The following is a 45,283-nucleotide window of genomic DNA, read 5'->3' as shown; positions in this document are numbered from 1 at the left end:
ACGACCCGGTTGATAGGTCACAGGTGTAAGTTCAGTAATGGATTCAGCCAAGTGATACTAATCGCTCGATCGGCTTGACCATATTACAATATACAGGATTAGGTTCCTGTATGTCACGATAGCATTGTTTGTTTCTTTACGTTCTGTTTGGTGGTCGGCCCCGAACAACTCGTTTGCTAGACCCCGAGGGTCACGCAAACGGTTGGGTGCTCGCAGTCGCAGCAGTGCTGCTTCGTGCTCCGCAGGCTTTCCCTCGACGTGGTTGATGAGAATCAATCGTGTATGAGGAGAGCTAAAAAGATGGAAGCCTTGTCGTATAAAAGTTGGGAGAAGCCTTACGTCGAAAGATGTGAGGCTTTTTTATTTTGCGGGATGTTGATTTTCTATTTTAAGTAACTATTGCGGAATGTATTTCCATCGGTGGCGGAGCAGGAGTGCGTAGCTCGCGAGTCTGGACATGGATGTCCCGTGAGAAGGAGTTAGGAAGACATGGAGCTCAGGCTTTCCCTCGTTTTAGTTTGAGGTGGCGTTTGCGGGAATGAACACTGAAGAGAAGAAGTTGTATATTTTAGTTGTTTTGAGATTAATGAGCTCGTGTCGAAAGATACGGGCTTTTTTATTTTACGGTAGGAAAAGTGGTATTGTGTTGAGAATTATAGAAAAATGAATCGTCAACCATGACCATGTAGGAAGTTGGTAGGGTTTTTTCCAGAACCACACCCAAAAAATCAAGAGGGATGCCCGATATTCGCGACACAATGCTCATTATAGGAAGCCAGCCGGCTTAAAGGCGACTATATTTTGGCTTTTATGAAAGAGTCCAAAGGCAATGTATTGGGCGATGCCACTATTTTTTATGAAATGGAATACGATGGTCTTTGTCTACGATTTCGAGAAGAAATCTGGAAAGCCATAAAAAGAATCTCGGATTATCCCATGGCTTGGTCAGTAGAATCTGGGGAAATAAGGAAGTATATCTTTCATAAGTTTCCATATAAGATTTTATAATCGATAGAGGCAGATCGTATCCTTATCATCGCAGTTGCAAATCAACATCGAGAACTAGATTATTGGATAGGGAGAAATTAATCTTGCTTTCTCCGCGTTAGGGATCGACCGTGCGCCCTCGTCGAGGGAGAGCCCGACCCTTTTACTAAAAAATTTTAAAACACCAACCAAATCGGGAACGCCCTAACTAACAAAACCAATTGAGAGGATCGGGTTGGTCGAACCATTCGCAAGCCGACCCATAGGGAGCGAGAATGCGAGTTTGGCGGAGCGTAGCCTAGCCAAAACTCGTCTGGCCCGAAGGGACACTGTGTATCTGTTGTTCCACCAGGTGCATTGCCCTTGTGTTCGGACGGGATAACCGCTGAAAGCATATAAGTGGGAAGCCCACCTGAAGATAAGATCGCACCTGTTGTAGTCCGGGCAGACGACCTCGTTTTGGCTTCATTCCATTCAGCCACCTTGCAGGCGCAATTTCTCCTTATGGGTCGAAACTGCGGGTCACTGGTGTAAGTTCAGTCGCGAAGCGCTGGATCAGCCATGTGATACGAATCGCCAGAGCTTGACCATATTACAATATACAGGATTAGGTTCTTGTATGTCACGATAGCATTGTTTGTTTCTTTACGTTCTGTTTGGTGGTCGGCGCCGAACAATTTCGCGGCTAAATGCTTTGCATCACGCCCGCGAATTGTAGTCTCGCAGTCGAGGCATTGCTGCTTTGTGCTCCGCAGGCTTTCCCGTGACGTGGTTGATGGGAATCAATCGTGGAAGAGGAGAGCTTTAAAGATAGAAGCCTTGTCGAATGTAGATTGTTAGAAAAGAATAAAAGCCTGGATCCTCAGATCCAAGGGTATATTGAGTCTTTCTAAGCATCATTTTTTGGAGAAATGACCTAACTAGAATCAATAGAGCAAAAGATAATTTAAATAAAATGAACTTACGGATTAATTTTTTAGAAGGAGTTAAAGATGAAAGGTTAATAATAACATCATTCTATTTAGGAATAAAATTATTTACTTCGATACTGAGATAATCTCTCCATCCATTACAGCTGAAAATGATTCCAATTTTTTGATTAACTAGCAATTTGGATTCTATGTTTTTGTATATTCAATCCAGCTTCATTGCTTCCAAATTTTGGTAACAACTAGCATTCGCAAAATTTCGACTAGAAGATAGACTTTTAAACGCTAGGCAGATGTTTTTCAAGGAGATTGTATCGAGAGAAAGTAATCGATAAGTAAGCTGATTTAAATCTTAATTTAACGCAGAGTTGCGATCCTAGAAGAGAATCGGATTCCTATTAATGAATCCTAAAGTCATTCCTAAAAAAGCTCCAGTGAATGAATTTAAAAGTAAACTTAACTAGACAATTTGCCAAAATTTTCAACACAGAAGGAGCTGCTAATCTGTATACATCGTTTTTCGTTTATTGAAAGTTCACTATACGAAAAGAAGCTAAAAATCTATTTAAGAAAGTCAGGCAAAAAGCCTGACTCCGCCAATTTTAGGTTTTGTTAATCTGTGGGATAACCTAGTTGCTGTAATGTTAGATTGATAATTTTATTGTAAAAGTATTCAGACCTTACACTATTCGGGCCACCACCGAAACCACCCAATGCATAGGAAACTTTTATTTTATGCTGATCGATGATATTTCCTTTCGCATCCTTAATAGTTAAATCTATATCGATAGAATCCGCTCCAGCGAAGGTACCAACCCAAATTGCCACTCCGGCAGAACGAAATCTTGCATCATTAATTTGGATTTCGATGGTTTCCTTAGCCTTTTCTGAAAATACACCCTTATCTTTCAATTTGGATTTAAACAAATTGAGGAATACCTCTTCCTTGAATACATCTCCACCTTTGATTTCAGTCTCAGCCTCAGGTAAATACTTCAAGGTGATTTTATCACTTAGCTTAATTACTTGGTAGTTTGGCGCTTGATAGTCACCTACTCTTTTTGCAGTCGTGCTGCAATTAAAGACTAAGCTGAAAGCTATAATCAAAAAAGCGCCCAATCTTAAATTCTTCATATTTTCTCCTAACTTTAAAAAGTCCCTTACTTATTGTTATGCGTTATTTCGATTAAGTATCTCAGAAAGTAAATTATATTTTTATCTAAAATATAAAACATTTCATTGAATCTTAAAAGGCAAAGAATTTATTGAAATCTTACAGCTCAATAACTTCCACATAAGTACCGCAAGTCGATTTCTCAGTAGTTTTTTGATTTAATACCCCAAAATTTGGTTTTTTCAGAGAAAAGGGACCAAAGTAATAGAGTTATTGCGAATTCTCCCCTCGTATGGTGGGAAAACATGTATATATTCGATTTAAACCTCTGTAAAGCTATTGCAAACCGGCATTTGCTGCAGCTCTTTCTCTTCCAATAGGTCGAGAGAGAGGGTAAAAGGCTTAAGTTCTATCGCCAAGCGCTGGAAATGCCAAGCAAGCAGATATTAAGAGGCTATAGGTAACTTTATTCCGGTCCAGCGACACAGCGAGCATTGTAATTATTGCTTACACCCTTCCCTGAGATTCCTTGGAATTCCGGTGCACTTGGCATGAACATTTGATTGTACACAACATTCTGTTGGTTAGCAGAACTCGTGTCATAAGCTACACCTGCGGCTGAAAAGTTCGGAAAGTACGTGGCATTGATTTTTTGGGTCGAGAGTAAACTCAGATCAAGGAGTGTCACCATCTCATTCACGTTGGGCAAACGCCAAGATTTACCGGCCAAAGTCAAATTTTTGCAACCTAAGAGTGAGTTTGACCAGTTTTGTAAACTGGGTGTTCCCGTACAGGAAGCATCATTGGTTTGGCCTAAGGCACATTTTTGCCAAATGAGTTTGGTACGTTTATCGAGGATAGTGCCATTGCCATTGTCAACCATATCAAAGCTAGGTTGTGGGAACCCACTAACACAATGGGCTCGATTGAATGAACTAGTAGCTGTATTGGTAATGTATTGATTGTTATGGCTCATGGCAGCTCCCGCTCCGATGAGAGTGGAAGAAGACCAGGCAAAAGGAGATGTGTTTGATGAAGGTGGATTGGGGAATAAGGTAGAGTTCCAATAATTTGTATTATTGGTAGAGCCATTGTATTCCATCAACTGATTTAACTCCTGTATGCTGGGGAGCCTCCAGTTTTTTAAACCCGCATAGCCTGCACCCGAATTTAAAGAATTTAAATTATTGCAGGCAGTAGTAGCAGATGTATGATCTAGATTGCTTGCAGTGCCTGCGCACCCGGAACCAGTCTGACCTTCGTGGCAGGTTTTCCAAACAATACCTTTTAGGGTATCTTTGTTGATTGGGTCGTTCGGATAGCCAGAGTTAGTTGTGATGGGTTGTGTACCTTTGGCATTGGGAAAATTTTGCAGCTCTCCATCTTGGTTTGGAAAACTAGCCGAGGTCGTTGCACAACTTGCAGGAGTGCCATAATTGAAACAATTAGTTTGTCCAGTATCTGCCACTGGAGTGATCTGATATACATTGACCGTATAGTTTTGCGTAGTGCCATCAAAGGCAGTGACAGTATAAATGCTGTTAGATGCAAAATTATTGATTGTGCTCGCGGAGGTTTGTTCAACACTACCGACCGAGACAGACTTGCCCGTGAATTCAAAGGTAGGAACGAGGTTTAATCCTAGTCCATATGGGATCTCGATGTTTATATTTGTTCCTGAAATGCTTCCAACGTAGTCTTTGTTTAAGCCTGTCTGACCAGACGCAAACCGAAAGCTCGTAATGATTTTGGATCCTAGTGAATTCGCATTATTGTTAGAATTTAAACCACAGAATGAAGTGAATTGTCTAGAAATTGTATTGAGTAGCAACCGCTCTCTACTTTTTTCACTAGAGGGATCACAGGGGTCATTGAGGTTTGGAGACTTACAACTTGTTAAAAAAAGAATAAAAAAAAAGAATCTTCTCGCATGACTGGGAGGTAGCACAAACCAAAAGAAATGAGTAATAATATGCACTGGATGGTATCCTAGGTTTTATACGTATGAAGCTTCTGCCAAAATACAATTGAATAGGCTAAGATGTTGAAGATTCTCATCAACTCAAAATAAATAATTGAATTGTGATTGAGCTGAAGAGACTAATTTTCATTCTCTGGCATAGCTATAATTTCTAGGATAAGTCCTGAGAACCTTGGGATAAAGTATTAGGCAATTTTCCTGCAGAAAATTTGAAGCGTACGATCTGATGATCCTAATTGTAGAAAATACTTCGCTGGACTTGCCATCCGTCCATGCATCATACTTATTTGAAGGATTACTTAAGCAGAATCCGTGAATCGATCATTGGACATCTCCAATTCGATTGAGTCAGGGAAAGTGTTGGATAGTCATTTGGTCAAGAAAAGAAGATTGAATAAGATCTCGTAGAATGTTTACTTTATTTTACACGTAACATTCGTTTGCATCTTTCCAGAATTCGTTGTGCTGCTCCATCATATGGATTTGATTGGACCAATGATGATAAGGTTTTTTGGGCAAGTTTGAATTGCCCTTTTGCAAAATGTTTGATTGCCTCTTGGAAGAAAGGATCATACTCTAATTTTTTTTCAGATATATCTGGAGTGTCAACATCGAGCAATTCAAACACAAGCACAGGAAGGCGCTTTCCTTTTACTAAATGTTTTCCTAAGGTTCTGAGTTTATAATCACCGTTTAACTCATGTACTACATCAGAACTCAATAATACTCCCGCGCCATACCCAGATGTTAAACCTTCTAAGCGGGAGGCAATATTTACAGCATCTCCGATCACTGTATTGTCAATGCGCTCGACTTCTCCGATGGTTCCGAGCATTACCATACCTCGGTGGATGCCTATGCCTATTTTGATTGGGACTCGGTTTGTATCGATACGAACTTGGTTATGTGATCGTACCATTGCATGCATTTGTATCGCTGCACGTACCGCATCCTCGCTGCTGTCAAATAGTGCCATAATGGCATCACCGATGTATTTATCGATAAATCCTCCGTTCTCACGAATAATAGGACCCACACGCTGTAAGTAGGAGTTAAGGAAATTGAAATTCTCTTGAGGAGTCATCGACTCTGAAAGTTCAGTAAATGATCTAATATCTGCGAACAAAACAGTCATCTCTCGCTGAACCTGATCGCCATGATTGACTTCTACAAGTGAAGGTTTGCCAAGAATATCTAAAAATTGATCGGGAACAAATCTTCTAAGCGAACGATTTGTCTTTTCTAAATTGTCTGTGTAGGCTCTTAGATCTCTTTGTGACTGAAAGAACCTATCTGTAATTAAAAATAGAACGATTCCCACGAACGCAATCAGTGCCCAATGGATCAAACCAAAAGGGATCAGTTCTAGAAAACGATCTACGAGATCAATAAGTGCGGCAAATAGAAAAAGAGAAAGACCTATGGAAAATAGCCGAAGTTCTCGGTTTCCATGGATAGCGGCTATGATGGACAGAGCTCCCAAGGTTAGTGCTCCTGGTATAATGATGAGCAAAAAAATACGAAACACAAACCATACGTTCAATGTTAGTGTAAACTCATTTGCGAATGAAAGAAAAAAGAAGGAACCTAAAAGAGAGTAGAGGGCAAAGAGTATACGCCTAGATTTTCCACGAAACATAGGCAATGCGATACCAAATAAACCTATAGGCACGGAGAAAAAAGAAAGGCGAAGGAGTGTAAACCATTCGTCCCCTAAACCACTGAGATACCATGCAAGATCCGACCGTAAAACACTCAAGGAACCAAGAGAAGCCAGAAAAAAGCCAAAATTAAAGGTGCCCCAATCTCGACTGAAGCCTATTGAGACCGCAAAAGTCGCAAGACTCAAGGCTAAGAAGACGAGTCCGAGAAAGAGAGTGTCCGCCTGGGAAAGTAGGAATCTAGTTTGGATTGAGTCAGCAGGTCCTATCCAGATCGGTCCCATGATGCCTCTTTCACCATAGTCATCCGTATTATGTGCAGAAATCAGAAGATTAGAATGTTGCGGATTATTTTTATTCGGTGGAGGTAAATCTATAATAGGCCAGACTTTGCGAACATCGGCCTTACCTTCCGATAGCGAGGCAAATGAGTGAACCATAACTCCGTCAACGTAAACTCGGTAAAGACCAGGGACACTTGCAGGCGGTATCATCAATTTATAGCCAGGAAGAATGTTAAAAGTAGTCCGATACCACAGGATCCCTACGCGAGAATTCGGAGTATAGAGATTCTCTCCAGGCTCAAACGCTTTCCATTTAAGGTCATCTTTTGAAGGAAAGGATTCAGAAACCGGTAAATAAATAAATTCCCAGGCTCCGTTTAGAGAGTTTTCTCGTGTCTCAGTCGAACATTGACTGCCTAAGGCAAATAGGAATAATAAAACAATAATTCTCATCATTTCCGACTTGGCTTGTCAAAAGAATCTGCCGTTTTTAGACGGGAGCAAAGATTTGATAGAGCTAGTTTTTAAAAAAAAGAGATGAATCGATTTCCGTCGGTTTTCTAAGGAAACAAGAGTTACAACAAGTGAAGTCTCCTTTCCAACGCACTGCGAGAGAGACGAAAATGATTTCACAAAAACCGATAAAAGCCTTTATAAGCACAAAATTCACTGCAAATGTACGGTTATGCATAAAAAATGAAAAAGTGTATTCGTCAAACTGGAAGTAAAGTGAAAGTCACGACAACAGATCATACTCAATTCATTTTCACAAAGATTAAATTTTTTTTATAAAAAATGAAACTAATGCCAATTAGTTTTATTGATTTTCTGAAAAAATGAAGCGATTCTTTGTTTTTTACTTTTCGATTAAAATAACAAATTGTTTTCTCAATTTTAAGCGAAGTTTTCTTGCTATGCGAAACCTAATAAGTGCCTTCCCGATTCTACTTGTGCAGCTATTTTTTCTTGGCAATTGTATCTTCGTGTTAGAAGACAAAGGTTGTCTTTCGAACAGTAGCTGTTCCGAAAAAACTGGGAATGGATTGATTCTTGCTCTCTTGGCACTTTCTGACCAAACGATCTCTGACTCCTCAAATACTCAATTTAATGCCAGACCACCCAGGGTTTCTTACGCCAACCAAACCTATGTTCTTCCTTTTCTAGCTGAGGTAAGTATTCCCGCAATCACTGAAGGGACACCTTTCACAAACTGTACAATTTTTCCCTCTCCTTATCCGTCGATAAAGCTTAATCCAGAAAATTGTGACTTAAGCGGTTATGCTTATTTTTGGCATCCTGTTATAGAGCATACCGTAGTTGCATCGAATCAGTTCGGAACTGCAACGACAACAATACAGTTTGGCACATTTTTCTTAAGCCAGAGCCCGACAATTTCGTATACGTCAAACAGCATTATCCTAACTAGAAATGCAGCCATTACGCCTATCCATCCAAGTGTATTGTCAGGACAAAGTCCCATTACCTGTAGTACCAACACAAGCCTTCCTGCTGGTTTGACGATATCTGCAAGCACCTGTGTGATTTCAGGAACACCTACAACAGCACAAGCAAGTACTACATATGTAATAACCGCCGCGAATGCATTTGGAAGTGCTACTTTCTCAATGAATATACAAGTTCTGGCTACAGGGGTTGCGCCAAGTATCAGTTATGCGGGCTCACCATTTGTGTATACACAAGGAAACGCCATTGCGAGTTTGTCTCCAACTTTGACAGGAAACAGTCCGACATCATGCAACGCAAATCCAAATCTACCCACAGGACTTTCGATTAACAATACTACCTGCGTCATTTCAGGAACTCCAACTTCGACACAATCATCAACATTGCATACAATCACGGCATCGAATGCTTTTGGTTCCAATACTACCCAAATCTCCATCCAAGTTTCAGCGGCCACCATTGCGCCGACAATTAGCTACACAGGTTCGACCTTTACCTTTACAGCAGGCACAGCTATCACAACGATCTCTGCCAATCTAACAGGTAGTAGTTTGACATCTTGTTCGGCTAGTCCTCCCTTGCCCGCAGGTTTAAGTTTGAATAATGGCAATTGTGCTATCTCAGGTACTCCAACAAACACTCAATCAGCGACCAACTATACGATCATGGCGAGCAACGGATCGGGAAGTGCCAATGCCGTTATCGACATTCGTATCAACCCACAAACCGTCGCACCCACACTCAGCTTTAGTCCCTCAAGTTTTTCCTTCACTAGGAATGTGGCGATCACCGCCATCACACCAACTCTTACTGGAAGTTCCCCAACATCCTGTAGTTCCAGTCCGGGTTTACCTGCGGGGCTTAGCATCAATCCGAGCACTTGCGCCATCACTGGGACACCAACGGCAAACCAAACGAGTATGAACTATAGCATCACAGCTGCGAACGGGGCAGGTTCCGATACAAAAGTGATCCAAATTACGGTAGGCTCCGTCCCAACTCTAAGTTATACAGGTTCACCGTTTAGTTTTACGCAAAATACGGCCATCAGTAGTTTGGTCGCTACTGTTACCGAAACACCTTTTTCAGCATGCACATCCTCTCCGACGCTTCCAGCCGGTTTATCAATCAATACAAGTTGTACCATATCTGGTACGCCTACTTCTACTTCTTCTTCAAATACCTATACGATTACAGCGACCAATTCCTTCGGAACTGGCTCAACCGATATCCAGATGACAGTGAATGCATCCACTGCACCACCTACATTGAGTTATCCTGGTTCTCCCTTCACTCTCCCTGTTAATGCAAATCCTTTACCTGCTTGGGAAGTCCAGCTTACCGGAACCCCTCTCATCAGCTGTCTATCGACTCCCTCGCTCCCCACTGGCTTTTCACTTAACAATACAACATGCCAAATAATGGGAACTTCTTCTACGACTTTTGGCCCTACAAATTTTACGATTCGAGCTACGAATGCTCATGGTTTTGTAGAGCGTGTGATTTCCATAACGGTTGTTCCTTGATTCTAGGGTAATTTAGCAAATTAGGAATTACGTAATTTTTTTGTGAACGAGATTCTCTCCTTTGTCTTCTCATTGACGCTTTCTAAAATGCTTTTTAAACCTAGGCAAAGTGAAAGGTAGCTATCTTATTCTATTTTTAATTCTTTATGGCTTGGGTTTCTCATCTTGTACCTTCCCGGGAGATAAAAGAGAAATTGAGTGGGATCAGATAAGCCTAGAGAAGTCTGGCGCCAGCATCAGAGTACAGCATAGAAAAACAGTTCTGAGCTCAGAACATCGTCCCTGGTACGTAATGGTCACAGTGAATGCTCCTACTATCATTTCATTCTGTAACCAAATTCTCATCCATCCTCCGGAAGGAGAACGGTCTGGCTCTAAGAATCTTTTTGTGCAGGCAACTGCCAGCCAGTGTGAATTGAATATCTCTATTTTTGGCCAAAAAGACCGCATGGTTTTAAACCCAGTTGTGTACGGATCCATGTCGGATTTATGGCAATACCAGATAAAGAAAGATGGATTTCTCATTCTCTTTGGGTTTTTGTATCTATTCATCGGGATATTTTCCTTCTATGTTTTTTTATTACGGCAAACTCACTTACAATACCTGGCATTTTCCTTATTGCTCTTCTTAGCGGGGATTTATAGCATTTCGATCGGCAATGAATTATTTGGGATGTTATTTCCCTCGGTTACTTCAGAATATTGGATACCCATACTATTAGGTTCATTGTATCTCTTCCCGGGTGCCTTATTATGGTTTTTGTCTTTTCTCCTACGATCTGTTTGGCGGAAACGGTTTAGAGTGGTCGGGCTTACGTATTTAGTCTTCGTATTTTTCTTACTTTTGTTTTTTTTATACTTCGATATTGAATTTGATTCTATTGTCTCTCCCTTTCATTTGCTTTGTATAGCCTTCTTGTTTGTATTCTTTCCTCCTCTATTTATGGCAATCCGCCAACCTCAATACAATTTAAGAAGTGTATTGTATGGAATCATCATTTTTCTTTTGTTTGCATTTATGGAGATGGGGATTTCCTATTTTACTAAAAACTTAGAATTTCCTTTGCTCTCATTTGGATTATTCTGTTTTCTATTGCCTTTGGGTGAATTTTCCGTTCGTAGATACTTTCGTTTGGAAGCACAAATTCAAAATGTTAAAGAGATCCAGACATTTAGAAAGGACAGAAGTGAAGACTCGTCTAAAACAAGGATTTCTAATTTAGATCAAAATGTGTATGTACAGAAAATTAGCGAAATGTTTGAGAACGAAAAAGTCTATTTAGATCCAGAATTATCACTCAGGAAGTTAGCTTCTCTACTTCAAATACGTGAAGATCAGGTTTCCTATATCATCAATCATAATTTCAAAATGACATTTTCCTCCTTACTCAATCAGTATCGTATCAACGAAGCGAAACGATTGTTGCAGAGGAAAGAAGCAAACATCTTAAACATTGCCTATTCGGTTGGATACCAATCCAAGTCTGCCTTCAATTCTATCTTCAAAAAACTCACAAAAATGACGCCCACTGAATTTCAAAAATTGCACTCTTAACCGTTTCGATTCAATTTTTCGCGTTTATCCTAATTTTTTCGTCCTAGTTCATGATCTAGGACGATCCATTCGAGATGATCCTATAGAATAACCTTTCGTATGCAGCTTTATACAAACGATCAATTTAAAAACCGTATGTTGGGAAATGGAAAGAACATCCTTCGATTCGTTCTCTGCACAGTACTTATCTTCGCATTGGGCGCATGTACTTCGCTCCAAATAGGACATTACCCTTTGCCAACAAAAGATATGGTAGCAAAATCAGAGAATGTCACCTTTGCATTAGTTCAAATCCTGAATCGCGGAGAGGTATATGAAGCCCGACCCGAGGAATTCAAAAAGACAGAAGAATGGCTCGAAAAGGCGATCAAGGGTGGTGGCTTCCCGAACGCCAAACTCAGTAAAGATGGAAATGGACAAGGAATTCACATAAAAGTAAAAATAGATGTATACAACCCTCCCTGGTATGTCCTTGTTCTATCGACTGTGAATGCCACAGCTACAATCGGATCGCTTGGCTTGGTTCCAACCTATAGTGGACGATTCCAACATATCTTTTACTTTGAAGTTGAGCAGCCAAACAAATCCAGCCAGACCTACAAAGTAGAAGGTCCTTTTCTTGCGGCGTGGTGGGGATGGCTTGCACCACTCTTCGGGAACGCAGGTGGAGTCGAGACTCAGATCGTTGAATCTTGGAAACTCATTGTACAACGAGTTGCACCGCAAATTGAAATTAAAAATAAATGAAAATCACACTAGCTTTGTTTGTTTCACTACTTTTATCTTTCGGTTGTGCCACATCCAAGTACAACGTGAATGAGTCCACCGAGATCAACCAAGCGTATGGTCTGGTTGCCGTACAGTATGAATTTATTGATAATACTGGAAATAAGGTATCACCAATTTCTTGGTGGAGAAAATACCCATTTTACTTTCTCTTTGGCCCGGAGTTTCTGGATGTTTATATTGATAAAGTACGAACGCGAGTCGGAACGGATACAGAAGGTTATATTGTTTTTCAATATCGAGAAGGGGAGATTGCAAGGGATGAATCCTTTAGGTTTGATGTAAGGCAATTTATTTTTTTCTCACCGGCCATAGTTGCAAGAGTATACTACACGAAAACGAAAGAAGTTTTGTCTGTAAAGTCGAAGGAAATCTTGGTTTTACCGAAAGTGCAGATCAATGTGAATCTCAATCTATATAAAACAGTTTCTGATGAAAAGGAAATGCAAAAATTTAAGGATTTTTTAAGTGAAAAATACGCTTACATGCTCAAAGGAAAATCAAAATGATGAATATGAATCAGAAATTAAGAATCATGATTCTTGTAATTTTTTATAGTTCTTTATCCAATTGTATTTCTACAACTTATATTAAGGCAAACGCTTCACAAGCTGAATCTGAAACTGTGCGTCTTCCGGCAGGTTCTCTCCGTCCTTTTTGGATAGTTGAAATTGATGACCAAACATTTCCAGATGGATTTGCTGATTTTATTGTAATGTCACCTGGAAAACATACAATAAAGATCAGGTCTCTCGAATCTGAATTTTTAGTGACAAAACTCACAAGAACCTTTCATGCGGGAACAATAGTGGTCATTTGCCCAGGGTTGAACAAAAGTTCTCATCATAATGAAGCTTTGAGTGAAGGTGATCGGTGGTCTCCGTTCATTCGTGAATTAAAACATACTGATATAGTGGGTCTAACGAAAATTAGCACCACATTTAAATATGATTGCCGATATGCATATCAAAGAAGTTTCGCTGATGAGTTAAAATAATTCATACATTAAGCATTCTATTTGAATCTCAAAAATTTCTTATGTTTTCACATTGAGAAGCATCAGATCTAATGAAGTGTATTGGAGCGGTGTTTTTATTTGCCAATGGATTTTTGTTTTATACTCGTGAGGTTACGCTTAGCCTGCGGATCCGCCTATGCATGAACCGTATTGGAATGATTTGCCAAAGAATGATTCCATTTTGGAAATAAAAAGAGTGCGCAGAAATGCGAAAATCCGATAGGCAAAACGCAGAAAATACCCTTGCCTTTTTGAACTCTCCTGGCGTTTACTTAAATTGACACTGGAGATCTCGCAAGTATGCCCAAGATCGTTGATCATAATCTATATCGAATTGAATTGCTCTCGAAATCTTTACCCATTTTTGTGTCTAAGGGTGTTGCTTCCGTTTCAATGCGGGAACTCTCCAAAGAACTTGGAGTGTCAACAGGCACCTTATACCATTATTTCCCAACAAAAGAAGCCCTTTTTTCTTCTATGGTGAAACACTTGGTGACCTTAGATGCTGAGGCTATTCATAAACTATCTGAAGATACAACGAGCATCATCGATATTATGAACTTTATTTCAGGAAAGGAGATGCATTTTTTAAATTTGATTTTGTTGGCAATTGATGTGAAACGACACCTCTCTGATTCTAGAGAATTACAAAAGTTAGTTGATGATTCTTTCTTGGCCTATGAGACAGCATTAAATCGTTTCTTCCAAAAAGAGACAAATGGAAATGGAGGGAAGGCATTTCTTGCTTTTTTTGTGGGTGCCTTATTTTTGAAATCAAAAGGAGACGAAGATACTTCTTGGATAGAATTTTTTGAAGGTTTGGGATACTTAGGAAATCTATTTTCAGACCAGGCAAAAAATATTGACTAAGAATCGTTTTTAAAGTAAGATTGGTGCTACTTTTTGCATGGGTAGCAATGGAAGATACCAGTAAGCTTATCTTATTTTCTATGCCTTTCACCTATGCATTGATTGGTTATATTACCAATTGGTTAGCAATCAAGATGACATTTTATCCCATTCGGTTTTATGGCTACCCTCCCTTCTTTGGTTGGCAAGGCATCATCCCTAGGAAGGCAAATAAGATAGGTTCAAAATTTGTAGAAGTCATCACAGAAAAACTTTTGGATGTGCAACAGGTAACCAAACGAATCGATGAAACCATCATTGAGACCAACTTGCTTGCTTCTCTCGAGCCTGTTTTGCAAAGCACTGCAAAAGAGATTGCGAATGGAATCGAACCACAACTCTGGGAAAAAATTCCAGAATCATTTCGAAAAGAGATTATTTTAAAAATTAAAACAGAAAGTGGGAATATAATCAAAAAAATCATCAGAGAAATCCAAACGGACCTGCATTCAAAATTAGATATCAAAAAGCTAGTCTATGACAAAATGACTGGTGAGAACACCAATCTGATAGTGGAGATGTTCCAAACAGTTGGGGGACCAGAATTCAAGTTTATCGAGAGATCTGGCCTTTACTTTGGGTTTTTGATCGGGCTTTTCCAATTGTTTTTTTGGTTTCAATATCCGCTGCCTTGGAGTCTTCCATTACAAGGAGTTCTGGTAGGCTACATTACAAATTTTCTCGCGATCCAAATGATATTTAGACCATTGGAGCCCAGAACATACTTCGGTGTTGTCCATTACCATGGTTTGTTTTTGAAACGGAAAGTAGAAGTATCAAGATCCTTTGCAAAGATAGTTTCGGAAGAGATTCTCAGTGCAAAGAACATACTCGATGAATTATTATTTGGGAAAGCGGCCGATATTTTAATCCATGATATACAAACGGAAATTTTGATACAAATTGATAAGATCACAACTTTCACCAGACCTTTGTTAAAGACACAAACAAAATGGTCAAAATACGAAGAGACAAAATTAGCAATTTCTAAACAAATTTCAGAAGCAACTGTTTTGCAGGCACGTGACCTAGACCGATATGTCCACCGCTCATTGGAATTAGAAAAGGAGATGTCGGAAAAGATGATTCAACTCTCTTCTAAAGATTTTGAATCTATATTGCGCTCTGCATTCCAAGAAGATGAACTTTTGCTTATCCTTGTGGGAGCTTTTTTAGGTGGCTGTATCGGTTTTTTGCAAATGATACTTGTTTAAAACTTTTTAAAGGAATGTTGTGATTCCAAAACCTATGTGCAGAGCTTTTCCTCCATAACTATAATTGGGATTGTCAGGGGAGGGCTCTCTCTTCGTAATCTCTCTTGAAGTCCAGGTTTGGTAGTCGAGTACTAGATCCAATACGATTGCCTTTTTTAGATTGGCTAAATAGCTTGAGGTTTGGTCAGTTATCGTATAACTCATGCCAATGGTGTAAATGTTGCGATCAAAATCCAAGAGATTTGCCCTTCCACTCGTATCACCGATTGCACTAGGCCTTCTCGCATAACCAAGACGAAAGCTTGTTTCGGGTTTCCACAAATATTCGAATCCAAACCTTAGATTTGTTGTGTCTTTCACTTCTGGTGCGCCACTGTAAGTAGCTTTGGTCCTAGAGATTCGGTATTCACTCCATTTTTCTAAGTTCACATCAAATCCAAATCTATATCTCTCTTTATGTAGATATGAGATTCCACCTGTATATACTTTGGGTTGGTACAAATCCAATAAGGCTAAGTCTAGATCAAGTTGGATGCCAAGGAGAGTGGTTTGAGCTCTTGTGGCGAGAGGGTCTACGGATAAAAAGGTTTCTCTTCTATACGAAAGGCCGAAATCAAAATTTCTCCAATGAAATTGTAATCCAAAGATAGGATTGATGATAGGTTTCAATTGTAATATCACTTGCTGGTCAGGTGTAGACTGATTTTGTGAGATCGGAACATTTTTTAGAAGGATAGAACCTCCTCCTCTTAGAAACGCATTGAATCCAATTCCAAAGAACAAATGGTCTTTCCAAATTTCATAGGCAAGTCCTCCCAGAATGATGGGACGTTCGTTGGCTGCACCCGATTGGATGGGTCTTGGTACGTTTGGATTTTGATCATTGATTGTAACCAAATTTCCAGTGGCAGGGCTTATCAAATTGATCCCAAAACGAAGCCTGTTATTTGTTTTATAAATTTCATTTAAGTTTAAAGTCAGACCAAACGTTAGGTGGTGATCTTTTGTTTCAGAGAGACTTTCCCTTCTCGCCAAATTTGTACTAATTCTGGGATCTACATAATTATAGGAAAGGCTCAGCTCGTGAAATCCTTGTCTTTCCTCTTTCGTTGGATCAGCAGACTTTTCGCGGATCAATTCTTGTTCATTCTTTCTCGCTAATCCAGCAATGTTGTAAAACGGAGAAGAAGAGTTATTCACAAAAGAAGACACTGCGCCCGCCATCCCCGATTGGCGCGGAAATCCACCATACACATCTCCATAGGAACCCGCTATCAGAATCACAGGCAATAGGAAAAGGATAAGGATCAATATGGGGCGTTTCATTTATTTTTTTGAAAAGAGGAAATTGAGGTTATCAAATATACTCAATTCATTTTGTCTATTTACCTGGTCTACGAACCAATAATCAGTTTGCATAGGTCTTTGCGGTGCCCTTAGAACTTGAGAAAAGATATTACAGGTTTGGCTTATATTGTAAAGCAAATCATTTTTGTCGCGACTTGGTTGTTGGATCATTGAACTCATGAAAAATCTTTCCCAATCTTCGAAGATCGCATTTGAGGAAAAATCACTTTGCACTCGCGTATAAAAGAACTGCAAGAACGATGAATTGGCAGTCAAAGTTTCTAAAATTTGAATGAGAGGAAGCGATTTACCTTTTAAGTGATCCAAAAGTTCTGGGACGTGGGCAGTTAAAAGAGTAATGAAAAATCCCCTTTGATTCCCTTCCTCAGAAGTGAAGAGTAGTCCCACCCAATCAATCATTGCGAAGATTTCCGTTGAGCTTAACTCTACCTCTGAAAGACTTATGGTTGCTTGGCGAAGAGAGTTCGTATATGAATAGGATGACTTAGAGTTTAAAATAGTAGAAAAGAATGTTTCTATATCATCGATAAACGAATAGTTTGGATGGCTTATATTTCTACCACGTTCTAGGATAAGAGAGGACACATAGTTCTCAACCTCGAAGGAGAATCGATCAATCGAAAACTGACTTACTGTAGGACTTTCTGTTTCCAATTTTGCTTCGAAGGCTATCTGTTGTAAGCCGATGATACTCAAGTTACGATTTGTTTTGAGTTCTGGGTTTCCCCATTCGTAAAGGGAACGAAAGAGAGATTCGATGAAACTACCTTTGCTTAGTGCATTCAAGATTCCATCATTCCACTTTCTCTGGTTTTCAATCAGGAAAGAGAGATGAGATCTCAATTCAGAATTTGGGTAATACAAAGTGAAATTTGGCATATTGGGAGATCTCATGCCGAAAGATCCAGAATTTCCTCTGATACGATATTGTTTTATCAACACATTGCGATTTGGCGAAGCCGTATCTTCTGTATCACCAGCCGCCGTTGGGTCAACCGCCTCAAAGAGAAAAGGTCGGTTTAAGGTTTCCACCAAATTGGTGAGTAGGGGAAACGAACTTTTGTTTGACGAAGAATCAGATGTTTGAACCAAAGCATGAGCAAGCGAGCTGACAAGCGGAAGGATATGGTTTCTCGTTTCCCAGTGCGAAGAAGTAGATTCGGGAGGGACAATATTTTGCGATAAAAACCCTAGTCTTTCTAAACTTGGAAAGCCAGCAGCGATTGCAGGCGGTATCGGTCCGTAGAATTCATTAGGTACGTTGAATTTTGATAAGATAAGTCTATAAACCTGTTGAAACGTTGTATCATCTACAAATCCTAAAACATCATCTGCCGATGGACTAATCCCATAACCCCAAACTTCCACTAAAAAGCAAGAGTCACCTGGTATATTGGAAAAATTTTGTAAATCTCCAAATGCCTTTATATCATTCTTTATAGTATAATTTGCCTTGAGCCATTTGCCGGAATCAAATTCGGAGCATTGAAATTCGTTGCAGAATGGCTTAACATCAATTAAACCTTTGAGACCATTGGATACGATGACGATATAAACAGCATCTTGTACAGTACTACCGAGGGCTTCCAATGCTACTGGGACTACGATGACAAATCTCTTTTTGTACATTAACCAAGTGAAGTTTTTATAGAATGCCTCTTCATCATCATTTACCTCGCGCTCACTATCTGGGATGGATATTTCAGAGATATGATAATGCGTCCCATTTCCCGTATCAGTGTTTGGGAAATCTCTTCCCCCTAAACTCACATATCGTACCTCACCGTTTTCGGAATTCTTAACCAGAATTTTATAACGTGAGGTATTCCATTCCTGTTTATATATGAGATCATTTCCTGAGCTATCTTTATAGATTCGTCCATCTAGTGTTTCGATCTCGCCATTCTTGTTCTTTCGATTTTTATTAAAGTAAGGACCTTGGCCTCCATAAATCGTGGAACTAATGCTCTTTAATATCCAAGGTAAAGTCTTAGTATAAATTGGGTCATTGGTAGATGCTGAAAATCCTTCATTTTCAATACGAGACAAAACGGGAGTATTGAGATTGATCCGTTCTACTTGTCCGTTCTTCTGGACTCGTCCCGATATAGCTGAGTTCCAGATAGCCGCAGATATGCCTAAATTGGAAATAGAGGTATTTCTTTTGAATGTTATAGCCTGGTCATTTACCATAGCTGTCGTTGCATTGGATAACTGTACTGAAGAATTCGCTACTGAACTTACGGTGGTGCCATTGCTAATCCCAATTCCGAAAACAGAATCACCTACTTGGATAGCTAAATCTGCATTGTTCAAACTCAAGGTAGTCGATGAAACATTGGCAGATGCATTTCGTACGACAATACCTACTGACTTTAGCTTAGATGATAAGCTGAACAATGAGTCTCCTAGAGTGAGAACTCCTCCTGATGGACCAGTAATTTGAGGCTCAAAAGGATCGTTCGACCAGTAGTATCCAAAATCATTCGAGATACCTACTGTTAATAAAAGTTGCTCTAGCAAAGAAATATTGTCGGAGGAAGCGTCAAGAGTTCGATTTCTACCTCTAATGTCTAAAGTTAACATTTTTTGAAATGAATCATTGGCTTTCGGTAGAGATTTTGTGAATTTTAACTGGTGGTATGCTTCAGCAATTCGCCCAAGGAGCGGATCATTTGTGTCTTTAATCAGTGTTTGTGGAGTCACTATGAACTGCCTTACGTGGATGAGCAGATCGCGTAAAAAAAATCGTAACTGGCTTGAGTATTTGCTGTTGGAATAAATAGAGTCGAATTTTGATCCAGAGGGAGTGAAGTATTCAAATAAATTGAGAAATAATTCTTTTAAGGAGGTTCCACTGTTTTTAAAGCCAGATCCAATTCCTGCCTTATAGCTAAACCCTTCGCCTATACCACCTAATGTATCGAATATGGCTGTAAAAAGATTAGAACTTTTTGTTTGGAGTAGACCAGACAAAACATTCGTAAGCCCAGATTTTGTTTGGGAATTACGTTTTAGTAATTTGCCAAGGATAATCTCTGTTTTTCTTAAGAATGAAATTGTATCTTCATCTTTCAGATTTTCATTGATTCTTTGGATGGAGCTGGATATAGATTCTTCTGTTTTTGTTTTCAATAGCTCCTGAAAACTGAGGTTTGAGAGAGGGATTAAATTCGGTAATACATTCCCCTCTGACTTTCGAATTTTATCGAAGGTAGCAGTTGCAGAGGAATATAAGCTTGGTTTTGCTTCTCGTAAATATTTGATTTCATTGGAAAGAAAAGAAAGTGTGCGTTTTAAAGCATTTTGATCATCATTAAATACATGGCCTAGTCCTGCTAATATATCAGGCAATTGAGGTCTAATTCTTTCTAGTGATTGGTTCAATCTAAGATTGAATTCAAGCGCCTCCAATTTGTTGATTCCACTCTTCAAAGCGGGGTAGGCATCAAACAATGAAAAAAGTTGAAGGCCACCTTGGTTAAGCAGTCCATCCCAAAATAGATTTTTGTCATTGAAGTTTGTATTATTACCTTTGCAAGAATACCCTAGTTGAATACAGATTAGGAAAAGTAAAATCTTGTTCTTCATAAAATTACAAATTACAATTTCCCCAGAATGTATAACTGGATAATTTTAAATTTAAGAGTATGTATGGGTTAGTTTCAGTTGTGGATCCGCTGACAATTGAATATTGATTGGAGTAGGGAAGGGAAACAAGATCATTCAACCGTATACCACAATTAGCAGCAATTTTATTTCCGGAAGCATTGGGATCCTCTTTTGTACCGCTTGCGTACGCATAGTTGGGAAAGGAATATGTGAAGTCCTTATTTAGATTCTTATTTTTTCTTTCGAGAGGGATATACTCCAACACATAATTGATGATAGGGACGATCAAACGTTGGACCGTTGGGTTAAAAACCTCTTTGATTCCGTCGGGATTTAAGCCGCTTGGATTGTAAATATTTGAATCTAAAACTTCTAAACTATAAAAAAGATCTAGATCATTGTTTTGATCTCCATCATTGAAACCAGTTCTCAGAGCATCACAATCTACTCTTCTGGATTGAGAAGGAAGCGAATCATTTTGAAGATCAGTTTCATTGTTATCATCACAAAGATTCAATTGGACTGAGGAGACTTGGAAAAAATCATTTTCACTACCAGAACAGTTGGATGGATTCAATCCTGTGCATGCCACTCCCGAGGTAAATTTTGTAGCACCAAAATAGAGTTTGGTGGAAATGCCAATCTTTAAAGTAGTTAATAAATATTCATCATTCCCTTGTTTGCCATATATTTTTATCAAAAGATCAGTCCATTCAAAATCCATAAGTGGGTGTTTTGCATTGTTTATGGTTTGTGACTGGTTTGGGTTTGAGAATTTTACATTGGGGGGTAAAAGTGGTTCTACCTTAAAGAAAATATCATCCGTGTTTTGGATCTTACGGACCGTATTGCCGGAATCTTTGAAGTAAAGAGAATTGCGACCAGGTGCCAAAACCTTCAAAATCGAATCTGCCTTTAACAAAATTTGAAAGATTTGGAACAAACGATCCCCTTCCCCTCTGAAGGCTTTGATTTGGTCAGCGAATGTTTGGTCTAGTTTTAAATTGAGAATACCATTCCACCAAAAATGATAGAGTGTTTGGTTGATGATATCTGAATGTATGGATACCAAAACTCCAGAGCCTTCAGAGTCCGCTATTTTCCCCGTACCTTGGTTGCCATTGATTGCAGATCGACTCAATTGGGATCTTGGGGCATTCCCTCCATTGTATACAAGAAAATTGTTTTCATAGCCAGTTAGAAGATGGGGTGCTGCAGGTTTATCTACGATATCATCTCTGTTCAAACAAGTTGTAGAATTGGAATCTATTTTTTGGCATACGTTTACGAACGTTGCGGCCGTTAAATCAAGTCCGTCTGCATGGATTCGATTTGTGGTATCTTGTTTTAAGTTAACTCCTAAATTCAGCTTGGTTTTGTTAAATGGAGTTGGTAAGTAGCTGGGGAGGTTGATATCGATTCCATTTGCATTTGTATCCTTTCTTAGCTGATAAAAAAGAGCATTTAATATATTTGGTGTTACCGACTGGATTGTATCTCTTATCACTCCTTGGACAACTCGCCATTGTATGCCTGGGATGACTGATTCTAAGACTGCTTGGATGATACTGTCAAAGGTTCCTGGTTTGATAGTTCTTACATTGTATGCACAAATTGCTGAATTCCACGCTGTGACTTTAAAGTCGGTAGCATTCGGATTGTTTTGCCATGAAGAAGGATTTAAAATGTTTAAGTCTATGGAGCCATTTGTGGACGGTACGTTTATGCTTGCTGAGGCTTGTGCTAAGTGATAATTAACGGAGGGGTCGTAGTTTAGAAAACTTGCTCCTGAATTGCAACCACCGCTCGGACTCATCACAAAATCAACATCGTAGATAGCTCCATTGGCCAATCCTCCAGCCAAACCACCGCCTGAATGCATAAACAATCGTAGAGTTCCTCTCAGTCTTTTCCCATTTAAATTGAGATTCACTTGCCCAGCCGAACTAGATCCCGAGGCAGGTGTCAATTGGACTAGTAAATTATCGTTAGGTGATGTGTTTGTTCTATTTTCTATCGTCATGTTTGTGACATACACATCGGATCGACCATTGGCAATAAACCCTCCCCAGGACCAATTGATCCTACAAAAGGGACCTATGGATAACAAATGGTTTAACTCTTTGCTAACACCAAAATCATTTGGATTGGAAAGGCAGGATTGTCCTAAGGCGTCTGTACCCGTTAATACAGTTCCAGTTCTCTTGGGATTCTGCATAAAGGTTCTCCCTAAGACCGCCGTTGTATTGGTTATCGTTGCATTGCTATTATTGGACATTGTCCAACTATTCGCTGTTTGTTGGCTTAAGAGGGTTGTGTCTGCTGGAAGATTTGGATGGTTGATAAAAATTCCAGGATAAAGGTCTGTGGTATTATCAAAATTGATAAGATTTGAGCCATTAGTAAGAGAAACTACCTTACCGATATCAGGTCCCGCCGTAATTTTAAGATTTGAATTTGTATCACCAAATCCATCGTTTGCTGCACGACTCAACTGCAATAATGGTGCTGAATTGAATGTGCTATTGTTTGGACAGCCATCTCCAGCAGGCAAAGAACCTGTTTGAATAATAGATCTAACAAATGTGTTAGGTGGTAATGAAACTCCGCGCAATATATGGCCTTCTCGAATTCCTACTAAAGAACTAGGTTTTATTCGAGCGCAATTATTTTCGGTTGTCCCAGTAAATTCTATTATTGGATCACTGAATGTCTTTCCGCCAATTCTAAAGTTATCAGTAAATGAATCCATATTCCCATTGGATTTGAACAGCCTTTCCAAAAGTCTTCCTAGAACATTGATCCCATTGTTGCCATTTCCAATATTGATTCTGGCTGTAGATGGAATTGGTTCATTTGGATTTGTTGCTGTATTGCCATAGTGGAATCCAAAAACTCGGTAATAGAATTTGGCATCTTTCTTGATCTCCAAGTAGTATGTGTTGGCACCGTCTGTAGGCCTTAGTGTGGTATCTGTTAATGTGCTAAGGTTTAAGTTTGCAGACCAGGGAACAGATGCACTGCTTGGAGGGTTTATCAATTTCTTTACTTTGATCGAGTCCGCATCGGCCAGATCAGAGACTGAGCTTTGGATGATCACTTGAGGTACGATGTTTTTATTCACAATCGCTGCTTTTCCATTGGGAGAAGGGTGGATTGCTAAGTTAGGCTGAATTGAAACATTGAAAAGAAATGCTGGTTCTGTCCGAAAATCAGCAATCAATTTCTGGTTTGAGCAGGGAGATTCATCAAGTCTACGCAAACAATAAAGTTCAGTATTTGAGCCGAATAATTTTCCACCTGGAATCTGTATATAGTAACGGGTGTTTGGCTCTAGAGATTCTATTGGATCGATTACCAATTGTCTGAATGTATTCCAATAACAATTCCCAGAAATTGAGAGTGAAGGGACATTTAGATCCTTGGAGATCCGAATATTATTTTGGTTGTTTGGGAAAAAATTGGAAGGTTCATTTGCAGGACAAATTGTATCTCGGTCCATAGAATGAGAAAACTCAATCACGATTGAATCAAATCTAGATACAACGTTTGCTTGTTTCATCACAATGGCACTTGGAGCGACAGCACCTGTTCCTTTCAACTCCAGAATCTTTTCGGGTAGATTTGGATCATCGGAAAGGATGCGTAAGCTTCCAATCTTAACTCCGGATTCTGTTGGGAGAAATTCTATTTCGAATTCAAGAGATTGGTTTGGAGCAATCGTTCTTGAGGAGGATCCAGAATAGGCACCTAAATTAATAAATTTAAATTGATTGGATGGAGATATCACTTCCGCAGATACGATAGTAATTGTATCCGTTCCCATATTTTTGATTTTTGCAAGTTTCCTCTCGTTTGTTCCTATGGCTTTCTCTGCAAAGTGAAAGATTGCAGCATTCGTGTATTCATTGCCATCTATTTCTAATTTCATTTCTCGTACCAAACTGGGAACACCACCTGGTGCAGAAATAAAACTCAAATCTAGGTTTGGGGTGAGACTTGGTAAAGAAGATGTATTTGCCGCAATCACAACATCAGTGGCATTAGGTGGGGTGACATTTGAGAAATCAGAGGATACACCGACGGTGCTAGATTGATTCGAACTACTTACAAATAAAGATTCAAATAAACCAGCGATTTGATTTTTTTCGCCAGGTGATCCACTGCAGTAAATCGTGAGTGAGAGGAAAAGGACAAATACTCGTTTCATAATCGGCAGCTCCCTGTGAAAAGAATATTCTGCACCTTTGCATGTAAGAGTACGTAGGTTTCACTTTCGTTGCCAGGGATGGGCAAGGTTTCTAAGTCATACAGTTCCATTCCACAGGCACGCAATTTTGGTAATGGGATATCTCTTGTGATATTATTCAAAAGAGGAACGATGAGCGATTTTACGAGAGGGTTTACAATTTCTTTGATACCCGATGGTCTGAGAGCGAGTGGATTATTGACCTGTCCTTCTAATGGTTCAATTAAATAAAATAATTCCCCGATATCTTTGCTTGTTACGATTCGCAAACTTGGATTTCCTATGGAGGCAAGGATTGAACTAGAAAATGTGCACGTACCAACACAATTGGGTAAGGCATACTTCCCAAAACTGAGATTTGCATTTGATTTTAAGCTGATCCTGACCTTGGCAATGGTATAGAGGTTGCCATCTTTACATTCCAGGGATGGGCAATTTGGTCTTTGGCTATCTGATCGTTTCCCTCGTATCGTAATTTCTAAATCGGCAAAACTAATTTTTAGTTTTGTTTGTTCAAGTGTTGCATTGCCAGAAAGTTCACCTTTTTCTAAGTAAATTGGGTGTACTGGCTGCAATGAAAGTACGATATCATCATTGGGATAGATGGCACCATTAGCAGTTTTTACATTGTTCTGTCCTGGTGCAAAGATGGTAACAATGGGATCAGCCTTTAGAAGTGAAGTTGTCAAATTCAGTAAGGAAGAAGAACCTGCAAACTGGTTGATACTCTCGATAAAGGGTTTATCAATTTCAAAGTTGAATCCTCCGTTCCACCATAAATGGTAAAGAGCTTGGTTGATTAGATCAGGGTGTAGCTTTAACAATACTCCGGGATTGGCACTCGTATTGGCTAGATTGGAGCTGAAGGATAGATTAGATTTTGTTCTGATATAAGATTGTGTTCCATAAGGAGAGACGGGAAAGGATGGCCTAGTGTATCCGACATCCCATGGACATCTGTTCAAGGAATCTTTCACGCAAGTGACCAAGGAAGCATTTAAACTCCCTTCTAAACCAAAGTTTGTTCCATCTTGTTTGGCAGCTGTGTCTTGTTCTAAATTTGCATTGAGTTTTAGTACAACCTGGTTTAATGGCTTTGGCAAATAGTCAGGTAAACCAATCAAAATACCCGAATCCAATTGTCCAAGGATGTTGTTCAAAATCTCCGGAGTGACTCTCTCAGTTACATCCTTAAGTACATTCTGTACGATTTTATTTTTCAAGCTAGGGATTTGTTGATTGATAACATCTGCTACAATAGCGGCCACGGCTCCCGTACCTGTAACTTGGTTCACTTGAATATGATTTGCCCAATCGCTCGCAAAGGGATTGCAAGCAAACACATAGGAGGGAGAGACAGTACTCGGAAGACTCAGGCAGTCTATATTGGATTGGAAATTAGAAGGAAATGAATAAGGTTGAACGGTAAGATTTAGTTTACCTTGTGCGTTCACTTGGAGTAGGGATCGCACAAAGGCTCTTCTGGCTACTTCAACTGGTGGGTCTTCATTGTATGCAAAGCTGACTTCATCTCCGTCGGTGCCCGGAATTGATTGGCCATAGTATACCAAGGTGTTTGCGAGCAAATAGTCAAAGAATTCTATCTCTTCAACTTTCAATACAATCGAAAACTTTCCGCGTAGTTTTTTTCCAAGAATATTGATATCAAATATTCCATTCTTGATATCAAATTGGAAGTTTAAGTTTGTATCTCCTGATGGAAAACTGGATTCATCGATCGTTAAACTGGTAATGTAAATGTCTGCCTTGGCTCTATAGTTAACATCAGGATAGGCATTGCTTTCAAATATAGTTCCAGTTACTTCAATGCCACAAAAAGGCCCAATGGTCGATAGATAATCAATTTTATTGGGTGAAGGTGCGCTCGCTAATTTAGCTGAAGGCCAAGGGATACAATTTCCACCTGGGAAATGATTTGATTTTTTGTTGATGAATTGGTTTAGCGATTTATCGGAAGAACTTAGGGTATCATATAATTTGAAATTCCCTTTTGCAAACCGAGTGATGAGTTCAGATATAGCACCAATACCAGAGTCTTGGCCAATCATCAAATTTGCGATTTTTGGTAACTTGCTATTTGGGTCTGCTGCTAATTCTCCATATTGAAAGTTGACACTAAAATAACTAAAACTTCCTGCTAGGGTCTCAACTCGGATAAAGTAAAGGTTACTTCCAATATTTGGTGGAAGGATAGATGAGTTGAGTAAATCAAAACTGAGACTTGCTGTACAATCACCACTACATAGTTTTACCCCTGTCGCAACCATTGAGGAGCAAACAACCGCTAGTGGATTTGATGAATCCAATAGGCCAAGCTTACAAAGTAGGATTTCTTTAGTAACCTCTGGATGATTGACCGCAATATTCAGTCGAAGACTCGTCGTTGTATTTTTGTTTAAGACTATACCTTTGTTGGTTCCAATGGGAAACATTTGAGTTGTATTTACAAGCAGACTTCGGGAAATCTGAATGGCTTTCTCTGTACGAAAGGATTGGCGAAAGACGAGAAGAGAAGCATTCAAGTTGGCATTTCTGGCAATAGAACTGATCTCTACTTCATACAATTGGTCGGAGTTGAGCTCTTCGCCAAACCTGATGGAGAGATTGACTGGACTTGTCCAACGAAGACTGAAATTGGAAAGAACAGTATCCGTTGTGATATTTTTAATCGTGAGAGCATTGGAGACCGAAACTGGATCCATAGCCTCTGAAAATTCGAATTCTAGTGGTTTATATCGATCCACACTATTGGTAAGGAAGAGGAAACGAACTTCAGGCCCAGAACTTCCAAATCCTACCGCTGTGGGAAGGTTTGGCGCAAAACTGATTGGATCGACTGGGGTTTGGCGGCTGTCTACAGGGTTTGAGCCTGAAGACAAAACCGCACTGAACTCAGATCCAACATTAGTTGATTTGCCGTTCTTGCACTGTAATGTGATGAACACTAAAACGGCCATCACACAAGTTCTTACCATCTTCTTTCTATCCATACAAATTAATGTTTGTTAGATTCTAGTAAGGCTGGTATTCCACTTTTTTCGTTGGCAATTCTTGCAAGTTCCAATTCTTCAGGACTTGCAAACTTGCGATCCCATTCTAGAACCTTGGGAGTCATCAGATAGTGCCAAACAGGAGGTATCAAAGCGACAACAATTGTAGTTAGATATCCACTGATCATCATTGGTGCATTTGGATATGGTCTCAAATCTTGGTAAGGAACTTCCCCTTGCGCATGGTGATGTGAGTGTCGTGTTAGGTTGAACATGGTCCAAGAGCTAATTCTTTTGTTTGTGTTCCAGGAGTGACGTGGTTGAACAGGCTCTTCAGGCAGTCGAACCATACCATAGTGTTCCATATAGTTTACGATTTCGAGCAATGCTTTTCCAAATAAACCAGCCGCGATAAAGAAGCACATCCCTGGAATACCCCCGATTAAATACGCAATGGCTACTAAGCTAAGGCTCATTAAATGGCCCCGAATGAATGCATTGTGGTAGGAAAAGATTCCTAAATCTTTTCGTTTCAAACGTTTTACTTCAATTTCCCAGGCACTGATATTTCCTTTGATGGTTGAGGCAAAGATATGAAAGTAAACATTTCTACCTCTTGGTGCGGTCGCGGGATCTTCTGTGGTGGAAACATATCTATGGTGACCATACACGTGTTCAATGGAGAAAATGGTATCGAAACTAAATGCCAATAACCAACGACCAATGAGCATTGAGATCTTATCCCAAGTTCTATGGGTTAATTCATGTGCAGTGATGGTTCCAACAAGACCAATCATCAAACCAGTCAATACAACTCCATAAAAATGTTGCCATAAACTCGTGTTTTCTTTTGCCAAATTAAAATCATACCCAAATACTTTTGTGAGCAATGATCCAAATCCAAATGTATCTACCGGGCTTACAGACCAAGCAGAACAAAAGAAGATAAAGGAAAGTATAGGTAAGGCCATCCAGAGTTGGAGTGTGAGGACTTGAGGCTTGGCATAACTAGGCGTACTTTTATCATCGCCTGAAATCGCATCTCCAACGATGTAGAAGAATAGTAATGAGAACAAACCTATAGTTGTATAGGTTCCTCCCATTAGCAAACTCACGATGGAGGTAAGTCCTACTGCATGAAATAAAAAGAATTTGAGGTAGTCCAGATAGTTTGCTTTTCTTCGAGAGTCTTTGTCGTCAATGTTCAAACTCAACGAATGATCAATTGTTGTAAATCGGTCTGCAAAGATGTTCTCTTTGCTGATTCCATTTTGGACTAATTCCTTTGATGCAGCATCTACCATAGGAGGTGGTCCACAAAGATAAGCTTCCGTAGACTTGGAGAGGTGTTCTTTGATTTTTGCAGTGACAAGACCTCTTTCACCTTTCCACGAACTACCGTTTGGCTCTTCTGAGAGTACAGGTACAAAGTTGAATTTCCCTTTCCAAACTTTTTGGATCTTTTGTAGTTCTGTTACTTTGTATAAATCTTCTCTTCGTCTAGCTCCAAATAGAACTGTTAATGGTCTTTTGATACCATTCAGGATTCCTTGCTCAATCATTGCGAGAATGGGAGCTAGCCCACTGCCACCAGCGATCATGAGGATAGGTTTTTTGCTTTCCCTTAGATAGAAATTCCCAAATGCACCTGTTACCTTAACTGCTTTGCCGGAAAGATTATGATCAAAGATGTAATTTGAAAGTTTACCATTGGGAACTTTGCGGATGATAAATCGAACGATTCCTTTTCGGTCTGGCGCATTCGCAATGGAATAATTTCTTTCTGCATCCATTCCTTCAATGGATAAGGATACATATTGCCCAGCTTTGTATTCCACTGCGCGGTTTAGTTGAACTGTAAGTTCACAAATATCATGCGTTAGAATTTTTTGTTGGAGGACATGTCCAGTATATGTTTCTTTATTTTCAACTTGGATCTTGACATCAGATTGTGGAATGCTCTGGCATGCGAGGATGTATCCTTGGTCGAGCTCTTCATCAGACAATAGGTAACCTGTTTCGGTTAATTCCTTAACTTTGCCATCTTCCAATTTACACTTACAGGTTGCACAACCTCCGACACGGCAGCTATGGGGAAAATTGATCCCTTGTCTAAGGGCAGCACTCAAGATACTTTCGCCAGCCTGGCTTTCGATTTCAGCTCCGTTGATGGTGATTCGTTTGGTCTCGCCGTTTGTTTGGGACCTTGGGGCTTTTTTGGCCTTGGGCAGGCCGATTCTATCAGTTAGGAACATAGATGACTCCTGTTTACATTCACTTCGAACCGATATGGCCAGGGAGAAGGGGATGCACCCGCTCCCTGATTTATATCGCACGTTCGCTATAAATAAATCTAGGCAAATGAATGTCAAACAATTTAATTCATGTTTTTTTTGTAGCTTTGGGCGGAACGGGGAATCGTCTCGATTCACCAAATCCCTAATTCGGTTTGCCTCTCTGGAGAGACGCAGGCTTCCGAATCAATTCTTGCCAGAGGACTGCATAGAGAGGAAGACCCCTGGGGCAGTCCAGGGGTTGAGCGCGGGATGCTCAGGAGGTGCTTAGAGTGTGCGGAGGAAACCCCAAAAGAGAACAGCAAAGCCTCCCACTTCTCCCAGAATGAGTAGGACCATGGACCCATGTGTCAAGATGGCGGGGTGCAACCAAGAGCCAATTCGATACGGCTTTTGGAATTGGTTGTCCGTATCTTTTAGGACAGCGTGCAGAAAGTAAGTGGATTGAGCGAAGGCAAAGAATACCATCGCAGAGAAAGCCGCGTAAAAGTTTACCTCTTCTGAGAAGCTGCTAAGTTCAACGAACTTAGAAAGTAGAATGCAAGCAAAGCTGTAGAGAAGGGATGCTCTATGCAGAACACTTACATATTCTGGGGCCACAGCATCTTTGGATTTTAGGATTCCATAGTACTTCCAGATCCCACATAGCAAGCCGACCAAAAAAAAACTCCCACCAAATACATAGCATAATTTTAAAGCGTCCATTGTTTTCTCCTAATATTGAACTGATGTTTGTTTTTTGATTTTAGCCTTTAGGTATACTTCGCTCGACCTATTCTATAATTTAGGTTCTATTTTTTCGGCTAAGGCAGCTTTTTCTTTTGAGAATGCAGAGGAGTTTTCTTTGTATTCTGTCGGAGAACTTCCCATCAACAATTTGAAGGCTCTATTGAAGGCGGATTTTGAATTGAAACCTACTTCATAGGCAATGGTTAGGATGGTTTTATCTCTTTTGAGTAGGAGTTCGCATGCAACCAAAATTCTGTGCACATTCAGGTATTGGTTGAAACTCATTTGGTAGTGGACGTTGATTAGTTCTGAAAGTTGGTGTGGACTAAGTTTCAATTTTTCTGCTAAACTAGGCAATCGGAGATCCTCACGTTCGTACAATGCGTCCCTGATCATCAGACTGTGCAATTGAGTTTGGGCTAAAGCTAAATCGAGTCCTACCAATTTGGATTGGGAATACCTAACTTTTTGGAAAGCATCGGAAATCTCTAGTAAGACAGAAGGATTGGCCTTAGAGTATAAGTATACGCATACTGCTGCAAAGGTATGGGACCAGGCACTGTAGGTAAAGAGTGACCTTAGACCGACCACATAACCTGTGATATCGACTGCGATCATCATAAAAATATATATAAGGAGGAGGAGGGAGAAACGTTGTAAGTTTTTCGGCATGTAGCGAAGGGCCATAGTGCCTGCAGAAGACTTGCGAAATAGAACCAAACTGGAATACACAAGGATGCTCACCTTTGGCCCAAGAACCCAAATCCGCAAACACCAGTCGTATGGAGAGCCTTGGCCTTGTAAGACACTATTCATCCAGACTTCTTTTGTCTGAATGTCCAATCCATACCAGTAAAACAGTGGAAGAGTGCCTATGCTTATAGGAATGAAATGAATTAGATCTAGGGATGAGTTTTCGTTTCCCAATAGCCTTTCATAGTAAAAGTGGAGCGATGGTCCTATCAAATAAAGCAGTGGGATGGGCGTCGCATATAGGTTAGGTGAATGGTGGGCAAAGCCTGAGAGTGCAAAGGCCTCCCAAAGTAGACGAATCCCCGAGACTGAGACAAAATAGACAGCTATCCATCTGTGTTTGCTCTTTTGTTGAAGGGACAGTCCAGCTGCCCAAATGAGGCAAAAAATACCACCAAACCCCAAGATAGAAAAATCAATCAGACGAAAGGATTCCATAGATTATCTGATTTGCCTATGACCTTGGATGTACGGATTCTTTCCATGTGGAATCTGAATATAAATCTCTACACCAATATTTCAATCAAATGTTTTCGATCAGCCAATCTGACTTTGAAACTTTGTCACCTTGTTTTCAAAAACTGAAACGAAAGAAATTTGATTTATTAGTTCGTGAGTCCGAAGTCAGGAGATATCTATACTTTGTAGAGTCCTGATGCTCCTACTCCTATCATAATAACATTATCGTTTGTGTTTGGTTTTGCTTGGGTTTTGGGATAGGATGCTGTTTTTTGATGCGATGATATTGCTCGTTTTAAGATAGTAATCTCATCTGAATTTTGAGGAGCCCGTATTTGATAATCCATTCTAGTTTTGTTAAGGAAATTAGAGAGGGTTACCAATAGGAGTGCCCCTCAGCTGAGGAGCGTTGTCAGGTTTGCTAGAAAGATTTTCTTGCTTTCGAAATACAAAAGTAAATTCAGCGTATGTATTTCGATCACGATTTGGCGTAGGCGGAAATTTCCAAGATGAGATTTCTCGTTTGATACAGTTCTCAAAATCTGCCGATTGGAAATTACTCGTAATGATCTCTGGGGTCTCGACAAAACCTTCTGGTTGAATCTGCCAGTCTACATGAATCTTGCCCTCGGTAATCTTGGGCTTTGTATCCAAGAATTCATTGTAACAGTGTTGGATTTTCCGACTATGCTTTTTGATAGTGTTGTTCACTTCGCGTTTATTGTAATCGGATAATATTTGTTTATCGACAGATTCACTTTTGGACTTACCACTTTCTGTTTGTCTCATTTCTCTTAAAAATAAAAAATACACTAAGGAGAGAGAGAAGGTAGTAACTAAAAATACGGCTATTTCCCTTTTTCTTACAAGATGATTAAGTTTTTCCATGATCTCATTTACGAACGAATACATACACCGCACCTGCCTCTGGAGCAGAGTTATTCGAACTCGTAGTGGTTTCGTTAGAAATAATGGTCTGATTGCTGTCTTCAAATGGAACTCCCGCGACTACTGTATCTGCGGAAATAGAAACAGAATATCCGAACTCATCGAAGGAATCTACACTTGACGCTTTGAGATAGGCTTCCTGAGTCCACATTGTCCCTTTTCTTGTAAATATATAGGCAGAACCTGCTTGGGGTTTTGAATTATCTGAACTAGCAGAATTTCCATTTGTTATGGTTGTTTGGTTGCTAGCTTCAAAATTTGCGGCAGCAACAATCGTGTCACCCTCGATGCTTACAGGCCCAAGCCGAGCTCCTGCAAGTGCATTTGAAGCTTTTATATACGCTTGCTGACTCCAAGTGGAACCGCTTCTAACGAAAACATAGACTGCTCCTGCATCAATCGCTAAATTGTCAGAACTAGCAGAACTTCCATTAGTAATGGTTGTTTGGTTGCTATCTTCCAAAGGTGCCCCCACAACTATGGTGTCTCGGTCAATGCCAACATAAGTACCAAAAGCAGAGATAGCTGCTGTATTTGGAGCTTTTAAATAGGCTTGCTGACTCCAAGTGGAACCGTTCCTGACAAAAACATAGGCTGCTCCCGCATCGATCGCAGAATTGTCAGAACTAGCAGAGTTTCCATTGGTAATTGTTATCTGACTGCTATCTTCTCCTCTAGCTCCGACTACGACGGTATCAGAGGAAATGGCAACTGCCCTGCCAAATAAATCATCTGCACCAGCATTTGAAGCCTTTAAATAGGCTTGTTGGCTCCAGGTGGAACCGCTTCTAACAAAAACATAGGCTGACCCCGCATTACTGGCAGAATTATCAATGCTAGCACCTGTTCCATTTATAATGGTTGTTTGGTTGCTATCTTCAAATGGAGCAGTTACAAGAATTGTGTCGCCCGATATAGCAACTGATTCACCAAATCGATCGCCTGTTCCAACATTAGGTGCTTTAAGATATGCTTGCTGACTCCAAGTCGATCCGTTTCTCGTGAATACATAGGCAGCACCAGCTTGAGCCGAAGAATTGTCCGCACTTGCCGTGGTGCCATTTATAATGGTTGTTTGGTTACTTGCTTCAAAATTTGCTCCCACTACAATTGTGTCTCCCGATATTGCAACTGAATTCCCAAATCTGTCACCAGCATCAACATTGGGTGCTTTAATATAAGCTTGTTGCGTCCAACTATCAACATTTCTTAAAAATACATACACTGCTCCTGAACCACTTATTGAATTATCAACACTGGCACTGGCACCATTTGTGATTGTCGTCTGGTTGCTGTCTTCTAAGGGGGCACCGACGACCAGCGTATCCCCTGAAATGGCAACAGAAAATCCAACCTGATCACCTGACTCAGCGTTGGGTGCTTTGATGTAAGCCTCCTGAACCCATTTTCGGGGAGTACTAGGTTGAACTCTTGCTGGCGGACGCAGGCAAGGAGATGCATTGTTGCCAAAAGCAAATAAGAGAATTTCATTTACGATAAATGATTCAGTAGTTGGGTCACAAACGTTCTGAATTTCTGGTGATTTGCAGTGAAAAAGAAAAAAAACCAATAATATAAATATATATTTCATTTTAATTCTATAAGAGCTAATCAAATCCTTTCTCTGATTTTAATACATTCTAAAAGCGGTATTCTGCAATATGAAGGACTTACCTAACAAAAGCCAGCCAGACGCAATAATTATAAGTAGCAGTTTAAATAAAGATCACCTCAATCTAAATCCTAGAAAAAATCATTGCGCTTGGTAATATCTGATTTTCCATCTATCAAATAGATTTTATATACGCGTATACTTTCTCTCTGGATTTTTTTATAACATTTAAATTAAATAAATTTTTGACTATTATTTTTTTTAAAACAGTTCGAAGTTCGGTTTCTTATGACATCTATTTATGATTTGTAGTGTAATTTAGGTTATTTCATTTAAAGGTTCTATCTCCTTTAGTTAACGGTGATTATTATAACCAATAAGAAAGAGAAAATAAATTGCAAAATTTCATACTAAAATTACAATTAATTACCTACTTAACCCTTCATTTCGCGAGCGATCGAGGAGGGCTCTTTCGTAATTTTATATCCCGCATATTTTTCTTATTGGAATTCCTTTTCGTTTTTTTCTTCAATCTTCTTTCTTGGCATAGTAGTCGCTCTTTTATATTCACAAAAAGCAGCCTAAATATCAATTCTGTATTTTAGGGTGCAACTCATAACATAACGAGAATTTATTTAAAGAGGATCTATTTTTTCAGACAATCAATCGCTACTTGTCATCACACGGTTCCCAGTGCCATCACCACTAACGGCAACAAAAAGTCCATTCCCATACACCACCGAATTCCAGCTGTTATCCGCAGCCGAAGGGCGAGTTGTCCAATTGATGCCATCCGGGCTTGTCATGACTCTGTTCCCAGTACCGGTCTGGCTAACGGCAACAAAAAGTCCATTTTCGTATGTCACACTTAGCCATTGGTTATCTGCAGCCGATGAGCGGCTTGTCCAATTGATCCCATCTGGACTCGTCATGACTCGGTTTCCTGTACCTGAAATACCAACGGCAACAAAAAGGCCGTTCCCATAAGTCACGGAATACCAGTTATTATCGGTAGCTGAAGTGCGAATTGTCCAATTGATGCCATCTGGGCTCGTCATGACTCGGTTTCCTGTACCAGTATTACTGACGGCCGCAAAAAGGCCGTTTCCATAAGTCACAGAACGCCAGTTATTATCTGCAGCCGAAGTACGTGTTGTCCAATTGATGCCATCTGGGCTCGTCATGACTCGATTCCCTCCACCAGTATTGCTGACGGCAACAAAAAGACCATTTCCGTACGTAACTGAGACCCAGTTATTATCGGCGGCCGAAGTACGTGTTGTCCAGTTGATGCCATCTGGGCTCGTCATGACTCGATTCCCTATGCCAGTGATACTGACAGCCACAAAAAGACCATTGCCATAGGTAACTGACGCCCAATCATTATTGGCCGCAGAAGAACGAATTGTCCAATTGATGCCATCTGGGCTCGTCATAACTCGGTTCCCTGTTCCGGTTAAACTGACGGCAACAAAAAGACCATTTCCGTATGTTACTGAATTCCATTGGTTATCCGCTGCAGAAGTGCGAATTGTCCATACATTGGCTGTTGAGCTACCGTTTACAACCAAGGAGATCGTTACACTTACGCTCGTTAAACTATTTGATGCAGTGATTGTATGATTGGTGGGTGGCTGTGTAGACGAAGGTGTCCCCCGGATAACACAAGTGTTTGCATCAAGGGAAAGCCCCGGAGGTAGCGAAGGAGATGCGCTACATGAGCTAGGATTGCCTGTGACCGAGGGAGTGATGGTCGGGATCTGGACTCCTCGGGTAAAACTATAACTATTCTGAGGGTAAGAAAGTGTTAAGAGTGAGCTATTGCCAGAAAGTAGGGAAACAATAGAATTTGAACACAGGAACAAAGACTCCTTGTTGACTGCAATTGTGAAAGCGATATTTCGATTTTTTTGGCTGGCGGGGTCACAAGAATTTTCTAATACGGGAGGTTTACAGGCGACAAAGGCAGAGAAATAAAACGCGAGTGAGATGGCTAGCAACCAAAAAGGTGAGGATTTTTTGTATTGATCGAAAAGACTATTTTTTTTTCGCATACACGTTCACTTTCGACTAGCCGTTCACCTGATAGAAAGTCAATGATCAGGAAAGGCGACTCTATTTTCGCAGAAAAATACAAAAAATAATCCGATTCATAATCTTGCGAACGGAAAGATAAACATCAATCCGCAAATTTGTCTGTATCCAAAAAATGTTCTTGGTTTGCTAAGAGTCTTAATTTTTTGAGAATGAGGTTGTAATCTGAGCCACCTAAGACGGATTCTGCTTTCTTTTGGGCCTTGTTCCAGGCTACTAAGCCTTCTTTTAATTTCTGAATGCCTTCAGGAGTTAAAGAAATCTTACGTGCTCTTTTGGTATCAGAGGGTATATCAGAAATCCATTTCGCTTTTTCCAATGGTTCCAAATTTCTAAGCAAGGTTGAGCGATCGTACACTAACAATTGCGCTAAAGGGGCAAGTTCCATCCCTTTCGGATTCGCACCGAGAGTCATTAGGATATTAAATCGATTTGCAGTGAGACCCACAACTTCCAAAGCGAAGTCAAAATGGCGATCTACCGTACGAACTGCACGCCTAAGGTTTAAATGTAAACAGCGAACCCCACCTTTTCTCATTTCTCGAACAAACTGATTCGGTAAAGAGGATACAGTTTCTACATTCTTTACTTTGTTAGAATGTTTGCTTGCGACTGATTTGCTTTGTTTTTGGGCAGCCATAGAAAAATTTCACAAAAAAAGAACAAGGCTGGCTAGCAGTTTTTACACTGCTACCAGATTTCGGATGGATTGTACCCTTAGGTCAATGCTTTCCTTACCTTGCCATTCTTCTCGGTATAAAATAGAATTTAAAAACTCCTTCAAATCACTTTCATGCCTTGCTGGCCTACCCGATTTAACATCCACGTAGACGAAATCTCCCCATACGACCGATTTCAATTTCGAGGTTTTAGGATCAGAAAAAATAGCCTCTACCCATAGAGAACCTTCTCCTAATGCCACAAGTCGAGTGGAAATGCGTACTTCTTCATTCCATAGGATTGGTTTCACATAGTTCGCTTTCATCTTGGAAACAACCCAACCTTTCCCCGCTGATTGGGTCCAAGAGGGGATATCAAAACCATAGTAACGCCGTAGCTGGTCCTCTCTGGCATCGAGGGCATAGTCTATGTACCTTGCATTGTTTAAATGTCCAAACGGATCGCAATCTTGGAAGCGAACCCGGTAAAGTCCCGTAGGTGAGGTATCTATTTCCTTTGGCTGCATTGTCTTCTCCTATCTATGTATTTACATATATGTAAATACATAGATAATTGTCAATACAGATTTCAGTCTAATGCCTATGAACGACGAGCCCCACTCTTACCAAGTCAAGATGCAATACCAGGTATTTAGCGATGCCTTCCATTCCTATGGCTTTCGCTGTCCCAAACCACTGAATCCTTTTTTGAATTTAGATCTTTTTCATATGTCCAAACCTACCTTTCCGCCCCACCCACATTCTGGATTTTCAGCGATCACATATTTATTTCCCTCCTCGGAAGGATCGTTTCAGAATCGAGATAGTTTTGGGGACCGTTCCCTCATCGAACCAGGCAGTCTCCATTGGACACAAGCAGGTGAAGGGATGTTTCATGAGGAGATCCCAACAGAGCTCGGGACTGATTGTTTTGGCTTGCAGATGTTTGTCAAAATGCCGGCCGCTGATGAATTGTCGAAAGGACAAGCCTTTCATTTAGCCTCTGATACAGTCCCCATTGTGAAAGAGTTAGGAAAGGAAGTGCGTGTATTAACTGGCTCGTATGGAAACATGAGTTCACCCATCCAGAGCACAGCACCTCCTTTTCTTTTTTTAGATGCCCATCTATCTCCCGAAACAGACATTCGCTTTCAAGTGAAGAAAGATGTGATTACTCTTCTTGTAGCAGTTGTGGGAAATATTGAAGTGGAGGGCTTTGGATCTGTTGCGGAACATACTGTGATGGTGTTGCAAGGAGAGGACCGAGACATCAAATGTAATACTACCACATCTAAGGCTGAGTTCTTATTTTTACAGGCAAGACATTTGGCGGAAGATTACCATTGGATGGGTTCCTTATGTCTATCCACTAAAGAGAGACTGGAATCCACCTTCTCAAAGTTACGTGCTGGAGCACTTGGAAATTTAAGTCCATCCTTTTAATGTAAACTCTTTTCCAAAAAAAATAGGGTGCAGGATTTCTCTTGTTAAGAGAACCTCTGCACCCTGATGCCAGCTTCCTAGTTCGGATTGAAAGGGATAGAAGAGTGGTGGACTACAATTTTTAGTTCACCGTCTTTGCCTTTCACATAGCCAAATGAGTATTCTACTTTTGTATCGGCACCGCCAGCAGCTGGAGTGAACCAGTAGTTTCCCATCGCCACTGCCATATTGCAGCTGTTATTGACAATGCCATAATTTTTCCATCGCACGGCAGCCCAAGGTTTGATTGCGAATCCCTTGTCTTCTGGGAATGCAGGATTTCCACCAACAAAGTAGGAGAGAGCCGAGTCAAACGAAGTTCGGAATTGGTCTACCGAGGCAAGGGTAGGTTTGAAGAGGACTAGGCTCAAATCATAGCCATAGAATTTATTGATATGTTTAGCCGCTGCCTCTACGTAGTCGCCACCTTGTGTGTAGACCTTTCCAATTTCTATAATTCCTTGGCCCCAGGCTTTTTGCGCAGCTACGACCTCCATCTCTGTTATGCAATCTACTTTCTCCTGAGTGGAGGCAACTGGACTTTGGTTAGGGGTTTTCGATACCTTCTTAGTCGGACCTGCCAAAACTGGGAGGCTAAACACTAGGATTGTACCGAGCATTAGTTTTAAACCATTCGCTTTTAGCGTCTCTTTGGTTGAAGAATTAAAGTTGTTCATGGGAATCTCCTTTCCTTCCTTTATACCCGATCTTGGGTGCAGAATCGTCCTGACTTATAAATCAGAACTCGAAAGAAGAAAGATTCGTGAAAAAAAATTCGTATAAAATGAATAAAAGACCTCAACAGATTGGTAGGTTAATCTTCCAGAATGAAACGGAAATCCATCTTTGGTTCGATATTTTGCAGCCGTATCAGGTACTCTCCTGATTCTGTACAGGACCCTCTATAGGAATCTGGTAGCACAAATAAACGACTGCAATGAAAGTCTTTCCCTCTGATAATAAAAATGACCTCCTCAATCCAAGAATCCCATGTTGAGCCAGTTTGTAGAATGTACTCCAGGTAGATTCCCTTTGGTGATTTACTTCCACTCATTTGAGGTGCCTGGTATTCGTAGCGTGTGAGCAATCTATGCTGTGATAAAGAACTTGGACCTAGATAAAAATGATGGATTGCTGGAAGAGATAAATTGCCAATGCGGTAGGTAAAACCAGGCTTTGCTTTCCATCTTTCCACGGGAAGAGAGAGCCCATCCCATTGGACAAAAAAGTTTTGTAAAGGAAAGAAATCGGTTTCCGGAAAGCCGATGCCCAAAGGTTTCTCAAGTCTCCCCTCCATCTCAAAATCGACAGAGACAAAGACTCGCTTCGACTTGTGTATCTCCAAGATCACTATCTCTCGTTTCAAATTCAAAGAATAGATACTCGTGATCCAAAAGAAAGAAACGAAGTAGGATAGAAATGCTAGCGGCAGCTTTCTTTTTCTTTTGCGACTTCTTTGACTCGTTCTTCTGGCCATTTAGGATCGGGGATTTTGAGTATGATTTCGGAGATACATGTGTCTTTAAATTTTTTACCAGGAAAAACACTCAGGATTTTAATCTCCACCCCGGTAGTGCAAGCGTAGATTCCGTGAATTTCTTCGCCGCCAACCATTCCTCCGTCCTGAATCGTATCGAATATACATTGATTCTTTTTGGTTTTTTTACATTCTACTATTTCTTCGTCTGAACCGCCTCTGATCATATCACAACCGTTATCGCAGCTATAATCCGAAAACTTACCTTTAAGGACTTTTTTGCGACCTGTTGATAGGAAAAATGTTGCCTCGTATTCTTTGATTCTATTGTTTAACTGGTAATAATTTTGATTCAGTAAAACGCCATGGCCAACGACAATGGCCTCAATGAATGTAGGTTTCCAGTTGATGCGTATTGTTTCACCGATGCCATCATCCTCTTTTCCTTCACACCAAAAGGTTGATGTTTTTTGGTCCATTGCCTTTTCTGCGGCATAGAAACCCTTACTTTTCCCTGGCTCAGTCAGCACAGAGCTCGCACTTGCTTTTGTAGCCTCAGTCAATTGAAAGAAATAGTCTGGTGCTTCATCCGAAATGAGCCAAGTCCCAGATAGTAAAAAAAGTAAGATCAGACAAAATCGTAAAAAATTTATCTTGTGGTTAGTTGGGTATGACATAGGCTAAAAGCTCCAGTTGTGGGCGAAGTGTTTACTATCATATGCTAAAAAAATCCATTGCAAGTGATAAATTTCTCTACCAGTCCACTTTCTTTAGCCTGATTTTACTCTTTTTCTGCTATCGATACCCATACCATGCCGCCTTCGGCTCACTTATGTTATTTGGTTTTTTACATATTTACATGGAAATCAATGTGTGGAGAGGGTATCATCATTCTTTTCAAAAGATAAACAGATTTCCTTATTGGATCCTCTTGACTGCGTTTTGTTTTTCAATCGTGTCTATGCTTTATTTGGCAATGGATTTATCCGGTAAGCAAATTGGTAAAATGTATCCATATTTTTTTTTGGGAGCCTTCGGGATTTGGATTCTTTTCTGTATCATATTTCAGTATGGCTTAGAGGCATCCAAATTGGTTTATATCACGATCCTTATAGGAGCATGTACTTATCTATTTATATTGGCTTCTCGGCCTAGTCTCCTGTATTTTTTTCTAGTTCATTTTCATAATTTTATCCCCTGGATTATGTTATATGGTATACAAAAAAACAAACGGGTGATTGCCATCGCTCTTTTGTTTTCTGTTGTGTTGCCAGTCATCTCGTTTATCTTTTATGCTAGTTTGGGTCTAAGTATATCTGAGATCGCTCTTCCCGAACGATTAGAGGTGGAAATCTTTCGACAAATCCTTTCCCAAGAATTGGAATGGATAACAGGTACTACTTTTTTAGGTTACTTTGCCTACCAACAAATTTTACATTACATTTTGTGGATATTTATTTTGCCTTTGATGGTAAAGAGAAAGTTTGAAATACCTGCGCTCTCCTATTCCAAAAAGAAAGAAGGGAATCGTTTGGAAATTCTTTTGGTATCTTTTGGAATTGTGTTTGCCTTGATTCTCTTTTGTATCTATCCCATCGACTTTCGAAGAACATATTTTGCCTTTGGCTTTTTCCATATTGCCATGGAGTATCCACTGCTTACTTTCTATCTGAAGCAAAAATCTCTTTCATTTACCTAGTTATAATACCTGCGGTCAAAAAGATCGCTTGTACATAAAGAAGGTAATGCCTAAAAGTATGAGAAGGGCGATACCCAGTATTGCCAAAGCGATGATTAGGTCTAGGCTTGCATCACCGTCGACTTCAAATTGGTAAACCTCTTCTGTGAAACTTGCACCATATTCCTTCTCAAAAAAATCTTTTGTACTAGAAGAGGGGCCTTCCCACAATACATTTCGAAGAACCCCTTTGAACTCAGTCCTTTCGAACAAGGCATTGAACTCTTCTTCTGGGATGTCATCGATTTGGGCAAGGATGTGGATAGGGGATCCGCTTTCCCAAGATTCATCGACAAGAGGACAGAAAAATTTTGTTGTCGTCCTTCCTTTGCGTGTTGTCTTCTCTTCCAAACATTCGGAAAGAATGGAGCCTTGGAGAATTAAATTCCGAGTTCCTAATAGATGAGGGTTTGTTAATTCATTTGCTTTGATAGTTTTTGATCCTTTATCCAAACCATGGACAAACATAGGAGCCAAAAAAATTGAAAGGACAAGGGAGACTACTATGGGCACTGCGAATAAAGTTACCTTAGAAGTATCGAATGTTTTCAATTTTTGAAAGGCTTCGGATCGAGGTACATTGCGAAGGTCTGCTGATGGTTTTTTTTCAGCTAATCGTGCGACCAAATTTTGCATGCCCACTTCTGAGGAAGTACAGTTGAATCGATATGTTTTCTGTTTTCCATTTTGAGATTGTGTGAGGATGACGAGTTCGTCGAATTGACCACTGGGCATAGGGCCAAAATAAAAATATAAAATTTCATGAAGGTTTAATTCGTAATTCCTCAATCCTTGTTTTAACTTCAGAGTTTTTTCATCAAGAGTTGCTTTGACTTCTAAGACTGCATACGAATAAGTAAAGGTTTCCATAGGCATGTGACTTTACTCTAGTTTCTCTGGCATGGCAAGAAGAAATTGCAGTACAATTTGTATGTTAAAAGTACGAACATTGTCCTTAAAAACGGAGCTCTTGGAAGGAGCTTTCCCAAAGAAAGGATCTCGTTTGAATTTTATTGGAAAACTGGTCAATTTTTTTCCCTTCCAATCTGAAAAATCTTTGCACTCTCTCCCCTCCAATGATAGCCTCATGCTTCATGAAGATGCGCATCACTACCGTTCTATTTGTTTGGATGGCGCTAGTAAGCTTCCAAGACACAGAATCCAAAACAAACATAGCTCATGAGGATGGTTGGGAGTCCCAGGAGAGGCAGATACAAGTCTTAGGAAAGGAAAAAACCATTCGCATTCTATACAAACCGGATGCCAAAAAGAGATCGTTTGCCAAAGAGATGTTGGATCGAGCCTGTGCATACATTCCTAGAGTCGCAGAATACCTAAACTCAGCTCCTAGTGCAGATACTCTTACAATTAAGGATATTATAGATGGATCAATTGCACGTAACGAAGGTTCAATCATCTATGTGCCTCTTGCTTACCCAGATCCTGAACTTTTGACGCCTCCACCGCTTCTCTACCATGAGATTGGACATTGGTGGTTTGGCCAGGAGCCTCGCTGGATCGGAGAAGGTGTTAGTAGTTTTTTACCTATCGCCTTGCAAGCATCAGGTTATCTACAATGGGATGAATTTGAAATGCATAAGATTAAATCTTGGTGGGGGTTTTTCAATCCACTTTCCAAACGGGACTTTCCACTGGGTGACTCTAACTCCAAAGATGAGACAATCAATTCGGATTTTCAGATCTACTATGAGAAGACATTCAAAATACAATATTATATATTTACATACTTAGGTAAAGAAAAGTACCGCGACTTTCTCATCTCACTTACAGATCCAGACCACAAAACATGGAATGAATATTTCATAGCTCCGTCCAAAACTTTATGGGAGCAAAAATCAAAAGGAGTATTATCTTTGTTGGATTCTCAAAAGAAAATAAATTGGGAGAAACAATTATCAGGTTGGATTCTGACAAAAGGGTATTCCAAAGAAAGAGCATCACTCTTATCCGATGCAGATGGTGATTCTCTTACCGATTTTGAAGAGGAGGTGTTTGGCACCGATCTATCCCAATGGGATACGGATGCTGATGGAATAGGAGATGCCTTGGAAAGAGTCCTAGGTACTGATCCAAAACAATCTAACGTACGAAGTGAACTCAAATCCCAATTGAAAAAGAAAGGTATACAATTAGATGGAATGGATGATGATTGGGACCTTTTAGAAATCCCGGAAATCAAAAATCCTTCTTTGGAAATAGGAAAACAAAGAATGGCTTTGCAAAGTTTTCGCTATTTAATCAAAGATCAGGTACTTTATGGTGTCATTCGAGCCAAACAGCCATTTTATGAGGTATTTCAATCACAAAAAGATTTATATTTTTATCTGATGGATGTTTCGGCCTCAAAAGAAAGATCTGGGCTCGGATTCAAATTGCATATGAATGATGCGTACGGTTGGGAACATGAAAGGACTAAAGGTGAAAAAAGATACTTTTGGGGAAAGGTGGGGCATGTCTTCGAGTTTAAGATCGATCTATCTAGCCATCCAGATTCGGATTTGAAATTGATCCCTTTGTTGAATGGCTCCAAAGGACCTTCTTTTGGCCAGTGGGACTATGCATCACCCATTACGATACCCATTCCCCTTTGGTAATGGTAGACTAAACGTTTGCAATGAGCAGTCGGAAGCACGATATCTGGGAGATTATTTGGTTTGTATTTGTCTGTGTCAACTTCCTCGTCTTGGAATTGAGATACGATCAGTGAGTCAAAAACAAATCCTTTCACCAAGTTTCGAGTAAGGATACAAGGGTACGGATTGATTTTTGGATTGGGGCAATGTCCAATCCCTTACGGTTTCCACCTACCGGCACCATTGGGCCATCAATCGAAAGCATTGCCAATCCATGAATTTGGCTCCAAACAAACAAAAGTTTGTCGTAATTCTTTTGGCGCTGGGTCTTGTCGGGATCAATGGCCAATGCTAATTCCCGAAATGCAAGTTCTCCTGCTCTTTGGAATCGTTCCTGTCCTCGGTCTACGCGATCAGAATGAAAGATCAAGGGAAAAAGTTTGGGTGTTTCCATGGCAAAGCTTACGTAAGCGAAACAAACATTGTACAAAAGACTTTCTTTGGGCGCTTTCCGCTTCTGCTCCTCAATCTTTGCGTGCAATCTCTCGAATCCTCTAGCTGCAATTTCCGTGAGTATCTCAGATACGTCCTTAAAGTAATGGCCAGGTGCACTATGAGCAACACCAGCAGCTTTCGCACAAGCACGTAACGAAAAGGCTTCCATACCTCGGTCCTGAATCCATTTCTCGGCTGTACGAATCAGAGTTTCGTAGAGGTCACCGTGGTGGTAGGCTCGTTTTTGCGTTTTTGGCTTAACTTTTTCCAAGAGTCTTCAG

33 protein-coding genes and 1 rRNA gene are annotated in these 45,283 nt (G+C 40.2%); 11 read left to right on the top strand and 23 right to left on the bottom strand.

Going from position 1 to position 45,283, the window contains the following annotated elements; all coding sequences use genetic code 11:
* Positions 1-82: ribosomal RNA gene (locus DI060_RS09900) — 23S ribosomal RNA — on the top strand; the annotation flags it as partial.
* A 1,081-nt stretch (positions 83-1,163) separates the two neighbouring features.
* On the opposite strand, the gene DI060_RS19060 is transcribed toward DI060_RS09900, so the two are convergent.
* The 4 genes from DI060_RS19060 to DI060_RS09880 all read right to left on the bottom strand — a co-directional run bounded on the left by DI060_RS19060 (position 1,164) and on the right by DI060_RS09880 (position 7,412).
* Complete coding sequence (locus DI060_RS19060; RefSeq protein WP_209452020.1) at positions 1,164-1,469, bottom strand: hypothetical protein; 306 nt, start codon at positions 1,467-1,469, stop codon at positions 1,164-1,166.
* Positions 1,470-2,528: 1,059 nt separating this feature from the next.
* Entirely contained in the window at positions 2,529-3,050 is a 522-nt protein-coding gene (locus DI060_RS09890) for a hypothetical protein (RefSeq protein ID WP_108976317.1), read from the bottom strand.
* A 446-nt stretch (positions 3,051-3,496) separates the two neighbouring features.
* Positions 3,497-4,861, bottom strand: a complete 1,365-nt coding sequence (locus DI060_RS09885) for an Lcl C-terminal domain-containing protein (RefSeq protein WP_167836968.1) — start codon at positions 4,859-4,861, stop codon at positions 3,497-3,499.
* Between the two features lie 568 nt (positions 4,862-5,429).
* Entirely contained in the window at positions 5,430-7,412 is a 1,983-nt protein-coding gene (locus tag DI060_RS09880; protein ID WP_108976313.1) for an adenylate/guanylate cyclase domain-containing protein, read from the bottom strand.
* A gap of 458 nt (positions 7,413-7,870) precedes the next feature.
* On the opposite strand from DI060_RS09880, the gene DI060_RS09875 reads away from it, so the two are divergent.
* The 7 genes from DI060_RS09875 (at position 7,871) to DI060_RS09845 (ending at position 15,428) form a co-directional block, all read left to right on the top strand.
* Positions 7,871-9,946, top strand: a complete 2,076-nt coding sequence (locus DI060_RS09875) for an Ig domain-containing protein (protein WP_209452019.1) — start codon at positions 7,871-7,873, stop codon at positions 9,944-9,946.
* 109 nt (positions 9,947-10,055) lie between these two features.
* The gene (locus DI060_RS09870) at positions 10,056-11,501 is read left to right on the top strand and encodes a helix-turn-helix domain-containing protein (protein ID WP_108976309.1); all 1,446 of its coding nucleotides are present in this window, start codon (positions 10,056-10,058) and stop codon (positions 11,499-11,501) included.
* Between the two features lie 99 nt (positions 11,502-11,600).
* Entirely contained in the window at positions 11,601-12,248 is a 648-nt protein-coding gene (locus tag DI060_RS09865; RefSeq protein WP_135355034.1) for a hypothetical protein, read from the top strand.
* Positions 12,245-12,796 (top strand): hypothetical protein, encoded by a 552-nt coding sequence (locus DI060_RS09860; protein ID WP_108976305.1) that lies wholly within the window; start codon positions 12,245-12,247, stop codon positions 12,794-12,796. The genes DI060_RS09865 and DI060_RS09860 overlap by 4 nt, the downstream gene beginning before the upstream one ends.
* A 5-nt stretch (positions 12,797-12,801) precedes the next feature.
* Complete coding sequence (locus tag DI060_RS09855) at positions 12,802-13,284, top strand: hypothetical protein (RefSeq protein ID WP_135355033.1); 483 nt, start codon at positions 12,802-12,804, stop codon at positions 13,282-13,284.
* A 321-nt stretch (positions 13,285-13,605) separates the two neighbouring features.
* Positions 13,606-14,175, top strand: a complete 570-nt coding sequence (locus tag DI060_RS09850) for a TetR/AcrR family transcriptional regulator (RefSeq protein ID WP_108976301.1) — start codon at positions 13,606-13,608, stop codon at positions 14,173-14,175.
* A gap of 47 nt (positions 14,176-14,222) precedes the next feature.
* Positions 14,223-15,428: a DUF445 domain-containing protein gene (locus DI060_RS09845; protein WP_244594345.1), complete on the top strand. Its 1,206-nt coding sequence runs from the start codon at positions 14,223-14,225 to the stop codon at positions 15,426-15,428.
* A gap of 6 nt (positions 15,429-15,434) precedes the next feature.
* Here DI060_RS09845 and DI060_RS09840 read toward each other — a convergent pair whose 3' ends face one another.
* The 13 genes from DI060_RS09840 to DI060_RS09785 form a co-directional block, all read right to left on the bottom strand.
* Complete coding sequence (locus tag DI060_RS09840; RefSeq protein WP_108976297.1) at positions 15,435-16,754, bottom strand: OmpP1/FadL family transporter; 1,320 nt, start codon at positions 16,752-16,754, stop codon at positions 15,435-15,437.
* On the bottom strand, positions 16,755-20,387 hold the full coding sequence (locus tag DI060_RS09835; RefSeq protein ID WP_108976295.1) for a hypothetical protein: 3,633 nt from the start codon (positions 20,385-20,387) through the stop codon (positions 16,755-16,757). It lies immediately after the preceding gene.
* Between the two features lie 4 nt (positions 20,388-20,391).
* A complete protein-coding gene (locus DI060_RS09830) occupies positions 20,392-24,618 on the bottom strand; it encodes a hypothetical protein (RefSeq protein WP_108976293.1) in 4,227 nt (1,408 codons plus the stop codon).
* Complete coding sequence (locus tag DI060_RS09825) at positions 24,615-27,668, bottom strand: Ig-like domain-containing domain (RefSeq protein ID WP_108976291.1); 3,054 nt, start codon at positions 27,666-27,668, stop codon at positions 24,615-24,617. Before DI060_RS09825 ends, DI060_RS09830 begins: the two co-directional genes overlap by 4 nt.
* Positions 27,669-27,673: 5 nt before the next feature.
* Complete coding sequence (locus tag DI060_RS09820) at positions 27,674-29,923, bottom strand: fatty acid desaturase (RefSeq protein ID WP_108976289.1); 2,250 nt, start codon at positions 29,921-29,923, stop codon at positions 27,674-27,676.
* 306 nt (positions 29,924-30,229) lie between these two features.
* Positions 30,230-30,667 (bottom strand): hypothetical protein, encoded by a 438-nt coding sequence (locus tag DI060_RS09815; protein ID WP_108976287.1) that lies wholly within the window; start codon positions 30,665-30,667, stop codon positions 30,230-30,232.
* 72 nt (positions 30,668-30,739) lie between these two features.
* On the bottom strand, positions 30,740-31,882 hold the full coding sequence (locus DI060_RS09810) for a helix-turn-helix domain-containing protein (RefSeq protein WP_108976285.1): 1,143 nt from the start codon (positions 31,880-31,882) through the stop codon (positions 30,740-30,742).
* A 197-nt stretch (positions 31,883-32,079) separates the two neighbouring features.
* Positions 32,080-32,250, bottom strand: coding sequence for a hypothetical protein (locus tag DI060_RS18955; protein ID WP_167836967.1), 171 nt, complete (start codon positions 32,248-32,250; stop codon positions 32,080-32,082).
* 19 nt (positions 32,251-32,269) lie between these two features.
* Positions 32,270-32,692, bottom strand: coding sequence for an AgmX/PglI C-terminal domain-containing protein (locus tag DI060_RS09805; protein ID WP_244594344.1), 423 nt, complete (start codon positions 32,690-32,692; stop codon positions 32,270-32,272).
* A 103-nt stretch (positions 32,693-32,795) separates the two neighbouring features.
* Positions 32,796-34,421, bottom strand: a complete 1,626-nt coding sequence (locus DI060_RS09800) for a hypothetical protein (RefSeq protein WP_369689616.1) — start codon at positions 34,419-34,421, stop codon at positions 32,796-32,798.
* A gap of 704 nt (positions 34,422-35,125) precedes the next feature.
* Entirely contained in the window at positions 35,126-36,517 is a 1,392-nt protein-coding gene (locus DI060_RS09795; protein ID WP_108976279.1) for a putative Ig domain-containing protein, read from the bottom strand.
* Positions 36,518-36,642: 125 nt separating this feature from the next.
* Positions 36,643-37,197, bottom strand: coding sequence for a MarR family winged helix-turn-helix transcriptional regulator (locus DI060_RS09790; RefSeq protein WP_108976277.1), 555 nt, complete (start codon positions 37,195-37,197; stop codon positions 36,643-36,645).
* A 42-nt stretch (positions 37,198-37,239) separates the two neighbouring features.
* Entirely contained in the window at positions 37,240-37,743 is a 504-nt protein-coding gene (locus DI060_RS09785; protein WP_108976275.1) for an acyl-CoA thioesterase, read from the bottom strand.
* 76 nt (positions 37,744-37,819) lie between these two features.
* Here DI060_RS09785 and DI060_RS09780 point away from each other — a divergent pair, with 76 nt between their 5' ends.
* Positions 37,820-38,659 (top strand): pirin family protein, encoded by an 840-nt coding sequence (locus tag DI060_RS09780; protein WP_167836966.1) that lies wholly within the window; start codon positions 37,820-37,822, stop codon positions 38,657-38,659.
* Between the two features lie 77 nt (positions 38,660-38,736).
* Here DI060_RS09780 and DI060_RS09775 read toward each other — a convergent pair whose 3' ends face one another.
* The 3 genes from DI060_RS09775 to DI060_RS09765 all read right to left on the bottom strand — a co-directional run bounded on the left by DI060_RS09775 (position 38,737) and on the right by DI060_RS09765 (position 40,852).
* Complete coding sequence (locus DI060_RS09775) at positions 38,737-39,375, bottom strand: phosphoribosyl-AMP cyclohydrolase (RefSeq protein WP_108976271.1); 639 nt, start codon at positions 39,373-39,375, stop codon at positions 38,737-38,739.
* A gap of 137 nt (positions 39,376-39,512) precedes the next feature.
* Positions 39,513-40,064, bottom strand: coding sequence for a hypothetical protein (locus DI060_RS09770; protein WP_167836965.1), 552 nt, complete (start codon positions 40,062-40,064; stop codon positions 39,513-39,515).
* 56 nt (positions 40,065-40,120) lie between these two features.
* On the bottom strand, positions 40,121-40,852 hold the full coding sequence (locus DI060_RS09765; protein WP_108976267.1) for an NADase-type glycan-binding domain-containing protein: 732 nt from the start codon (positions 40,850-40,852) through the stop codon (positions 40,121-40,123).
* 41 nt (positions 40,853-40,893) lie between these two features.
* Between DI060_RS09765 and DI060_RS09760 the strand changes: the two genes are divergently transcribed.
* The gene (locus DI060_RS09760; RefSeq protein ID WP_108976265.1) at positions 40,894-41,874 is read left to right on the top strand and encodes a hypothetical protein; all 981 of its coding nucleotides are present in this window, start codon (positions 40,894-40,896) and stop codon (positions 41,872-41,874) included.
* Positions 41,875-41,889: 15 nt separating this feature from the next.
* Here the strand turns inward: DI060_RS09760 and DI060_RS09755 are convergent, their stop codons facing one another.
* Complete coding sequence (locus tag DI060_RS09755; protein ID WP_135355031.1) at positions 41,890-42,783, bottom strand: hypothetical protein; 894 nt, start codon at positions 42,781-42,783, stop codon at positions 41,890-41,892.
* 230 nt (positions 42,784-43,013) lie between these two features.
* Here DI060_RS09755 and DI060_RS09750 point away from each other — a divergent pair, with 230 nt between their 5' ends.
* Positions 43,014-44,528, top strand: a complete 1,515-nt coding sequence (locus DI060_RS09750) for a hypothetical protein (protein WP_108976261.1) — start codon at positions 43,014-43,016, stop codon at positions 44,526-44,528.
* Here DI060_RS09750 and DI060_RS18950 read toward each other — a convergent pair.
* Complete coding sequence (locus DI060_RS18950; RefSeq protein WP_167836964.1) at positions 44,489-44,662, bottom strand: hypothetical protein; 174 nt, start codon at positions 44,660-44,662, stop codon at positions 44,489-44,491. The genes DI060_RS09750 and DI060_RS18950 overlap by 40 nt on opposite strands.
* Positions 44,659-45,273, bottom strand: coding sequence for a TetR/AcrR family transcriptional regulator (locus DI060_RS09745; protein WP_108976260.1), 615 nt, complete (start codon positions 45,271-45,273; stop codon positions 44,659-44,661). The genes DI060_RS18950 and DI060_RS09745 overlap by 4 nt, the downstream gene beginning before the upstream one ends.
* Positions 45,274-45,283 lie beyond the last annotated feature (10 nt).

The sequence above is a fragment of the Leptospira ryugenii genome (genome assembly GCF_003114855.1).
In the GTDB taxonomy this organism is placed as follows: Bacteria; Spirochaetota; Leptospiria; order Leptospirales; family Leptospiraceae; genus Leptospira_A; species Leptospira_A ryugenii.
Note: the sequence above shows the minus strand (reverse complement) of the source record. Positions and strands in the feature narration are given on the sequence as shown.

Coding starts and splice junctions, on each gene's coding strand:
- DI060_RS09890 (WP_108976317.1), bottom strand. CDS start 3,050: ATGAAGAATTTAAGATTGGGCGCTTTTTTGATTATAGCTTTCAGCTTA.
- DI060_RS09880 (WP_108976313.1), bottom strand. CDS start 7,412: ATGATGAGAATTATTGTTTTATTATTCCTATTTGCCTTAGGCAGTCAA.
- DI060_RS09875 (WP_209452019.1), top strand. CDS start 7,871: ATGCGAAACCTAATAAGTGCCTTCCCGATTCTACTTGTGCAGCTATTT.
- DI060_RS09865 (WP_135355034.1), top strand. CDS start 11,601: ATGCAGCTTTATACAAACGATCAATTTAAAAACCGTATGTTGGGAAAT.
- DI060_RS09860 (WP_108976305.1), top strand. CDS start 12,245: ATGAAAATCACACTAGCTTTGTTTGTTTCACTACTTTTATCTTTCGGT.
- DI060_RS09855 (WP_135355033.1), top strand. CDS start 12,802: ATGAATCAGAAATTAAGAATCATGATTCTTGTAATTTTTTATAGTTCT.
- DI060_RS09850 (WP_108976301.1), top strand. CDS start 13,606: ATGCCCAAGATCGTTGATCATAATCTATATCGAATTGAATTGCTCTCG.
- DI060_RS09845 (WP_244594345.1), top strand. CDS start 14,223: ATGGAAGATACCAGTAAGCTTATCTTATTTTCTATGCCTTTCACCTAT.
- DI060_RS09840 (WP_108976297.1), bottom strand. CDS start 16,754: ATGAAACGCCCCATATTGATCCTTATCCTTTTCCTATTGCCTGTGATT.
- DI060_RS09835 (WP_108976295.1), bottom strand. CDS start 20,387: ATGAAGAACAAGATTTTACTTTTCCTAATCTGTATTCAACTAGGGTAT.
- DI060_RS09830 (WP_108976293.1), bottom strand. CDS start 24,618: ATGAAACGAGTATTTGTCCTTTTCCTCTCACTCACGATTTACTGCAGT.
- DI060_RS09825 (WP_108976291.1), bottom strand. CDS start 27,668: ATGGATAGAAAGAAGATGGTAAGAACTTGTGTGATGGCCGTTTTAGTG.
- DI060_RS09820 (WP_108976289.1), bottom strand. CDS start 29,923: ATGTTCCTAACTGATAGAATCGGCCTGCCCAAGGCCAAAAAAGCCCCA.
- DI060_RS09815 (WP_108976287.1), bottom strand. CDS start 30,667: ATGGACGCTTTAAAATTATGCTATGTATTTGGTGGGAGTTTTTTTTTG.
- DI060_RS09810 (WP_108976285.1), bottom strand. CDS start 31,882: ATGGAATCCTTTCGTCTGATTGATTTTTCTATCTTGGGGTTTGGTGGT.
- DI060_RS18955 (WP_167836967.1), bottom strand. CDS start 32,250: ATGGATTATCAAATACGGGCTCCTCAAAATTCAGATGAGATTACTATC.
- DI060_RS09805 (WP_244594344.1), bottom strand. CDS start 32,692: ATGAGACAAACAGAAAGTGGTAAGTCCAAAAGTGAATCTGTCGATAAA.
- DI060_RS09795 (WP_108976279.1), bottom strand. CDS start 36,517: ATGCGAAAAAAAAATAGTCTTTTCGATCAATACAAAAAATCCTCACCT.
- DI060_RS09790 (WP_108976277.1), bottom strand. CDS start 37,197: ATGGCTGCCCAAAAACAAAGCAAATCAGTCGCAAGCAAACATTCTAAC.
- DI060_RS09785 (WP_108976275.1), bottom strand. CDS start 37,743: ATGCAGCCAAAGGAAATAGATACCTCACCTACGGGACTTTACCGGGTT.
- DI060_RS09780 (WP_167836966.1), top strand. CDS start 37,820: ATGAACGACGAGCCCCACTCTTACCAAGTCAAGATGCAATACCAGGTA.
- DI060_RS09775 (WP_108976271.1), bottom strand. CDS start 39,375: ATGAACAACTTTAATTCTTCAACCAAAGAGACGCTAAAAGCGAATGGT.
- DI060_RS09765 (WP_108976267.1), bottom strand. CDS start 40,852: ATGTCATACCCAACTAACCACAAGATAAATTTTTTACGATTTTGTCTG.
- DI060_RS09760 (WP_108976265.1), top strand. CDS start 40,894: ATGCTAAAAAAATCCATTGCAAGTGATAAATTTCTCTACCAGTCCACT.
- DI060_RS09755 (WP_135355031.1), bottom strand. CDS start 42,783: ATGGAAACCTTTACTTATTCGTATGCAGTCTTAGAAGTCAAAGCAACT.
- DI060_RS09750 (WP_108976261.1), top strand. CDS start 43,014: ATGCGCATCACTACCGTTCTATTTGTTTGGATGGCGCTAGTAAGCTTC.